Raw genomic sequence first — 57,671 nt, 5'->3', positions numbered from 1 at the left:
CGGGCTCGGGAGTTCCCTGGCGCCCACCGTCGGCTCCATGGGCTACGGCCTGCCGGCGGCGATCTCGTTCAAGCTCGAGCACCCCGACCGGCCCTCGGTGTGCTTCGCCGGTGACGGTTGTTTTCAGATGAATCTGCAGGAGCTCGGTGTGGCGCTGCAGTATCGCCTCGGCATCGTCGTTATCCTGTTCAACAACGGCATGTGGGGCACCATCCGCGCCCATCAGGAAAACGACTTCCCGGGCCGCGAGATCGCACTGACCTTCTTAAATCCCGCCTTTACCACCCTGGTCGAGTCCTACGGCGGTCAGGGTGAGGTGGTGGACCGCGATGACGACTTCGAGCCGGCGCTGCGTCGGGCGCTCGACTTCGCCGAACGCGAGAAGCTGCCGGCGTTGATCGAGCTGCGCTATGAAGCCGACGGCATCGCCCCGGGCAAGCGCCTGAGTGCCATTCGCGACGCGGCCCTGGCTCGCCAATCGGCCCAGCAGGGGACCTGAACGGCCGGGCCTGGGCGGCTCAAGCGGATCGATGCGGCGAAAGGACTTGTGGCGGTGTGGCGGGCCAGGCTGCGCCGCGGGGCGCTCAGTCGTCCCACGGTGGCGGTGGGGCGACCGGGCCGTTGGAGGGCGCGTGCGGTGACGGTAAAGAGTGGGCATCGGGCGACTGTAAAGCCTGCGGGTCGGGCGCCTGTGACGATGACGCGCCCGGCTCCGGTTGTGCAATCCCGGTGGTCAGGCGGTCTTCCATCGGCACCTTGGCCATGGCATTGAGGAAGAAGTCGATGAAGGTCGTTTCCGCCACGTTGTTGCGACCTTCGCGATGCCACATCACGTGCAGATCGATATCGGCGACCCCGGCGTAGGGCGGTAGCGGCCATAGCTGACCGTCTGCCACGTCGCGGGCCACCAGGTGCTCGGGCATGCAACCGATGCCCCAACCCGCCATGACCATGCGCTCGATCTCCTGCAGCCGGCTGGACTGGCCGACCACCGCGCCTTGCAGGCCGTGCTGGGCACGAAACACCGCCAGCGGCGAGAGCACGCCGTCGAGCTGCTCGCTGCCGAAGGACACGTAGGGCTCGCGGTGGAGTTCGTCCATCGGCAGGTTGTCGCGGCCGAACAGGCGATGGCTGCGCCCGCAATAGAGGCGATAGCGCTGGCGCGCCAGCACTTGGCTGTTGAGGGTCTCGGGGCAGGTCTGCGACAGGCAGATGCCGAGCGCACTCTGGCGCTGGGACAGGGCGTGCTGGACCTCCTGGCTCGACATGTCTTCGATCTCGAAGGTGATCTGCGGGTACTGGCGATGGAAAGTCGCCAGCACGCTGTCGAGAAAGGCACACTGGATACCGGTAATAAAGGCCAGCGAGACGTGGCCGGCGACCTCCGGATCCGATTCGCCCACCGAGGCCGCCAGGCGTGCCACGTTGGCGTAGATGTCCACCGCCTCGCGATACACCAGCTGGCCTGCCTGGGTGACGCGAAAGTGATGGCTATCGCGCTCGATAAGCTTCTGTCCGAGGCGCTCTTCGAGGCGTTTCAGCGATAGGCTGACGGCGGGCTGCGACAGATAAAGGCGCACCGCCGCTCGACTGACGCTTTCTTCCTGCACGATGACGATAAAGGTGCGTAGCAGGTTCCAGTCGAGGGTGTCGTGAATCGGCCGCATGGTCGAGTCCTTCCAGGGGGCAGGGGGCCTCTGTGCTGCGCGAGGCGTTGAGCGGGGGCTAAGCCGCGGCGGTCTGCCTGAGTCCGCTACCGGCCGGTGTCGCGAGCAGTGCCTAGCGTATGCGTTGACAAGACCCGGCAACATCCATGGTTATTGCCTTGCCGAAGAATACCGCCGTGCCGGCGCAAGGTCACCCGCCAGGCATGGATTTGGTGAGGAGGAAGCTGAGGTCCGGAGGAGTGAGAATTCTGGTCCTTGGAGGGTTTGCAACGGCGTTTTCTTTTTTTTGTCGGGGACTTTTCCTTAAAGTTATGGCTTTTGTCCCAGGAAATAGATTTTTGTTGCGGTATTTTTTTGTTTTTATTATTTTTCTTTTAGATACTTAACGGTCTGTTTTTTTCATATTTTTTTCTGAATATCTTACTGTCTTTTTTGTGGTATTGGTGAGTTTTCTAGGAATGTTCTCTGCCATTTGTCATTAATTCCTCCAGTCGTATTGTGGCTTTAATTGGAGTGGTTATTGTATTGTCGGCTTGTATTAATCTGGCAAATTCAAAATATTAAAATTCGAAAAACTCCATGAGACGTTTTTCGTTGACCCAGGCCCATTCGGCTGACTAGATTGAAACGGTATCGTCGATTTCGACCGCATTACTTTCCCTGGCTGCACCATCGTGATGCAAACCTCTCCCGGGGCCTGGCCATAGTGGGCTGCGATGGCGCACGAGGGACCACAACAACCATAAATGCGAGGAAGATCATGAATCGCTCCCTGAAACGTTTCACCCGATCCGCCCTTTCCCTGTCCGCCCTGACACTCGCGACGGCACCCCTGGCCACCCAGGCCCTGGCGGTCGACCTGCGTATGCTGTCGAGCTATGACCTGACCTCGGCCTACACCCGCGAAGTCGCCCAGCGCTATATCGCCAATGTCGAAAGCGCCAGCGATGGCGACGTCACCATCGCCCTGAATGGCCCCGATGTGGTGCCGCCGTTCGAGCAGCTTCAGCCGGTTTCGGCAGGGGTGTTCGATCTGCTCTACACCCACGGCGCGTATCACACCAATACCACCGGCGTCGGTGCGGCCATGGACGCGGTGTTCGTGGATCCGGCCAAGACCCGTGAATCGGGGTTGTGGGACTTCATCGACGGTCAGTACAACGAGCTCGGCCTGAAGCTGTTGGCGATTCCGCCGCTTGGCTCCAGCGGCTTCCAGTACGTGCTCAAGGAGCCCATCGAAGGCTCTCCGGGGCTCGAGGGCATGCGCCTGCGCGGCAGCCCGACCTACACCAACGTGACCCAGGGCCTCGGTGGCACCCCGGTGTTGATGTCCAGCGGTGACGTCTACTCGTCGCTCGATCGTAACGTCATCGACGGGGCGGCCTGGGGCCTCAACGGCGTTCAGGACCTGGGCTGGCATGAGGTCGCCAGCTACTTCACCAAGCCGACCTTCGGTCAGACCTACACCTACCTGTTGATGAACTTGAACAAGTTCGAAGGCCTCAGCGAGGACGAGCAGCAGGTGCTGCTGGAGCAGGGCCAGGCGCTGGAGAACGAAATCAGCGGTGTGCTCGATGAACTGGCCGTCGAAGAGTGGGCCTCACTCAAGGAGCTCGGCATGCAGGAAACCGAGTTCGCCCCGGAAGATGCCGAGCGCCTCGACGCCCTCGTCACCGAAGGCATCTGGCAGCTCGGCCTGGACAAGTCGCCCGAGGCCGTCGGCGAGATGCGCGAGATCGCCGAAGCCAACGACATGACCCCCTGACACCGAGCGGATTTCTCCCATGCTGGCTACCTTGGCCCGATGCCACGACCGCCTGACCCGATTCGGCTTCTACCTCGGCGGTGCCACCCTGTGTGGCATCGTCGTGTGTTTCTGGGTCGAGGTCGTGGCGCGCTATTTCTTCAACGCCCCGACCCTATGGTCGAGCTCCATCGTCGCTTATTGCCTGTGCCTGTCGGCGAGCCTGGCGATGCCGGAGCTGGCTCGCACCCGGGGTCACATCGCCATCAGCGTGCTCCAGGACAGCTTGCCCAGCGCGCGGCGCCAGGGCTTCGAGCGCTTCACCTCGTTGCTGACGGCGGTGGTCTGCCTGCTGGCGGCGTGGATGTTGATCAGCGAGAGTCTGCGTCAGTTGGCCAGCGGCACCACCACCGCCATGGGGCTCGATATTCCCAAGGTCTGGGTCTCGAGCTTCATCGGTTACGGCTTTACCAATACGGCGCTGCACTTTCTGCGCCGCGCGCTATGGCCTGCCACCGTCGAGTGGCCAGACGACGGCCCCGACGATAACGACGCGGGCAACACGGGCAACAACAACAGCCAGAACAGCACTCACAACAACAACGAACAGGAGGCCTGAGCGATGGAGTGGTACATGACTCTGGGCATCGCCGTTGCCCTCCTGATGGGCCTGTTCGCCCTCGGCGTGCCGGTGTTCGTCGCCTTTCTCGCGATCAACGTGGCCGGCACCTACTGGCTGATGGGCAGCGCCGGCTTCGGGCTCTTCGCCAACAGTGTCTATGACACCGTCACCTCGGAAACCCTGACCACCATCGCGCTCTTCGTGCTGATGGGCGAACTGCTGTTTCGCTCCGGCTCGATCGACGTCATCTTCGATGCCCTCGATACCCTGATGGGGCGCATCAAGGGCCGGCTGTACTTCTTCGTGGTGGCGCTGTCGACGCTGTTTGGCGCGCTGTCCGGCTCGGCGTTGGCGGTTACCGCCATGCTCAGCCGCTCGGCGCTGCCGACCATGCAGGAGCGAGGCTACGACGATCGCCTGTCGATCGGGCTCATCCTCGGGGGCGCGGGGCTGGCGCCGATCATCCCGCCGAGCCTTTTGGTGATCATCATCGGCTCGATGGTCGATGTCTCCATCGCTCGGCTGCTGATCGCCGGCATCGTGCCCGGCATGCTGCTGGCCGGGCTGTTCGTGGCCTACGTGGTCGTGCGCATCTCGCTGGACCCCTCCCGGGCACCGGCGGTGGACGACTCGGGCGGTGGCAGCTGGCGCGAGCGGGGCCGCGCGCTTGGCAACATGGCGCCGTTCTCGATCATCATCTTCTCGGTACTGGGGCTGATGATGCTGGGCGTGGCGACGCCGTCGGAATCGGCGGCGACCGGCGTGCTGGGGGCCATACTGGTGGCCTGCTACTACCGTAAGTTCAGCCTCAAGATGGCCGGTCAGGCGTTGCTGTCATCGCTGTCGATCAGCGCCATGATCATCACCATCCTGGCCTGCTCGAAGCTGTTCAGCCAGCTGTTGTCGTTTACCGGTGCGACCTCTGGCCTGGTGGCGGCGGCGACCGCCATGAACCTGGATGCCGGCTGGATGCTGCTGCTGTTGATGCTGATTCCGCTGATCGCCTGCATGTTCATCGACCAGATCGCCTTCATGATGGTGGTCATTCCGATCTACGCCCCGCTGGTGAAGGCCTACGGCTTCGACCCGGTATGGTTCTGGACGCTGTTTCTGATCAACCTGGCCGTGGGCAGCCTGACGCCGCCCTTTGGCTACAACCTGTTCGCGGTCAAGGGCGGCGCACCCTCGGTGTCGATGCCGACCATCTATGCCGCGGCCTGGCCCATCGTGCTGTGCTTTCTGTTCGGCATGATGGTGCTCTACTGGGTGCCGGCGCTGATCACCTATCTGCCCAGCCTGATCTAGACGGCGTGATTCGTGCCGCCTGATTCAGGTGACGTGAATCAAGCCTCCTGCTTCGAGCCGACGGCCAAACGTAAGAGCCAAACGTAAAGAGCCCAACGTGGAGAGTCCCATGTACACCATCGCTGAAATGCCCGAGCCGCTCGACGCCGAGCGCCGCCAGCGCCTGCTCGAGTGCGAGACCGCCACCATTGGCCACTTTCGCAGCAGCGGCTTCGTCGACCCTGAGATTCGCTGTCAGCTCGATGAGGTGCGCATCGCCGGCGTTGCCGTCACGCTGTCTCTCCCGCCGGGAGATGGCACCCTGCTGAACCACGCCATGCGGTTACTGCGAGCCGGCGATGTGCTGGTCATCGATCGCCAGGGCGATCGGCGCCATGCCTGTTGGGGGGGCGTGCTCACTGACGTCGGCAAACGCATCGGCCTGGGGGGCGTCATCATCGATGGCACCGCCACCGATCGTGCCACCCTGCGCGAGTACGCCTTTCCGGTATGGAGCCGAGGGGTCTCGGCGATGACCACCAAGCTCGCCAATCAGGGTGGCACGATGAATGTGCCGGTCAGCGTCGGCGGTGTGGTGGTGCGTCCTGGTGACGTGGTCGTGGCCGACGAGAACGGCGTCGTGGTGCTGCCCCCCGACGACGTCGATGCCGTCATCGATCACACCCTGGCGCTTCAAGAGCAGGAAGAACGCATTCTCGAGCGCCTGGCGGCGGGAGAGTGCCTGCCCGATATCAGCGGCGCGACGACACTGGTCGAAGTGGCGATGAAGCCAAGCAACTGAGTTTTGCCGATGCAAGCTCACGCGACACGCGGAAGATCTTTCGCCTGTCATGTTTTTCGGTCGTCGTCGCTTGACTGCGTAGCGGTGGCGATCTGGGCCTAGGCCCCAGCCCCAGCCCCAGCCCCAGCCCCAGCCCCAGCCCCAGCCCCAGCCCCAGGCCCAGGATCAGAGGGTACTCGTCGCGAGCAGCACCGCTTGGCGTTTCTTTCAGAGCCTCACCTGCAGTGAGGCTTTATTCTTGCGTGCGCCACCAAAGGATAAGGACGAGACATTGTGTTTCTAGGTTACGAACGCTATGACTACGTATGCAAACAGGCTTGAACCTGCCGAGGTATCCCACAGATCGGTGACAGGAGGGATGGCCAGCCGCAGCCTGCAACCTGTCTCCTGGCGTTTTACAACAATGAGAGAGCCCTGATGAAGTTGCCAACCTTGCTTGTGTTGATTCCAGTTCTATCCGTCCCGTCATTAGTTTTCGCCGATACCGTCGTGAGGATTGGCCATGCGACGCCTGAGTCATCGCCGATTCATCAGGCGCTCGTGCAGTTCAAGGAAGTGGTCGAGGAACGCTCCCAGGGCGAGGTCGAGGTCGAGCTCTACCCCGGAGGGCAGATCGGCAGTGTCAATGAAATGACCGAACTCGTGGGATCCGGCAACCTCCAGATGACAATGGGGGCATCGGTGCTACTGACCTCCATTGTGCCGGAGCTTAGTGTGCTCGATCAGTTCTATCTGTTCGATGATGAGGCCCAGGCTCGCCGCACTCTCGATGGCGAAGGAGGCGCTCTGTTATTCGACGCCATGCAACGTAAAGGGCTGCACGGAGTGGGCTTTCTTGAAAACGGCATGCGTCATTTCTCGACCAGTACTAAGCCATTGGAAACCTTTGCGGATTTTGATGGACTGCGTATGCGCTCTGCGGCGAATCCTACCCAGATCACTGCCTGGGAGTCGATTGGTGCGGCGCCCATGCCGCTGGATTGGGGGGAGATCTATACCTCGCTGCAGCAGGGGCTGATCGATGGGCAAGAGAGTGCGCTGTCGTCGATTCATATCGAGCGCTTCTTCGAGGCCCAGGACTATGTCTCGCTGACAGGTCACATTTACACCGCAGAAGTCTGGTTTGCCAACCAGGACTTCTGGGAAGGGCTGGATGATCCGACTCGCACTTTGCTACGCGAGGCCGCGAAAGAAACCGTCGATCTACAGCGCTCTCTGGCGGATGCGAGCAATCGAGAGACGGTGGCATTGCTGGAAGCCGAAGGGCTGACCTTCAATGAGGTTGATCAAGCGGTCAAGGATCAACTGGGCGATACACTCAACGAGGCGACGAAGGATGACATCGTTACCCGGGCGGGAGAGGACTTCTACGCCAGCTTTATGTCGACGCTGTAAAGAGTCCTATTCTGGAGGTTTCCATGTCTCTGTTTCGACGGTTTGAGTGTCTGTTCGAGCCGGTATGCATCGTCGCCGCGCTGTCTACCATCGTGATTCTGGTGTTCACCAATGTGGTCTTGCGCCTGTTCGATACCACCCTGGCTTGGGCAGGCGAGTTGGCGCGCTACCTGTTCGTATGGATGATCTATCTCGGCATCAGCTATTGCATACGGGAACGACGGCATCTCCGCGTTACTTTCCTCGTGGATCGCCTGCCAGGGCGCGCCAAAGCCGTAGTTAACTTGTTAGCCGACGTCGTTTTCATGGTGTATTCCGCCATGGTTGCCTACTACGGCTATCTGATCATGTCGGATGCCGTAGAGCGCGGCCAGATAGCCCCGGCGCTGGAAATATCGGTGAGCGTTCTGTACGCCGCAATAGTAGTGGGAGGAGCGCTCAGCGTGGGGAGGCTGGCCGTGCATGTAGGCCATTCCTGGCAAGCTATCGTCGCATCAGGAGACGGGTCATGACCGTTGCAATCCTCTTTGGCGGCTTCGCGATTCTGGTGCTGATTGGCGTGCCTATCGGCATCGCGTTGGGTTGTGCCAGCGTGTTGGCGATTCTGGCACTGCCCTTTCTCGATTTGAAGTTCTTTGCCCTGGGGCTAGTCGGAGGCCTCAATTCCTATACGCTGCTTGCTGTGGTGCTGTTCACCCTGGCCGGTAACCTGATGAGCCAGGGCGGTATTTCCGATCGCCTGCTCAGGGTGGCGCGGGCGTTCTTCGGCACCATGCCTGGTGGTATGGGGACCGTCACGATCATGGCCTGCCTATTCTTCGCGGCGATTTCCGGTACGGGGTCGGCCACGGTGGCAGCCATTGGCTTGGCAATGATTCCGGCCATGGCTACACAAGGCTATGACCGAGCCTACGCCGGCGCTATGGTGGCGTCCGCTGGCGGTCTCGGGGTCATGATTCCGCCGAGTGTCGTCATGATCGTTTATGCGGTGACGGCAGGGGTTTCGGTTACCGACATGTTCAAGGCCGGCGTGCTGCCAGGGATCTTCGTGGCCGGCGTACTGATGGCGTTCAACGTGCTCTGTTCGCGTCGGCAGACCGATCTCGCGGTGGTCGAAAAGGCATCCTGGAGCGAGCGTTGGAAGGCGCTGAACGAAGCAAAACTAGCGTTGTTGCTGCCGGTCATTGTGCTTGGTGGCATCTACTCAGGCCTGATCACACCCACCGAGTCGGCCGCCGTTGCGGTGGTCTATGGAGCCATGGTGAGTCTGTTCATCTACCGCGAACTCGATGTTTCTCGACTCTTCCCGATCATTCTCGAGTCAGCTCTTCTGGTGTCTGCGGTGCTCGTCATCGTCGGTGCTTCGGTGGCGTTCGGGCGCATCATGGCACTGGAAAAAGTCCCCAACGACATTGCCGCCTTCGTGCTGTCGCTTACCGATAGCAAGTTGATGATTTTACTACTGATCAATACCCTCTTGCTGATCGTGGGAACCTTTCTCGAGACACTGGCGGCGATTGTTATTCTGACGCCGATTCTGTTGCCGGTGGTCGTGGTCCTGGGAGTTGATCCGGTGCATTTCGGCATCATCATGATCGTCAATCTGGCGATTGGCTTTGTCACGCCACCGCTGGGGGCCAACCTGTTTATGGCCGCGCAGGTCGGACACATCGAATTCGAGGCGCTGTCTCGTGCCATTCTGCCTTGGGTGGCGGTGCTGATAGTTGCCGTTCTGGTGATCACCTTCGTGCCGGCGCTGTCGCTGTCGCTCTAGCCTGGAGATTTCATGAGCGTCGCGAGTCGGCGCTCTCGGGTTCGTGAGCAGTGGGGGGCGGTACCGTCTTGCGCAAGATTGATCACTTTGTGTTCGATTCCTGAGTGCCAAGACGCACTGCCCCCTACCTATACGGTTGTGTCGTGCCGGGAACAGCATGGCGTCGGTTGTCCCGATACCAATGTCTTGGCCAGCCTGAGGAAGAGGTCCGGGTGGGGATAGTGGCTGCTCTGCATCGGCTGGACGCGCCGGATATGACGAATCGCCACACCACCAGTCGTCAGCACCTCCAGGCCCATGCTGGTGACTCGGACCGTGGCGTACGTGGTGCGTTTCAAAGAAATCCGATGCACCCTGCGCCGGTCAGTGGCGAATCAGGAAGTCGAAGGCACCGAGGGCCGCGGTGGCGCCTTCGCCGACGGCGATGACGATCTGCTTGTACGGCACCGTGGTCACGTCGCCGGCGGCGAAGATGCCGGGCACCGAGGTCATGGCGTGGGCATCGGTGACGATCTCGCCGCGTTCGGACAGCTCGATCGGTGAGTCCTTGAGCCATTCGGTGTTGGGGACCAGGCCGATCTGCACGAACACACCCTCGAGGTCGACGGTCTTGATCTCGCCACTCGCGCGCGCCTCATAGGTCAGGCCGTTGACCCTCGTGCCATCGCCGTTGATCTCGGTAGTGCGAGCGCCGGTGATGATGTCCACGTTGGGCAGACTCTGGAGCTTTCTCTGCAGCACGGCATCGGCGCGCAGTTCGTCCATGAACTCGACCAGGGTCACATGGGCGACCAGGCCGGCCAGGTCGATGGCCGCTTCGACGCCGGAATTCCCGCCGCCGACGACCGCCACGCGCTTGCCCTTGTACAGCGGGCCATCGCAGTGCGGGCAGTAGGCCACACCGCGATTGCGGTACTCCTCTTCGCCGGGCACGTTCATCGAGCGCCAGCGGGCGCCGGTGGCCAGCACCAGGGTCTTGGCCTTGAGGCGGGCGCCGGAGGCGAAACGTACCTCGTGTTCCCCGCCGGTGGCGGGCGCCGGGATGAGCTCCACGGCGCGCTGCAGGTTCATGATGTCGACGTCGTATTGCTTGACGTGTTCTTCCAGGGCGGTGGCGAGCCGAGGCCCTTCGGTTTGCTGGACCGAAACGAAGTTCTCGATGGCCATGGTATCGAGAACCTGGCCGCCGAAGCGCTCGGCGGCGACGCCGGTGCGAATGCCCTTGCGCGCCGCATAGATGGATGCCGCGGCGCCGGCGGGACCACCACCGATGGTCAGGACATCGAAGGATGCCTTGGCGGAGAGCCTGTCGGCGTCACGGGCCGCGGCGCCGGTGTCGACCTTGGCCAGGATCTGTTCGAGGCTCATGCGACCCTGATCGAAGGGTTCGGCGTTCACGTAGACGCTGGGCACCGACATCACTTCCCGGCGTTCGACCTCGTCCTGAAACAGTGCACCGTCGATGGCGGTGTGGGTGATCTTCGGGTTGAGGATGGCCATCAGGTTCAGCGCCTGGACCACGTCCGGGCAGTTCTGGCACGACAGCGAATAGTAGGTCTCGAAGTGCATCTCGGCGTCCAGCGCCTGGATCTGTTCGATGACCTCGCGGTCGGCCTTGGGCGGATGGCCTCCGACCTGGAGCAGGGCCAGCACCAGCGAAGTGAACTCATGGCCCATGGGAATGCCGGCGAAGGCAACGCCGGTGGGGGTTCCGCCCTTGTGCAGCGCGAAGGAGGGCACACGCGAATCTGCGCTGGCCTGCTCGGCGCTAGACAGACGGATCATGTCGCTCAGTGCGGCAATATCGCTGAGTAGTCCGTGGAGTTCCCTGGACTTGTCGCCGTCATCCAGGGTGGCGACCAACTCGAAGGGTTGCGTGACCTTTTCCAGATAGGTTTTCAGCTGATTTTTCAGAGCGTCGTCCAGCATGACAGCGGCACTTCCTCGTGTTGGGTGGCAAAGATGGCGTGGCGATAGCGCTGCGCGTTGGGTCAATTTGACCGCGCATTGACCGAATCAGACGCCGGATAGGTGAGGCGGCGGTGACCGAGATATCGAACGAAGGGGCGCCGTCGAGGCCAGGGCCGGGTCTCGGGCGTCTCACGTCATCGGGGAGAAAGACCACCGAGTCGAAGGCGTCGCGATGGCGACTCATGCGACGGGCAGTGGGTCGCCTTGCGCCGCTCGATTCGATGGTCAATGCAGGGCGCCGCCAGGCGGCACCCTTGGCCTTCAAAGGGCGTATTAAAGTGCTTCTTGGCATGGCCTGAGATGGCAGGCCAAGAGCCGGTGGCCTTAGATCTTGCCGACCAGGTCGAGGGAGGGCGCGAGGGTCTCTTCGCCTTCCTTCCATTTCGCCGGGCACACCTCGTTGGGGTGGGCGGCGACATACTGAGCGGCCTTGACCTTGCGCAGCAGCTCTTCGGCGTTGCGGCCGATGTTGCCGGCGTTGATCTCGACGATCTGGACCTTGCCTTCGGGGTCGATGACGAAGGTGCCGCGCTCGGCGAGACCGTCTTGCTCGATCAGTACCTCGAAGTTGCGCGAAATGGTCAGCGTCGGATCGGCCAGCATCGGGAACTGGAGCTTGCCGATGGTTTCGGAGCTATCGTGCCAGGCCTTGTGGGTGAAGTGGGTGTCGGTGGAGACGCTGTAGATCTCGACGCCGAGTCGCTTGAATTCTTCGTAGTTGTCGGCCAGGTCACCCAGTTCGGTCGGGCAGACGAAGGTGAAGTCCGCCGGATAAAAGAAGAAGATGCTCCACTTGCCTTTCAGGCTTTCTTCGGTCACGTCGACGAATTCGCCGTTGTGGAAGGCGGTAGCGCTGAACGGCTTGACGACGGTATTGATCAGGGACATCGGTGTTCTCCTGTTGCCTGTGTAAGGAATGTGTCGAAGACGGCACACAGAGTAACGAGACGCACGCGATAGGATAAATTGAATGCCGCGATGGTGCTGATACCAAGGGGCTATCGCCAGGCCCATGGCTCCGTCAATGACATAGGCCATGTGACAACGCCTTGTGAGGTTCGCCCTGAGGGAGAACGGTGAGATAGCAGTGAGATAGCGCGGGTAGATAGCGCGGGTAGATAGTGCCCTTCATCGCCACCGCCTTCTCATGGCAGCGCTCTTCCATCAGCCACACCGGCCGCGGTGATTCCTGTCGCTGCATCAAACTTCCACCCCAGACCTCTGGCGAGCCGATGCCGAGCAGCGCCGACACCGAAGCGGCAGCATGGGAGTAGGTCGGTTGGCTCAGCGCGCGATGTCGATAGATCGCAGTCCACGTCGGTTCCCGTGAGGCAGAACCCGCGTCGGGACTGGCGTAAAAGAGGAGGGATCCATGAGCGATCCCCATCGCCCCATGGCGGCGGGCATGGCCGCCTGGCAACAAGCGCCCTGTCATTTTGTTGATCTGGTCAGACGCGTGATGCAGGCCGACCGCGTCATCCTCGGTGATGACGCCGGCTGCTGGGCGAGCCCTCGCCCGGTAACCCTGGACGATCGCCGGCGGCTGCGTCTGGCCGCGGTTCAGGGGGCCGATCCCCCTGGCGTTGCCGCTTTCCCGAAGCCCTGCATCTTGCGCCTGGGGCAGAACGGCATGCCGCGCTGGCAGCTGATGATGTTCCCGGCGCGCGACAATGCCCCATTGAGCCTGACCGGGCTCGAGACCCTGGGCGGTTGGATCCACGATCACTACCTGCCGGCTACCGCCGAGCCCGATATCACGCCCCTACGCATCCTCTTTATCGGTGATGATTCCAAGGTCCGCCGCAACGTCCAGAAGGCCCTGCAGGGCCAGCGTCGGCTGCGTTTGGATATCGTCGCCGATGCTTGCCTTGCCGACTGGCTGTTGCGGCTGATGCCGCCGGATCTGGTGCTGGTGGACCCGCGTCTGCCACTGCTCTCCGCCCTCGAGCAGCGTCTGTGTGGCGGCTGGCGAAGTAGCGTCCCGGTGGTGGCCGTCGCGGCTCACGGGCGACGGGTGTCGCGCATGGCTCCGGCATTCGATGCCTGGCTTGAAGCGCCCATCGCCCTCGAGAACATCGTCGATCTGCTCGATGAGGTGCTGCCGTATCACACGGCGGGGCCGGCGCCTGAAGGGGAGGCGGCCGACGACGCCTAGCGAGCGCGTGCCTAGCCAGCTCGCGCCTAGCGCCGACGGTGTTCAAGGCAGGCCTGGATGGCGCCTGGTCGCCCCGTTCTCGGAGCCGAGTGTGGCGCCCGACTCGCGGTCATCAGACCTCGATCAGCGCGCCCCGCAGCCGGCTCACCGCTTGGCTATGCAGCTGGCACACCCGGGATTCGCTGACGCCGAGCACCGCGCCGATTTCCTTGAGGTTGAGCTCTTCCTGGTAATAGAGCGCCATCAGCAGCTTTTCGCGCTCGGGCAGCTCGGCAATGGCGGCGACCAGCGCTTCGCGCTTTTCGCCCTCGATCAGCTCCGCCAGCGGCGTCGCGCTGACCTTGCCGACGAAACGATGCTCGCTGCCTTCGGCGAGCAGCTCCTCGAAGGGCATCAGCTGGCCATTGTTGATGTCGCCGAGTAACAGGCGGTAGGTCGCCAGGTCGATGTCCAGCTCCGCGGCGATCTCGTGCTCTTCAGGGGCGCGGCCGAGGCGCTGCTGAAGGTTTCGGGTCGCCTCGTCCAGCGCTCGGGCCTGGCGCCGCACGCTGCGCGGCAGCCAGTCACGGCTTCTCAGCTCATCGAGCATGGCGCCGCGAACGCGCTGGCTGGCGAAGGTGGAGAACTGTGCCCCCTGGCTCGCGTCATACCGCCCGAGGGCCTCGAGCAGGCCGACGATACCGGCCTGGATCAGGTCATCAAGATCGACGCCCGCGGGCAGCCTGACCTGCAGGGCCAGGGCCTGACGGCGGACCATGGGCAGGTAGGCGTCGAGCTGGGCCTGCTGATGGATCTTGCCTTGTGCTGTGTACATGGGCCTTGCCTCAATGGCACCGGTGCGAGCGCATTATCGGTGATTGACGATCACTTGCATGTCTTCCACCACGGTCGGGCGTTGGCCCTCTGCCAGGCGGAAGGAAAACGTCAGGGGGCCGCTCGCGGATACCCCCGCGAGGGCCTCGGTCACGCCACGCGGCCCGGTCAGCCCCACGCAGCGCTGGGCGTGACACAGGCTCGCCACCAGGCGAGTGCCGGGCGGGGTGCGGTAGCGCCATACCACGCGGCTGACCGTGCCGTGTACCGGACTCGCCGAGGTCAACGGCTGCGAGACGCGGTCCATCTCGCTGGAGGCCACCGTGAGTCGCGGTGCCGCGCCGACCCAGGCTCCGCCATCGGCCGCGAGCGGCGCGGCGCCAAGGCCCAGGCCGGCGATCACCACCAGCGTCAAGGCCAGGCTCCGGGTCAGGCGCACCGCCTGGAGCCGCCGGCCAGGCCATGCCGGGCATGGGATCATCCCTGACCTCCTACCTGGGTCGTGACGCGCAGGGTCCGATCGTCGGGGATCTCGGCCTGGGACATCACCACGAGGTGGCGCAGGCGGCGACGCAAGAAACGCGACAGCACCGTGCGCAGGCCATGGCTGACCACCAGCACCGAGGGCTCTCCGGTGGCCTCGTGGCGGGCCAGCGCGGTCTCGGTCTGGGTCATCAGGGTCTGGGCCAGTCCTGGCTCCAGCGCGCCGCTGCCGTTCATCGCCTGGCCCAGCACCTGTTCGAGCTGGGGCGCCAGGCCGATCACGTTGAGCGTCTCGTGGCCGGCGAACCATTGCTGGGTGATGGCCCGGCCCAGGGCCACCCGCACGAGGGCGGTCAGCTCCACCGGGTCCTGCTGGGTCGGCGCATACTCGGCCAGGGTATCGAGGATGGTGCGCAGGTCTCGAATCGACACATCTTCATCGAGCAACTGCTGCAGCACCCGGGTGAAGGCGGTCAGCGACAGGGCCTTGGGCACCACTTCCTCGACCAGCGACTTCTGGTCGTCGCCGAGCTTGTCGAGCAGCTTCTGAACCTCCTGGCGGCCCAGCATTTCCGCTGAGTGTTGATGCAGCAGGTGATTCAAGTGGGTCGCGACCACGGTACCGGCATCGACCACGGTGTAGCCGTAGACCTGGGCGCGCTCGCGCTGGGAGGCGTCGATCCACACCGCCGGCAGGCCGAAGGCCGGGTCCTGGGTCGGAGTACCGTCCAGCTCGCCGGAGACCTGGCCTGGGTCGATGGCGAGCCAGTGCCCCGGGAAGGCCTCGGCGCGGCCAATCTCGGCGCCCTTGAGGGTAATCCGATAGACGCTGGCGGGCAGCTCCAGGTTGTCGCGGATATGCACCACCGGCGGCAGAAAGCCGACCTCCTGGGCGAATTTCTTGCGCACGCTCTTGATGCGTCCGAGCAGCTCGCCCTGCTGGCGGGCATCGACCAGGGAAATCAGCCGGTGGCCGACCTCCAGGCCCAGGGTATCGACCAGCTGAACATCGTCCCAGCTGGCTTCCGGGGCCTCCGGCGCCGGCGGCGTCTCGATGGTCTGCTCCTCGGCGATCTGGCGCCGCGTTTCCTGGCGCGTCAGCCACCAGGCGAGGCCGCCGAGCAGGCCGGTGAAGAGCAGGAACACCAGGTTCGGCATGCCCGGGACCAGGCCCAGCAGGCCCATCACGCCGGCGGCCAAGATCAGTACCCGAGGATTGACGAACAACTGGCTGATCATCTGCTGGCCGACGTCCTGGTCGGTGTTGACCCGGGACACGGTCACGCCGGCGGCGGTGGAAATCACCAGCGCCGGAATCTGCGCCACCAGGCCATCGCCGATGGTCAGCAGGATGTAGGTGCGCGCGGCGTCGCTGAAGGCCATGTCGTACTGCAGCAGGCCGATCATCAGGCCACCGAGCACGTTGACCACCATGATCACGAGGCCCGCCATGGCGTCGCCGCGCACGAATTTGCTGGCACCGTCCATGGAGCCGTAGAAGTCGGCTTCCTGGGCCACTTCGGCACGCCGCTGGCGGGCATCCTGCTCGCCGATCAGGCCGGCGTTCAGGTCGGCGTCGATGGCCATCTGCTTGCCCGGCATGGCATCCAGCATGAAGCGCGCGCCGACTTCGGCGATGCGCCCGGCGCCCTTGGTGATGACCATGAAGTTGATGATCACCAGGATCAGGAATACCACCAGGCCGACGGCGAAGTTGCCCCCGACCAGGAACTGGCCGAAGGCCTCGATGACCTTGCCGGCGGCATCGCCGCCTTCGTGGCCGTTCATCAGCACCACCCGGGTCGAGGCGACGTTGAGCGATAGCCTCAGCAGGGTGGTGAACAGCAGGACCGCTGGGAAGGCGGCGAAGTCCAGCGGCTTCTGGGTGAACATGCTGACCAGCAGCACCATCACCGACAGGGCAATGTTGAAGGTGAAGAATAAATCCAGCGCGAAGGGTGGCAACGGCAGGATCATCATCGACAGGATCATGATGATCAGAAGCGGCCCGGCGAGCAGCTTCATCGGCACGTCGGCCATCCAGTCGCGCTTGGTCAAATAGTGGCTGATGCCCTTCATCGAGCGGCCTCGCAGCGGGGCCTGGCGGTGGCTCTGGTCATCTCAGGTCCTTAGTGGAATCGGGGGCTTCAGCGTTGCCGGGGCGATCGGCGGCATCCGCGGCAACGGCCAGGGACGCCGGTACCTCGATGTGGCCCGGGGTCGGCGGCCGTTCACCGCCGTGTTCGGTGGCGCGCTTGAGGCCGAAGGCCCAGGCCAGTACCTCGGCCACGGCGCTGTACAGGTCCGCGGGGATCTCGTGCTCCAGGTCGACGTGGTGATAGAGGGTCCGGGCCAGGGGCGGGGCCTCGAGGAGGGGCACGCCGGCGTCGCTGGCGACCTCGCGAATGCGCGCGGCCACGGCGTCGGCGCCCTTGGCCACGACCCTGGGGGCGCCTTGGCCATCTTCGCGATAAGACAGCGCCACCGCGTAGTGGGTGGGGTTGGTGATGACCACGTCGGCTTCGGGCACCTGGCTCATCATGCGCCCCCGTGCCATGGCCTGCTGTTGCTGGCGGATCCGGCCCTTGACCTGGGGATCGCCCTCGGACTCCTTGTGCTCCTGCTTGATTTCTTCCTTGCTCATGCGCAGTTTCTTGGCGTGGCTCCACACCTGGTAGGGCACGTCGATCAGGATCACCACGATCAGGGTCATCACCATCAGGCCACTGGCCTCGGCGGTCATGCGCATGGCCGAGGCCAGCGCCGCGGCCAGCGGCAGCTCCATCAGGCCCATGGCTTCCCCGCGGTGCAGGTACAAGTAGCCAAGGCCGACGCCGCCGACCAGGACCGACTTGGCGATGGCCTTGGCCAGCTCCGCCAGGGCCTGGGACGAGAACATGCGCTTCAGGCCCTTGGCCGGATTGAGCTTGGACAGCTGTGGCTTGAGTGACTTGGCCGAGATCAGCCAACCGCCGAGCAGGGCCGGCGACACCAGGGCGATCAGCGTCAGCAGCACGAACAGAGGGATCATGCTGACCAGGGTGCGGCTGCCCAGTGACAGCGCCTGGGCCAGCATCGGCATGGTCTCCATGGCCTCGCGGCGCTCGAACAAGAAGGCCTGCTCCATGACCCCGCCGAGCTGGTCGTAGAGCATGGCGCCCATCGACCACAGTCCGACCACGCCACCGAGCAGCAGTGTGAAGGTGGCAAGCTCACGCGAACGCGCCACCTGGCCCTCCTCACGCGCCTTCTCCAGGCGCCGTGGCGTGGCCTCTTCGGTTTTTTCCTGATCGCTGGTGGTATCGGCCATGGTGATGCATCGGGCACAAGTGGGGATGACGCCCATTGTGCACCGGGGCCGCCAGGGCAAAGGCCCGAATAGATCGAGATGTTGGGGGTTAACCGCGGGCTAGACGCCAGATGCCCTCGATCCTGGGCCGATCGCCCGGTGGGCTTGTGCCCACGAACGAACCCCCCACCGCCACGGGGCGATGGGGGGTGGTCGCTTCGAACGTCGAGCTCCCGTGCCGGCTAGAACCCTAGTTCATCCAACAGGTCGTCGACCTGGTCTTGGCTTGCCACCACGTCGTCGCCGTCGGGCTTGATCTGGGGGCCGTTGAGCAGGGTGTCTTCGCGATCGTGGGTGCGTTTTCTCAGGTTCTCGCGGGCTTCGCCCGGCGGGACGCTGTCGATCAGGACCTGGACGAGCTGGTGTTCGATCTCGTGGATCACGTCCATCATCTTCTTGATCACCTGGCCGGTCAGGTCCTGGAAGTCCTGAGCCATCATGATCTCGAGCAGTTCCTTCTGGGTCGCCTGGGTGCTCTCGGGCACCATCGCCAGGTAGGCCCGGGTGTCCACCACCAGGGCCTTGGCGTCGTCCAGTTGCTCCGGCTCGGCGAACCAGTCGTCCCAGCGTCTGTCGAGGGATTCGGCGTGTTCGCACAGGTTGTCCTGCAGGGGCTGGGCGCGGTCGATGGCGTTGAGCGAGCGTTCGGCCGCCTGTTCGGTCATGGCGGCCACGTAGCTTAGCCGGTCGCGGGCATCGGGAATGGCCTCGGCGGCGCGCTCGATTTCCTTGTCCAGGCCGAGCTCGCGCATGCTCTCGCGCAGCATGCGGGTCAGGTGGCCGATGCGTTGCACCAGGTCTTCGCCGTGGGGAGTGGTGTCAGGGGTTGCCGCGTATTGTTCGTTCATGGGTGTCTCCTCGTGGCGCTGGCGGCGTCACATACCGAGCTTTTCGAAGATCTTGTTGAGCTTTTCTTCGAGGGTCGCCGCGGTGAACGGCTTGACGACATAGCCGTTGGCGCCCGCCTGGGCCGCCGCGATGATGTTTTCCTTCTTGGCCTCGGCGGTGACCATCAACACCGGCAACGCCTTCAGGCCGTCATCGGCGCGGATGGCCTTGAGCATGTCCAGACCGTCGAGGTTGGGCATGTTCCAGTCCGAGACCACGAAGTCGAAGCCACCCTCGCGTAGGCGAGCGAGGCCCTCCTGGCCGTCTTCAGCCTCTTCCACATTGGTGAAGCCCAGTTCCTTGAGCAGGCTGCGGACGATGCGGCGCATGGTGGGAAAGTCGTCCACGACCAGGATGCGCATGTTCTTGTCGGCCATCGGGGGAGATCCTCTGAGGTCGGTTTGGGGAGGTAAAGCGGGAGGCCCTAGAAGGCCTCCCAATCATCATCGGCCTCGGCCAGAGCCGGCTGCTGACGCACCGTTGGGCGGCCCGGCGAGGACGTGTGGGAGACATGGGGGACGCGACTGTCGTCGCCATCGGCGGAACTGGCGCGCGGGGTGGCCGCCTCGGCCGGCGTCGCCGGGGTGGCGCCGATCTCGACCGGCGCCGCCGGGAGGCGGAATACCGCCACCGCGGCATCGAGGCTGATCGCCTGCTCGGTCAGGGCCTGGGCGGACAGGGTGACGCGCTGCACCAGGGCGGCGTTCTGCTGCGTTGCCTGGTCCATCTGGGTGACGGCCTGGCCGATCTGGACGATGCCGTCACTCTGCTCGCGGGACGCCACCGCGATCTCGTCGACGATATCGCTGACCCGACGCGCGGCGGTGACGACCTCATTGAGCGTCGTTCCGGCGTCGCGCACCAGGCGGCCGCCGTCGTCGACCTGGCCGACCGATGTCTCGATCAGGGCCTTGATCTGGCCGGCGGCATGGGCCGAGCGGCTGGCGAGGTTTCTGACCTCGCCGGCGACCACGGCGAAGCCTCGTCCTTGTTCCCCGGCCCGGGCCGCCTCGACGGAGGCGTTCAGGGCCAGGATGTTGGTCTGGAAGGCGATGGCGTCGATCATGCCCGTGATCTCGGCGATCTGGCGCGAGCTCGCGCTGATGCGGCCCATGGTCTCGGCGACTTCGGTGACCACCTCGCCGCCGCGTTCGGCGGTGCGCGAGGCTTCCATTGCCAGGTGGCGTGCCTGGCCCGCATTGTCGGCATTCTGGGCCACGGTGGTGGTGATCTGTTCCATGCTTGCGGCGGTCTGCTCGAGGGACGCGGCCTGTTGCTCGGTGCGCCCGGCGAGCTCCGTGTTGCCGTCGGCGATGTCGTGGCTCGCCGCGACGATCCGGTTGCCGCCCTGGCGGACCTGGGTGACGGTGCCGGAGAGGCCCGCCTGCATGTCGCGCATGGCGCTGAACAATTGGCTGATCTCGTTGCGCCCCTGGACCTCGATGGGGTCGGACAGGTCGCATCGGGCGATGTTTTCCAGGGTGGTCACGGCCCGGGACAGCGGCGCGATGACCAGCCGGCGCAGGCCGACGTAGATAAAGCCGAGGATGGCCAGGATCGCCAGTACCGCCCCGAGCTCAAGCTTGGCAAACAGCGACAGGCGTGACCGGAAGTTGGCGACCACGGCATCGCCGCGGGCCTCGGCATAGCTGCCGAAGTCAGTCAGCAGACCATCCAGGCGAGCGTTGTCTGCGCGGCTGTCGATGAGGCTCTTGCGATAGGCGGCCCGGTCGCCCTGCTCGAGGGCGACGAGCTGGGCGTTGGCCCCTGCCAGCACCTGCGGGAAGGTGTCCTCGATATCCTGACCAAGGCCATCACCCTGAGGGGTCCTGGGCACCGCGACGAAGCGCGCAAAGTGCGTCTGTGCCTGATCCAGCAAGGTCCGGGCCTGCTCCAGGCGGGCGTCTCGGTCCGGGGATCGGCGATCGGTGCTGGCGCCGGTCTCGAGCTCCAGTTGGGCGCCGTTGAGCAGGGAGTCGGCGCGATTGATCTCGTTGAGCTGTTCGACGTTGATGCGATTCAGCAGCCCAAGGGCTTGTTCGGCGGAGCGTGATGCGACGACGCTCATGCCAACCACGGCGGTCGTGCACAACACGAAACACACCAGCACGCCCACCAGCACGCTATGAAGACGGATTTGTCGTAGTCGTAGCATCACGCAAGAGTCCTTTTCGTGGGGCGCTTCCTTCGTCCCGAAGGGAGCGTTAGACCCGCTGGGCGCGGCCGGATGCCGCGACCAGCGAGAGCAGCCTGGGTGCCACCTCGTCCAAGGCCACCACCTCGCCGGCACCGCCGAGTGCGATGGCCTCACGGGGCATGCCGAAGACCACGCAGCTGGCCTCGTCCTGGGCCAGGGTCGCGGCGCCGGCCTGGCGCATCTCGACCAGCCCCGCCGCGCCGTCCTTGCCCATGCCGGTCAGCAGCACGCCGACGGCATTGCGTCCGGCATGGCGAGCCGCCGAGGCGAACAGCACATCCACCGAGGGGCGATGGCGATTCACCGGCGCCCCATCGTTGAGCCGAGCCACGTAGTTGGCCCCGCAGCGGGCGAGCTCCAGGTGCTGGTCCCCCGGCGCGATGTAGGCGTGGCCGGGAAGGATGCGCTCACCGTCCTCGGCCTCCTTGACCGAGATCTGACACAGCCGGTCGAGGCGCTCGGCGAAGGAGCGCGTGAAGCCGCCCGGCATGTGCTGGGTGATCAGGATCGCGGGGCTATTGGCCGGCAGCGGCTCGAGCACCTGGCGAATGGCCTCGGTACCGCCGGTGGAGGCGCCGATGATGACGAGCTTCTCGCTGGACATCAGCGGCGCGCTCAGGCGCGTCGGTGCGGTGTCGCGCGGACGCGCCTGGCGCGGCCGCGAGCGCGCCGCGGCGCGCAGCTTGTTGGCGATATCGTCGGCGTATTCGAGCATGCCGCCGCGGATGCCGAGGGCCGGCTTGGCGACGAAGTCCACCGCACCGAGCTCCAGCGCCCTGAGGGTGACCTCGGAGCCGGCCTGGGTCAGCGATGACACCATCAGCACCGGCATCGGACGCAGGCGCATCAGGCGCTCGAGAAAGTCGAGGCCATCCATGCGCGGCATCTCGACGTCCAGGGTCAGCACGTCGGGGTTGTGCTGCTTGATCAGGTCCCGAGCCACCAGCGGATCCGGCGCGACAGCGACCACTTCCATGTCCGGCTGAGACTGGATGATTTCCTTCAATAGGTTGCGAATCAGTGCCGAATCATCGACACACAGCACCTTGATCTTGGGCTCGCTCAAGCGGCTCTCCTTGGCGGCGGGGACGGCCTGGCGGACCAGGCGCTCGTAATACCGCTATCGGCCGACGCGCCGAGTTCTTTAGCCACGAGCGGGATGGCACCGGCTCAAGCGCCCGGGTGTGCATAACGGTGCGAGGCGAGTCGATAGACGGTCTGGCCGCGTAGCTGGAAGGCCTCGCACAGCGAGGAGAAGTTCTCCGAATGGCCGGCGAACAGCAGGCCATCGGGCTTGAGCAGTGGCGCGAAGCGCTCGAGGATGCGCTTCTGGGTGGGGCGGTCGAAATAGATCATCACGTTGCGGCAGAAGATCGCATCGAAGGGGCCCTGCACCGCCCACGAGGGCGCCAGCAGGTTGAGCGCGGAGAAGGTTACGTTGGCGGCGAGTTCCGGACGAATCCGGGCCAGCCCCTCCTGACGGCCCTTGCCGCGCAGGAAGTGGCGTCGCGCCTTGGCCTCATCGAGCTTGGCGATCTGATCGATGGCATAGACCCCGGCGCGGGCCTTGGCCAGGGCCTCGGTGTCGATATCGGTGGCCACGACCTCGTAGCGGTTCGGGCCCAGGGCCTCTTCGAGGGTCATGGCGATGGAGTACGGCTCTTCGCCGGTGGAGGCCGCCGAGCTCCACACCCGGATGCGGGAACCGTTCAGGGGGCCGCCGTTGGCGCCGGGCAGGGCGCCGGAAAGAGCGCCGCCTGGGCGCCCCTCGGCGTGTTGTCGAACGTGCTCGGCCAATAGCGGGAAGTGATGGGCCTCGCGGAAGAAGGCGGTCAGGTTGGTGGTCAGGGCGTTGGTGAACGCTTGCCACTCCTTGGCCTCGGGGGAGCGCTCGAGGCGCTCCAGGTACTCGCTGAAACGCGACAGGCCGTGATGACGCAGGCGTTTCGCCAGGCGGCTATAGACCATCTCGCGCTTGTGTTCTGCCAGCACGATGCCGGCGCGCTGATAGATCAGCTCGCGAATGCGAGAAAAGTCGCGTTCGGTGAGAATCAGGTCGCGCTCCAGCGGCGCCGCAAAAGCGGCGCCGGCTCCCGACGCGACAAAGGACTCGTTCAAAAGGCTTCCCACTCCTCAATATTACGGTGGTCATTGGTGCGGCTGCGCTGTTGCCTCGCGCCGCCTTCGGTACGGCGGGTGGCCGCGTCGCTTGTATCGGCGCCTTGGTCGGTCGTGGCGCCATGTCGTTCGCCGGCCTCATCCGGTGCACCAACGCGCTCTCGGCCGGCGCCCTTGAGCCGGAAGGCGCGGATGGCGAAGGCCAGGCGCTCGGCCTCGCTTTCCAGTCGGCTCGCGGCCTGGGCCGACGACTGCACTCGGCTGGCGTTCTGCTGGGTGACCTGATCCATCTCGGCGATGGCCAGATTGATCTCGCCGATGCCGTTGCTCTGCTCGTCGGAGGCCGAGGTGATCTCGCCCATGATGTCGTTGACTCGGGTCGAGGCCGCCATGACTTCTCCGATGGACGCTTCGGCCTGGCGCACCAGGTCGGCGCCACCGCCGACGCGCCGGTTGGCGCTGTCGATCAGCTCGCGAATCTGCCCGGCGGCCTCGGCCGAGCGCCCGGCCAGGTTGCGCACTTCGCCCGCCACCACCGCGAAGCCGCGGCCCTGCTCGCCGGCCCGGGCCGCCTCCACCGAGGCGTTGAGCGCGAGAATATTGGTCTGGAAGGCGATGGAGTCGATCACATCGATGATCTCGGCCATCTTGCGCGAGCCGTCGGTGATCTCGCCCATGGTCGTCACCAGGCGCTGCATCAATTCGCCGGTGGCCTGGGTGCGCTCGGCGTTGTCCGCCGCCAGCCCACTGGCCTGACGCGCGTTGTCGCTGTTGTGGGCGACGGTGGTGGTCATCTCTTCCATGCTCGAGGCGGTCTGCTGCAGCGAGGCGGCCTGCTGCTCGGTGCGCGACGACAGGTCCTCGTTGCCCTTGGCGATGTCTCGCGCCGCCGGTGTCACCACTCGGATGCCGTCATCCACGTCATGGATGATGCTGCCGAGGCTCTTGCGCATCACGTTGAGTGCCTCGATGACACGCCCGAGCTCGTCGCGACGGGCCTTGGGCTCCGGGGCGGCCAGGTTGCCCGAGGCGATCTGCAGGCTGAAGCCTTCGACTTCCCGCAGCGGCTTGAGCATGGCGCGCAGGGTCAGGGCACCGATCACCATCAGCAGGGCCAGACCCAGGCCCAGCACGATGGCCAGGGCAATCAGCATCTGCTGCTGAGCCCCGACGGCTTCGACGGCCAGGGCCTCGGCCCCCTGCTGCTTGGCTTCGATCAACTGGTTGATCTGGCCGGCCAGCGCTCCCCCCTGAGCCTCCATGGCGTCGATATGGTTGGGCAGCGAGACGAAGACCTCGTAGCTGTCTTCGCCGCTCAAGATGTCCACCGCCCCGCGCAGGCCCTCGCCGATGAAGGTGCCGAGGGCGGCATCGAATTCATCGGCCAGCGGCGTATGGTTGACCTCACGCTGACGGTACTCTGCCCACAGGGCGGTGAGCTGATCCGCGGAGGTTCCCAGCGTCGCGGCCAGGCCCTCGCGGTCGTTCATCAACGCCATGCGCTCCTTGCCCACCAGGGTCTGATAGCTCTGGGTCACGCCTTGGTCGAGTCGCTGCAGGCGCGCCACATCCTGCAGGCCGTCGTGATACAGCATCTGCAGACGTTGGCCCGCCTGCTGCTCGCCGTAGAGGCCAAGCCCGCCACTGGCCAGCAGCAAGACCCCGGCCAGGGCGACGATGCTCACCAGGCGCGCGCGCAGGCTGGTGACATTGAGGCGTCTGAGGCCGGCGATCAGGCCACGGCGGCGCAGTCGTCCCTGGTGCAGGCGAAAGCGCGGGCGCCGCTTGCCCCCGTTGAGCTCGGCGTAGGCGATCGCTGCACGCTCGACGTCGGCCCGGGCAGGCTTGACCCGTACCGAGGCGTAGCCGACTACCTCACCGGCGTCCACCAGCGGCGAGACGCTGGCCTCGACCCAGTAGAAGTCGCCGTTCTTGCGCCGGTTCTTGACCAGTCCCTTCCAGGTCCTGCCGTCCTGAAGCGTGCTCCAGAAGTTGGCGAAGGCGGCGGGCGGCATGTCCGGGTGGCGGACCAGGTTGTGGTGGGCGCCGATCAACTCATCCCGGGAATAGCCGCTGACCTCGATGAAGGCAGGGTTAGCGTAGGTGATCCGGCCCTTCAAGTCCGTGCGTGAGATCAGGAAGTGGTCGTCGGTGACGGGATATTCCTGCTGGGTAACGGGTTGATTGTTGCGCATGGCGCTTCCCCTGCGTAGCTGTCGTCATGGGTGTCGTTGTTATGGCTCGATGGCTTTTTTGGTGCTGCTTGTCGTCTGTTCCGTGGCGCCGGTTGTCGTCTGTTCCGTGGTGCCGGTTGTCGTCTGTTCTGTGGTGTCGGTTGTTGTCTGTTCCGTGGCGCCGGTTGTCGTCTGTTCTGTGGTGTCGGTTGTTGTCTGTACCGTGGCGCCGGTTGTCGTCTGGATGGCGCCGCGGGCTGTGCGAGTCAATGGCTTCGGTTGGAACGGCGAAGACCGCGACGACGCGGGTGATGCGGGGGCCCGTGGCTTGCGCGGTTGCCCCCGGTCCGTGTCAGAAGGATTCCCACTCCTGGTCGGCGTCATCGCGTTGCTCGGCGGTCGAGCGTGGGGCCGGCTGGCGCGCCTGTCGGCTGGCGTCGGCGTCGCGGCTCGAGGACACCAGTGCCGGCATCCACCGGGACAGGTCGACGCCGTCGGTCTCAGCGGGTGCCTCGGCCTCTCGGGCCAGGCGGAAACGGGTCATGGCGGCGGACAGGCGACTCGCCTCGGCCTCGAGCTGATTCGACGCCGAGGCGGCTTGCTGCACCAGCTGGGCGTTCTGCTGGGTGACCTGTTCCATCTGGGTCACGGCATCATTGACCTGGGAGATGCCGTGGCTCTGCTCGCTGGAGGCGGAGGCGATCTCGTCCATGATGTCGCTGACGCGGGCTACCGCATCGACCAGTTCGCTCATTACGCTGCCGGCTTCGTCCACGCGCCGGGTGCCGGTCTCGACCCGGGACAGTGACGCGTCGATCAACTGGCGAATTTCCCGCGCCGCGGTGGCGGAGCGGCCCGCCAGGTTGCGAACCTCTTCGGCGACCACGGCGAAGCCGCGGCCATGTTCACCGGCTCGGGCCGCCTCCACCGAGGCGTTGAGCGCCAGGATGTTGGTCTGGAAGGCGATGGCATCGATGGTGCCGATGATATCGGCGACCCGGCGTGAGCCTTCGCGGATGTCGTGCATGGTGGTGACTACGTCACCGACCACCTCGCCGCCGCGGCCGGCGGCCTGGCTAGCCTCCGTCGCCAGCTGGCTGGCCTGGCGCGCGTTGTCGGCGTTCAGGCTGACGGTGGACGACAGCTCTTCCATGCTGGAGGCGGTTTCTTGCAGGGAAGCGGCCTGCTGTTCGGTGCGCGCGGACAGGTCGTTGTTGCCACCGGCAATATGGGCGGCGCCGCGATAGATCATCTCGCCGCTGTCGCGGACCGTGCCCACGGTCTCGGCCAGGCCCTCGCGCATCTGGTCCAGGGACGCGTAGAGACGCCCGATCTCGTTGCGGCCACGGCTCGGAATCGACTGCGACAGATCGCCTTTTTCCACCGCCTCGAAGTAGCCCACCAGGCGCCCGAGGGGGCGAATCACATTGACCGTCACGCCCCACAGCACCGCGGCGATGGTGATCACCGCCACCAGCAGGATGGCGATGATCGCCCAGGTCAGCTGGCGGGTGCGCTCGAGGTACGTGGTATAGAGATCCGCCCCCTGTCCCTCGGCGGTGACGAAGAAGTCCACCGCGGTGGCGTAGAACGTATCGGTCAGGGCGCTGAGGCGTTCGCTGTCCTGTGCGAAGGCGTCGCTGTCGCCGTCCGCCAGGGCCGCCTGCATGGGACGCAGCCCCTCACTCAACAGGGTCTGGAAGTTCGCCTCGACCCGGGCGATCTGATCCCGCTGATCGGGTTGGCTTGGCAGGTTGAGGAATGCGTTGAAGGTGGCTTCGAGGGTTGCGAGGCTACCTTCGAGGCCTGCGGCCTGAGCGGTCAGTTCGGCACGCTCCTCGGGCCACACGCTGGCCTGCAGGCCGGCCTGGATATCGCGCATTTCGACCTGCAGAAACAGCATCTGACTATTGGCGCGGTTGAGGGTCGACTGCTGGTCGACGTTGACCTCGTTGAGGGTGCGGATCGATGATTCGCTGAGATTCGCGGTGTAGAGGCCCAGTCCGCTCAACAGCAGCATCAGCAGGGCAAAAACACCCAGTACCAGGCTCCAGCTGAGCTTGACGGTCATGTTGTCGAGTCGTGTCACATCGTCGTCCTTTCGTGAATCCATGCCGCGAAGGGCGCCGCTGGGGCGCCCTTCGCGGCTAGTCGGCCATGGTTGTTGTATCGGCAGATGCGCACAATTCTGTAGCCCTCTGGTTTCGCAATTGACGCTGGTCATGGTCCCTGATGGCGGCGCTGGTGCTGGCGCCGCGCTCGAAGCGAGCGACATGGCGCCGCAGGGCTTCACTCTGGGCCGTCAGACGGCTGGCCAGTGCACTGTGTCCCTCGACCAGACCGGCATTGCGCTGGGTCACCTGGTCCATCTGGGCCACCGCCTCGCCGACCTGCTCGATCCCGAGCCGCTGCTCGCCGGAGGCCGAGGAAATCTCCTGGATCAGATGGCTCAAGCGCTGCACATCGTTGCTGATGGCACGAATCTTGGCGTCGGTTTCCTGGATCCGGGCGTTGCCTTCGCCGACGCGTTCATCGCAGCGTTGGATCAGCGTCTTGATCTCCCGGGCGGCGTCCGCCGAGCGGCTGGCCAGATGGCGCACCTCTTCGGCGACCACGGCGAAGCCGCGACCGTGTTCGCCGGCTCGCGCCGCCTCCACCGAGGCATTCAGTGCCAGGATGTTGGTCTGGAAGGCGATGGCGTCGATGGTGTCGACGATGGCGGTCATCTGGGCCGCGCTCTCGCTGACCTCGCCGATCGCCACGACGACGGCCTGCATCGCGTCGTTGCCCTCGGCGGCCTCGCGGGCGGTGCCACTGGACAGCTCGCGGGCCTGATTGGCGTTGTCGGCGTTGTGGCGCACGGTGACGGTCAGCTCCTCCATGCTCGATGCCGTCTCGGCCAGGGACGCGGCCTGCTGTTCGGTGCGTGAGGCCAGTTCGGCGTTGTCGGTGGTGATGCGACCGACCACGTCGCCCAGTTCATCGGCGCTGGCATGGATATCGCCGATGGTGGCGGATAGCGAAGCGCGCATGCGTTCGATGTCGTGCAGCAGGCTGTCCGTATCGCCGCTGTCCACCCGGGCCGGTTCGTCGAGTCGTCCATCGGCGATACGCCGCACGACACTGGCGGCGTAGGCCGGATCGCCGCCCAGGCGCCGGCGAATGCCACGGATCACCAGGCCCATGATCAGGGTCACCGGCCCGCCGATGGCGGCCAGGATCAGCCCCGAGTGCAGCAGCGTGGTGATAAAGGCGGCGTCGATGTCATCGACGTAGACGCCGGTGCCCACGATCCAGCCCCAGTCGGCGACGCGCTCGTGGTAGGACGACTTGGGTGTCAGGGCATCGCCTTCCTGGTGGGCCCACAGGTAATCGACGAAGCCGTCGTCGTTTGCGACGTCCTCGGCGAATTCGCGGAACAGGTAGCGGCCCTCATCGTTCTGGAAGTTGGATAGATCGGTGCCCACGGCCAGGCGTGGGTGGCTGAACAGCAGGAAGTCATCGTCGAAGACGTAGAAGTAGCCGCGCTTTTCGTCGTAGCTCATGCGCGACAGGGTCTCGGCGGCCAGGCGTTGGGCCTCGGCGAGCTCGACCTCTCCGCGCTCGACGCGTTGCGCCTGTTCGTCGATGACGCTCACGGCCAGGTCGATGTGCTGGGTGAGTCCCAGGCGGCGCTCGTCGAGCAGGGTCTGGCGGTTTTCCCAGGCACCCCAGCCGACCAGTAACAGCATGGCCAGCCAGAACACGCCGAGGCATGCCCACAGTTTCTGTGTTGTTGTGAGTTGGCGCATGGAGCCTCGCATTATTTTGATTATGGGTGGGTCAGGGACGGCGCTTGGGTCAGGGGGTAGCTCAGGGCGTAGCGCCGGCGGTGTCGACCAGGGCCATCTCGTCGCTGGTCAGCAGCTTGTCGATGTCCACCAGGACCAGCATCCGATCGTCGAGGCTGCCAAGGCCGCTCAAGTAGTCCGACGACAGGGTCACGCCGAACTCGGGGGCCGGCTTGATCTGTTCGGGTGTCAGTGACATCACGTCGGAGACGCCGTCGACCACGATGCCGACCACCCGAGTGCCGACGTTGACCACGATGACCACCGTCTGGCCGCCGTACTCGACGCTATCGAGGGCGAACTTGATACGCAGATCGACGATCGGCACGATCACGCCGCGCAGGTTGGTCACCCCCTTGATGAAGGCCGGCGCATTGGCGATGCGGGTGACGTTGTCGTAACCGCGGATCTCCTGGACCTTGAGGATGTCGATGGCGTATTCCTCGTCGCCGAGGGAGAACACCAGAAATTCGCGGTTGTTGAGTTCGCTGGCGGCAAGGGCGCCGCTATGGAGATTCGTCATGGGGTCGGGCCCTCCTGGAGCTCGGGTTGCAAGAGCGGGGATGTCGGCAGGCCGGCGTTGCTGGCGCGGCGTTGCTGGCGTGCCTCTTTCTTGTGGCGGTTCAAGCGGTGCATGTCGGCAATATCGAGGATCAGCGCCACGCTGCCGTCACCGAGAATGGTGGCGGCGGAAACGCCGGGCACGCGGCGATAGTTGGTCTCCAGGTTCTTCACCACCACCTGTTGCTGGCCGATCAGGTCGTCGACCAGCAGGGCATAGCGGCGGCCTTCGCCCTGGACGATGACGGCGATGCTTTCGGTGATCTCGGTGCGGGCCCCGGCCACGTCGAGGGCCTCATGGACGGCGACCACCGGCAGGTACTCGTCGCGCACCTTGAGCACCACGTCGTCGCCAGCCATGGCATAGATATCCGCCTTGGCGGGCTGCAGCGATTCGAGCACCGTCGACAGCGGCAATATGAACATCTCGCCGCCGACCTTGATCGACATGCCGTCGAGGATCGCCAGGGTCAGCGGCAGCACGATGCGAGTGATGGTGCCCTGGCCCCGCCGCGAGTCGATCTCGACGTGACCGCCCATGGCTTGGATGTTGCGCTTGACCACGTCCATGCCGACGCCGCGCCCGGAGACGTCGCTGACCTCCTTGGCGGTGGAAAACCCCGGGGCGAAGATCAGCTGCCAGACATCGTCGTCACTCATCGCCTCCGACACCGGCAGGCCATTCTCACGGGCCTTGGCCAGCAGCCGGTCGCGGTCGAGGCCGGCACCGTCGTCGATGACCTCGATCAGGATGTTGCCGCCCTGGTGCTGGGCCGAGAGTGTCAGGCGACCGACGGCCGGCTTGCCGGCGGCCAGGCGCGCCTCCGGCGACTCGATGCCGTGGTCGAGGCTGTTGCGCACCAGGTGCGTCAACGGATCGATGATGCGTTCGGTCAGGCTCTTGTCGAGCTCGGTGGATTCGCCCTCGGTGATCAGCTCGACCTTCTTGTGAAGCTTGCCGGCCAGGTCCCGCACCAGGCGCGGATAGCGGCTGAAGACGTAGTCCATGGGCACCATGCGCACCGACATCACCGCTTCCTGCAGATCCCTGGCATTGCGCTGCAGCAGGCTCATGCCGTTCTGCAGGCCCGGGTGGCTGGTGCCCTCGAGCTCACCGACGGTCTGGTCGAGCATGGATTGGGTGATGATCAATTCGCCGACCAGGTTGATGATCTGGTCGACCTTGTCCACCGAGACTCGGATCGAGCTGGTCTCCTGGGCGGCCTTGCGCGGCTTGGTCTCGCCGGGAGCCTTGGGCGCCGCCGGGGGTGGCGATGACGCCGCTGTCTTGGGCGCCGGCGCGGCTGCCGCGGAGGACTCGACGGGGGACGATTGCGGCGGTTGGGCTGGCGGTTCGTTTGCCAGGTCGGGTGGCGCGATGCTCGGCGCCGCAGCGGCGAGCGTGGTGTCGGTGCCCGGGGTGACGCAGGGCCTGACCTCGATCTGCTCCGGCTCGGCGATGAAGCACATCACCGCCTCGATGTCGGCGGCGCCGACCTGGGTCGCCAGCACCACCTCGTGACGCTCGGCGCTGCCGCGACGCTCGAGCACCTCGCCCAGTTGGCCGAGCTCTTCCACCAGCAGCTCACGGTCCTTGTCGGCAATCCCGATCAGGGTCACCAGCAAGGCGTCGCCGGGGGATGGCGTGTCGTTGTCGGTGACGCTATCCGCGGCATTCTCTGTGCCCTTCTCCTCGACACCCTGCGCCGCATTCTCCGCACGATCATCCGCCGCGTCGTCGGCCGCGGCCAGGGACACCTGGGTGGACTCGGCCACCGCGGCTGATGGGGCCGGGGTGTTCGCGCCATCCAGGGAGCGGCCGATCTCTTCCTCGGCGATCTCCTGGAGAATGCGACAGATGCGCTCGAACGCCGCCTGGTCTGGCTGTTCGCTGTTGCGGTAGGCCTCGAGCTGGTCGTGGAGCATGTCCTTGGTTTCCAGAAAGGTGTCGACGATGTCGGGGCGCAGGGTCAGTTCCCCGCGTCGGGTATGGTCGAGAAGGTTCTCGAACAGGTGAGTGGTGCGCTGCAGCACTTCGAAGCCGAAGGTGCCGGCGCCGCCCTTGATCGAGTGCGCGGCGCGAAAGATGGCGGCGAGCTGCTCGGGGTCGGGGGCCGCGAGGTCAAGCTCGAGCAGATGGCGCTCCATGTCCGCCAGCAGCTCGGCGGCTTCCTCGAAGAAGGTGTCGTAGAAGTCGGTAATGTCCATGCCGTGGTTGCACCCTCATGTCTGGAGATCGACCCGGACGCGGCGCTGGCGCCGGGGCCGGTTGTTGTTTTGTACTTCCGGTTCTTGGCTTGCGGCTCTTGGCTTACGAGCATGTGTGGCAAGCGCTTGGCGAAAAGCTCGCGGCTTACGGTGGCCTGCCGAGCGTCTCGTCGGCGTTACGCTAGTCGTTGGGCGGCACGGCGACGCGCTGGCGGAAATCGTCTTCGAAACGCTGGGCGATGCGCTGCTCGATGTTGGGGGCGCTACGCTGAGCCGTCAGCAGTTCACCCGCGTGATTCGTACCGCCCTGATGGTCCGCCGCGGGCCGAGAACCCGGGGGCAGGTCGGACCCATGGTCGGACTGCGCCATCAGGGCCTCGCCGCCGGCCAGGCGCAGGGTCGGGCCGCCCGGGGTCGGCGAACCGGGATTGAGCGTTCCGGGGTGGCGGATCAGTTCGGCGACACTCGGGAACAGCACCACCAGTTCGATGCGTCGGTTGATCGGGTCATCGGCCGCGGTGTTTGGCATCACCACCTGGTCGGCCAGGCCCGCGACCCGCAACAGCTTGTCGGCGTCGAGCCCGCCGCCGACAAGCTCGCGTCGTGACGCGTTGGCTCGGGCGGCAGAGAGCTCCCAGTTGCCGTAGCCGCGGGTGCCGTTGAGATACGCCAGGCTGTCGGTGTGGCCACTGATGCTCAGGTCATTGGGCAGCTCGTTGAGCAGCGGCGCCATGGTCTCCAGCAGCGCGTGCAGGTAGGGAGCGACCCGGTCGCTGCCGAGGGCGAACATCGGTCGCTTCTCGTCATCGAGCAGCTGGATGCGCAGGCCTTCCTGGGTCATGTCGAAGCGCAACTGGTCGCGCAGGCCGCGCAGGTCGGGGTCCTGCTCGATGGCGAGCTCGATGCGCTCCTGCAGATCGCGAAAGACCCGCCGCTGGCGCTCGCTGGGGCGCGTCTGGATGCGCACATCGATGCGCGTCTGCTCGCCCTCGATGCTGGTGTGATCGGGCCCGCCACCGGGAATCACCTGGGGGCTCATCGCCTGGCTATCACCATTGGTCAGGGCGGTCAGCAGCGGCGTGCTGAAGTAGTCGGCGACCCCTTCGCGGGTCTCGCGACTCGACGAGGACAGGATCCACATCACCAGAAACAGCGCCATCAGGGCCGTCATGAAGTCGGCCAGGGCGATCTTCCAGCTGCCGCCATGGTGCTTGTGCACCACCTTCTTGCGGCGAATGATGATCGGGCGACGGTTGGCAGCCTGGCTCATGCGCCACCCGCACTCGACTTGGCGTCACGCACGTATTCTTCCAGCTCGCTGAACGAGGGGCGCTCCGAGGTGTGCAAGGCCTTGCGGCCGAACTCGACGGCAAGTTGCGGCGGATACCCATGCAGGCTGGCCAGCAGGGTGACGCGCAGGCACTGGAGCATCTTCACCGACTCGCCGAGTTGACGCTCGATGCGGCTCGCCAGAGGGCTGATGAAGCCGTAGCCGAGCAGGATGCCAAGGAAGGTGCCGACCAGCGCATGGGCGATCATCACGCCCATCTCTGCGGGGTCCGCCGCGGTCACGCTCAGCGCCTTTACCACCCCCATGACCGCCGCCACGATGCCGAAGGCCGGCATCGCATCGGCGACCTTGGAAATGGCGTCCGCGGGGATCTGGGCTTCCTCTTCGAAGACCTCGATTTCATGCAGCATCAGTTCGTCGATTTCCATCGGATCCATGCTGCCGGCGACCATCAGGCGCAGGTAGTCGGTGAGGAAGTTCATGATCATGGGGTCGGCAAGCACCTTGGGGTACTCACTGAACAGGGCGCTGTCCTGGGGGTTGTCGATGTCGCGTTCGATGCCGAGCATGCCGTCGCGACGGATCTTCGACAACAGGCGGTATTGCAGCGCCATCAGCTCCATGTACAGGGCCTTGTCGTAGCGCTTGGAGCGACGCAGACGCGGGAAGATGCGGAAGGTGGCCTTCAGCGCCTTGCCATTGTTCGAGGCGATGAAGGCGCCGAGGCCGGCGCCGCCGATCATCAGCAGCTCGGTGGGCTGGAACAGGGGGCCGAGGCTGCCGCCGGAAAGCACGAAGCCCCCGAAAACCGACAGCAGCACGACCAGAAATCCAATGGGTATCAGCACAACCGAGATCCTTTTCAGGCAGTAAAAGCGTTCTGAAAAGGTTATCGGCGAGTCGGCGGAGGACTTGAGGGTAGAAGAGCCTGGGCAAAGCCGGAAACCCGAAGAGGGGGCAGTGCCGGGCGCCCAAGGCGGTGGGGTGGCTCGTATCACGCCTCTTGGCGGTGTTTACCACACCCGGCGAGCGCCCGAGGGCTCGCGTTCCGATCGGGTCTGGCGCGCCGGGACACGCACTCTTCCGCGCCGTGGCGACGGGTTGGCGTGTGACGACGCGCCTTGTCGTCTCGCGGTCAGCCGCGCTGACAGCGGATGATCGGCGTTTCGCGAGGCGCGGCGATTTGTGCCGCTCGGCGCCGGGTCTTGCCCGCGCGGGAGGGCGGCTGGCAGATGCCGCAGACGTAGTGCTGGTCCGGGGTGTGGGCGTGGGCGACGAAGTGGCCTTCGCAGCGGGTGCAGGTCGATTGCTGCAGCAAGTCGCTTTCGAAGAAGCGAATCAGCGTCCAGGCGCGGGTCAAGCCGAGCACCGGCTCGGCGGCGTCGACGTCGACCTGTTCGGTGTACAGTCGGTAGGCCTTGACGAAGGCTTCCATGCGCTCGCAGTTCTGCTGTTCTTTCAGGCGCTGATAGAAGGCGTAGAACAGCGACGAATGGATATTCGGCAGCCAGGTGATGAACCAGTCGGTGGAGAACGGCAGCATGCCCTTGGGCGGTGACATGCCGCGCACCTCCTTGAACAGTCGTATCAGGCGCGCCCGGCTCAGGTCGGTTTCCGTTTCCAGTACCTGCAGTCGAGCACCGAGCTCGATCAGGTCGATGGCGAGCTGCACTTGCAGCATCTCGCCGACGAGGCTCTTCGACGCGGTCATCGCTTAGCCTCCCCTGGCATCGGTGGTCGCCCTGGACGTCGCCATCAGCAGCGACGAGTGGAGGTGGGCCAGGCCCTGCTCACGCGGATTGTCGGTGACCTGGCGCAGCTGCTGGGCGTTGCCGATGCCGAGATGGCAGATCAACTGATTGGTGCGCGACAGGCGCGTCAACTGGCGGGCATTGAGGCTTGCCAGGACGTCGGCCTGCTCGTCGTCGATCTTGAGGCGGAGCATGGCGCTGGCACGGTCTTCGGCCAGCAGCCGCTGAGAGAGGAGAAGATAAGCGAGATTCAGTTCCTGAATCTCGTCGACCAATGTGGTTGAACTCATGGGATCCCTGCCTTGATGTCGTTATCCGCCGATCGCCGCCGGCGTGTTGGCGCAGACACTGGAGGTGTTCGATGACAATGGAGTGTCGGCGCCGGGCAAATTGTGAACAGCCGTATTGTCGATCGAATACAGTGTCTCGCAATGCCCGATAAGCATAACTACCTCAACGCTGGCTGTTTGATGTGCATCAATAATCAACGAAATGCTTATAAAACACACCATTATGCCTGTTTTTAATCCCAATTAAACTTAGGTATATTCGTTTCTTAACATCTGTTCACCTAGTGTTACTCTAGTTTGGCATGCCGTCGCGGGATTTCAGCTCCGCGACCCAGATCAGTAATTCGGCGATGACCTGGTACAGGCGCGGCGGAATTTCCTCATCCAGGCGTAACTGCATCAGCAGGCCGACCAGCGCCGGCTCGTCATGGACGAAGATGCCCTGGCGTCTGGCCTCGTCGATAATGCGTTCGGCGATATCCCCATAGCCTTTTGCGACGACGCGAGGGGCGTCATCGCTGTCGCCGTAGGCCAGGGCGATGGCCTGGCGTCGTTGCGGGGTGGGGTCGCTCATGAGGGCTCCTCGTCGTGACGTTCGACCACGCTCAGCACCACGCTGTGAAAACCGTGCCCTTCGAGGCGCTTGCGCAGGCTGTCCAGTTGGCCATCGAGGCGTTCTCTGACCACGGTATCCCGGGCCGCCAGGGTCAGTGACAGCCGGGTATCCCCCATCATCGCCACCACATCGAGCCGACCGAGACCGGCGACGTCGAGACTCAGCTCGGAGCGCCAGCCGGGTTCGTCGTCCGGGGCAGCATTGCCGTCGTCGTGACCGTGGGGGTGGCCCCCGCCGCGCTCGTCCCGCTGCAGGGGCTGAATCAACAGCGCCATGAACAGGCCCGACCAGACGTCGCCCTCCCAGCGTAGCAGCGGTGCCGCCAGCAGCTCCAATTGATGGCGCACCAGAGGCGCCAGGGATTCCGACAGCGCCTCCGCGGTGGCCATGCTCGCGGCAGGGTGGGCGAGGCTGGCTTGGGAGACGCTGTTTTGGGACAGGGCATGGGGACCAGACGCTGTGCCAGGCGGGCGCGGGTCGCTGCCCGTGCCGGGTGCGCCGTCGGCCGCGGCGTTCGCCCCGAGTATCGCTGTCGTCGTTGCCCCGAGGGGCCCCGCGGTCAACGGTGACCCCTGGGGCACGAAGCCGGCGGGCAGCGTGGCGCGCCATGGTGCCCCGCCGCTCGTCGTCGCCATGCCCGACGCAGTGCCAACGGCCCCAGAGCCATGCAGGGCGCCCGGTGGGCCGCCGGGGGCTCGGGCCAGCGGCGTGAAGCGCAGCGTCAGCCACATCTGCGGCTCTCGGGCCAACTGTTCGCGGCCGATCTCGCCCTTCATCCAGCGTCCCAGGTGGGCTTCGTAGAACAGGCCGCTGTCGCGGATCGTGCCCTCGAGGTGCTGAGCGAGCCGTGCCGCCGCCGCAGACGATGCCGATGATCGGAGCGTCGCGGCGGTGGCGAGGGGGACGCCGGTGGCCGAAGCGCTAGCAGCCGAGGTGGTGGTACCCGCATCGGCCCCAGCACCGGCTGCCGTCGAGGCGGCGGCTGTGCCCGCTGCCAACGGCGTGAACGGCGTGCTCAATAGTGGGCGTGAGGAACGTAGCGTTTGTTCAGGGGCGGGGTAGCGCAACAGCAGGTCGGCGATGCGCTCGGCAGAAGCGCTGAGCCGAGTCTGCGATGACGGCGCCGCCGATTCGCCCCCGGGGGAGGCAAGCGGCTGGCCCGGGAGACCGCTGTGGCGGGTCAGCGGTGCGGTTTGCCCGGCCGTGCTGCGGGCATCCAGGCGTGAGTCGCTGTGCAGGGCATTAGGCCCCCGGCCAGGATCGATCGGCTTGACCGGGGCATTGACGTCCTTGGCCGCGGGCGTATCGACACGCTTGCCCAACACCTGATGCAGCAGGGAGTCGATCAGCGGCGTGATGCCGCTCACGCAGAGTCCTGACCGAAGCGGCTGGCGGCATTGACCACTTGGCCGCCGGCGTAGACGCGATTGAGGTCGCGCTGGCGCCGGGAGGCCTGGATCAGGCCGCCGAGGGCATCACGGCGCTCGACCAGACGCTGACGAATGGCCAGATCGTTGTCCAGGATCTGCTCCAGCAGCTCACCCAGGCGACGTTGACTTGGGGCATCCAGGTCGTCCATCGGCAGCGTCTGTTCGAGCTGGCCGACGGCGATCACGTAGTCCGACTCCTGGCCGATCAAGGCCTCCCACTCGGCGGCATCGGCCAGGTCCAGCATCTGCCGGGTGCGGCCAAGCAGGGACTCGTAGCTCTGGATAAGGCTGATCTGTTGCGATGCAACAAGCTGCTCGTCATGGCGGGACATGGCAACCTCGTTAGGTGGGAGTGGAGCCGATGTCACGCCAGGCCGAGGCAATATCCTCGAGCAGGCGTTCGGCTTCATCGAGGCTAGCCTCGTCGTTATGCAGGTTGGCATGGATCAGGCGCCGCGCGATGTAGTCGTAGAGACCATCCAGGCCGCTTGCCACCTCACCGCCGCGTTCGCCGTCCAGGGCCGCGCGCAGGCCGCGGTTGACGATGTCCAGCGCCTTGGAGATGGCCTCGCCCTTGGCCGCGACACGGCCGTCCTGCAAGTGCAGGCGAGCGGCACGAATCGAGGCCTGGGCGCCATCGAACAGCATCACGATGAGCTGGTGCGGGCTGGCTGCCATCACCCCGCTCTCGACGCCGACGCGGGCATAGGCGCTGGCGCCTCGGCCGGCGCCAGGTCCATAGCCGCCTGCGGCCTTGCTATAGGCACCCGCAGGGCTGCCGTAGATGCCGCTGCCTCCTGGCATGGTGGACATGGTGTGTCTCCTTGTGGGTCGGGCGACGAGCCGGCGACGTGTGCCGGGCCTTGGCCTGCGGCGTTGAGTATTGGGGCAGCCACTGCAGGCTTGCCAGTGACTGCCGGTTGCCTGGTCAATACGCTGAGTGTGATCGAGGCTTGCTCAGCGCCAGTGCGAGTTGCCGTGGGTGACCGGTCGCTCCCGGGCGCTAGTGAAACTACCGGGAGCGACAGGCGTCTCTGGGGGCTTCTCGGCACGTAATGGGATCTATCGGTCGCTATTGAGAGTTCAGCGCATTCAGGGCATCGAACTGTTGTGTCAGGTAGCTGCTGGTCTGGTTCATGTTGGCGATCAGACTGTCGAGCTTGCCGAACTGGGCGCGGTAGCGCTCGACCGTGGCGTCGATGCTTCTCTCGGTGCTGGCGTATCGATCGACCAGGCCCTCCATGCGGGTCTCTAGCCCGCTGGTGGCGTTCTCGATCAGGCCACCGTCGTCGAGCATCGCCGCCAGGCTATCGCCAAGCGCATCGGCCAGGCCCGGGCGTTCGGTGGTCGAGTCGCCGCCGCTGCCGGCGAAGAAGCGCTGAAGATCATCGCGCTGCGTGCTGATGATGTCGTCGAGGCGGTCGTTGTCGAGCTCCAGGGTGCCATCGAGCTGCAGGCTGATGCCGATATCGCTCAGGGTGGAAAAGGCCCCTTCCGCGACGCCGCTGGTGAGGGCGCTGCGCAGCCGGGACTCGACGCTACGCAGGGTCGAATCCCCGAGTAGCTCACCGGCGGTGCCGGCCTCGGCATTGAAGCTGCTCAGGTCGCCCATGCTGCCCTTGAGATCGTTGTAGCTCTTGACGAATCCTTGCACCGCTTCGCGCAGGGCCAGGTTGTTGTGCTCGACCTTGACCGTGGCGAACTCGTCCTCAGCGTGGGTCTCGGTGAGCGACAGCGTCACGCCCTCGATGGCCCCCTTCACCTCGTTGGACTGACTGGTGATGGCGATGCCGTTGACCGTCAGGCTGGCGTCCTGGGCGGCGACGGTTTGGCTCATGGCGGTAAAGTCGAGCTGCGTCTCCAGTGTCTTGTCGTCGCCGGTGGCGCTGAATGTCATGCCCGTGAGGGTGGACTGGGTGCCGGTTTCCTTGCTGGTGAGAACCAGTTGATAGGGCGTGTCGCCAGACCCTGTATTGACGATGGAGGCGCTGACGCCGGCATCGGAGGCGTTGATCGCATCGCGAATGCCTTCGAGCGAGCTGTCTTCCTGGGTGATGTCGATGGCGACGGTATCGTCGCCTACGGTGAATGACAGCGTACCGCTACCGAGTTCGTCCTCGCGGCTGGCGAAGCCGCCGGTGGTCATCGACTGGGCCCGGGCGAGGCTGTCGACGTGGACGCTGAAGTTGCCCGGCTGGGCGCCCGAGGTGATGGTGGTGCCGACGCCATCGCCCTGGCTCGATGCCGAGAGGCTCGCGTAAAGCTCGGGGTCGTTGAGCTTGGCGACGGCATCCTGAAACTTGGTCATGGCCCCTTGCAGGGTGCCATAGGCGGAAATCTTGGCTTCATAGCTCTTCTGCTGGGCCATGATCGGTTCCAGCTGCTTGCGTTCGGCGGATTCGAGCTGGTCGAGCAGCCCGTTGAGGTCGAGGCCGGAGCCGATGCCAAGCGAGGAGATTGAAGCCATGTCAGAGTTCCTTGTGGGTGGTCATAGTCTGCCAGCGTTTGCCGGTGCCAGTGCCTTGAACAGACACCACTCAGGCCGATATATCGCCTTATCGGCCGAGGCTGGGCTTCCTTGAATGTCGTGGCGTCGTGGCTCAGGCGCCGACGGCAATTTCGCCGCTCGGGCGGCCGAGATCGGCGAGCTGCGAGCCGGTGAGGATCGCGCCGGTGAGCGGGGAACGGGGCATTTCCGTGGGTGGCGTCTGGCTCGTGTGCAAGCAGATTCGGCTCGGCCTTCCCTGGTCGTTGAGCCCTAGCACCCAGCCGAGATCGCCCTCTTCGAAGCGTACCAGTGAGCCCACCGGGTGCAGCCCAAAGCGCTGGATGTAGCGCTTGACCCAGGCGCTGTCGAACTTCTCGGGGTGGTCGACCAGATAGCGGTAGATGGCCTCGATGCGCCACGCGGCACGATCGATGCGTTGGTGACGCATGGCATCGACGGCATCGACCACGGCGCTGGCACGCGCCAGTTCACGAAGCGCGTCGGCGTCGAGGGCATTGGGATAGCCGCTGCCGTCCAGGCGCTCGTTGAGTTGGCAGGCGACGGCCTCGAACACGCTATCGGCGAGCCAGCGACAACCACGCATGCGCTGGCGCAGCAGGTCGACATGGCTTGCCAGTTGCCGGCGTTCTGCCTCGCCGAAGGTCGGCACCAGGGCGAGGGACTCGGGTAACAGCACCTTGCCGAGGTCATGGATCATGGCGCTGGCGGCCATGGCTTTGAGCAGATCGCGTGGCAGCTTGACGCCGGCCAGGTCGACCAGCCTCACCGCGACGGCGAGGCCATGGCGCACCGGCCAGGACTCACGGGTCAGGCAGCGCAAGGCGAAGAGTACCGCCTCACGATCCTCTTCGAGTAGCGCCAGCAGGCGGTCGGCCTGTTGTGACAGTTGCGCGCCATCGATATGGCCGCCGTGGACGAGTTCGAGCGCTTGGGCGTCCAGGTAACCCGCGACCAGGGCGAGCCGAGCGGTCATCGGCGTCGGGTAGGGATCCGATTGGCGACGACCGAGGCTCGCCTGGCTGGCTTCCGAGGCGAACTGGAACAGCGTCGACGGAGGGCGGCGTGACTCGAGTCCCTCGCCGATGCGGGCCGACTCGCGCTCGATTTCGGTCACCAGCCGCCACAACTCACGCTGCTGGTCCACGGACGGATGGCTGAAGTGGAAACCGGATCTCACCACCCGGCGTTCCTGCTCGATGCGATAATGCTGGGGGCTGCCCTTCACGGCCAGGCGGGTGCCATCGGGAAAACACAGGGTCAGGTTCAGTGGCAGTTGGGTGGAGCGCAGCAGGCGTGCCGCCGGTTGCGGCAGGATGAGCTGACAGCCGTCCACCGAAAGATCCAGCAAGTCGCCCTGAAGGAGTTCGCTGTCGCCTTCGCTGTCGCCTTCGCTGTCGCCTTCGCTGTCGCCTTCGCTGTCGCCGACGCTGACCTCCGCCGCTGCCACCATGCCCAGGCGCAGCCGGGCACGAAAACTGGCGCGTCGCTGGAGTCGTTCCAGATGCAGTGGGTAGTCGCAGCGCCAGCAGCGCTTGTCGTCATTGGCCGCGATGAGGCCACCGAGGGGCGGCGTGCGGGTCAGCTTGCCCTCGCTGTGGCCGGTCAGGCGAAACGACTCACCACGGGCGAGCAGCGGTACCACCTCGCGCACAGCATCGAGATTCAATGTCAGCGAATCGCCATGCTCAAGTGCCTGAATCAGCACCGGAAAAGGCTTGCCGGTCTCCTCCATGACCAGCGTGGCCCCCTGGGCCCCACCGAGGGCATCGAGCAGGCGTGCGATTTCTACCGGGTTGTTCACCCGCTCATATTCTTCCTTGTCCACCACCCCTGTCTCCTGTGCGCGTGGCCCACGGCTATATCGACGCTATCGGCGGAAACGGCGGCAGCTTGAGCGCGACGGCAGGAAAACCCGCGGTGGCTCTGCGCGTCGACGCTGTCTTGGTGGCGGGACCGCATCGATGCGCAGCGGACGTCGGCGACCCGATGCGGGTGGCGTGATGTCCTCGGCGCGTGGGCATCACGCGGTCCCGGTTCCTGCGTGCTGAAGAACCGCTCCAAAGCTCTGCCCTGACGAACTGCCTTGAAGAAAGGCCCTGAAACGGGGCGCCAGCGCCATCGGTCAGGCCGCTACGCCTTCAGCATCCGCAAGTACTGCCTGACCACCACCGCGTTGTTGTGGCGCTCATCCTTGGAGGCGAAAACCAGCGTCAGTGGACCGCGGCCGGCGCTGGTGAGCACGTCTCTGAGTTCCTCGCGACAGGCCTTCAGATCGGCCAGGTAGCGGCGCCGGAAATCGGCCCAGTCGAGTTCGCCGGCATGGAAGCGCTGGCGCAGCTCATCACTGGGTGCGATCGCCTTGGGCCAGGCATCGATGGCGGCGTCCTGCTTGGCGACCCCGCGGGGCCATAGGCGGTCGACCAGGACGCGATAGCCGTCGGCGACAGCGGCATCATCGAACGCGCGTTTCAGGTAGATCTCCATGGTCTCCTCCGTGCTAGCTGGCGCCGTCGCGTGACGCCTGTTGCGGCGGTGGGTTGCCGACGGGCGCAGCCGTTGGTGTTGTCGTGGCGGGAGCTCAGCCGTCTGAGCCGTTGGCCTGTGTCAACGACAAGGCCTTGCTGGCCTCGTGCTCCTCCAGGTAGCACTTAAGCTGGGGCAGGCTCATCGGTCGCGCCAGATGAAAGCCCTGGAAGGCATCACAGCGGTTGTGGCGCAGAAAGTCCAACTGGGCCTGATTCTCGATGCCCTCGGCCACCACCCACAGGTGCAAGTGGTGAGCCATGGCCAGAATACCGCGCAGGATAGCGGCGTCCTCGCTGCTGTCCGGCAGGCTCATGATGAAGGTGCGGTCGATCTTCACCGTCGTGATCGGTAGACGCTTGAGGTAGCCAAGGCTCGAGTAGCCGGTACCAAAGTCGTCAATGGCGACGCCCACCCCCAGCGCCCGGAGGTCATGAAGGGTGTTGATGGCCGCCGTGGTGTCATGCATCAGGATGCCTTCGGTCAATTCGAGCATCAGTTGGCTGGCGGGAAGGCCGGTGTCGTCGAGGGTCTCCTTGACCGTATCCAGGAAGTTGGCCCGCCGAAACTGCAGCGGCGAGAGGTTGACCGATACGGTGATAGTGCTGCCTCCCGGGCCGTACAGGTGCCGCATGTCGGCGCAGGCCCGTTGCAGCACCCAGCGATTGATCGGAATGATCTGGCCGGTCTCTTCGGCCAGGGGGATGAACGCACTGGGCGCCAGCGTGCCGCGCTGCGGGTGGTGCCATCGCAGCAGTGCCTCGACGCTGATGATCCGACCATCGCGGCCGAAGAGCGGCTGGTAGTACAGCTCCAGGTGGCCGGCATCGATGGCCTCCTGCAGGTCATGGCGCAGGGCCACCCGTTCCGAGACGCCCCGGGTGATCTCCTCGGTGAAGTACTGCAGCGCATTGCGCCCCTGATGCTTGGCGCGATACATCGCCATGTCGGCCCTTTGCACCAGCTGCATGGGTTCCTCGATGGTCTCGTCGCTGACTGCCACGCCGATGCTGGCGGTAATGTGCAGCTCATGGCCGTCCACCCGGTAGGGCTTGGCCACCATGGGCAACAGGCGTTCACCGAGCACCAGGGCCTGGTCGGGGTGGGGCAGGTCGGGCAGCAGCACCACGAACTCGTCGCCACCGAAACGAGCGATGGTATCGCCGGGGCGCAGGGCATCGGCCAGGCGTCCGGCAATCTGAACCAGCAGTTGGTCGCCCACCGCATGGCCGAGGCTATCGTTGATCGGCTTGAACTCGTCCAGATCGATGAACAGCACGCCAATGCAGTGCTTGCGGCGTTGGGCGAGGGCGAAGTCGTGGCGCAGGCGATCCTCGAACAACGCGCGATTGGTCAGCCCGGTGAGGGCGTCGTGGCCCGCATGGTAGGCCAGGCTCGCCTCGTAGGCCTTGTGCTCGGAAATATCATGCTGAACGCCGACGAAGTGCGAGATCTTGCCGTTGGCGTCCTTCACCGGGGAAATGTACAGGTCGTTCCAGAACACCTCGCCGTTCTTGCGATAGTTGCGCAGGGTGGCGCGAACCTCGTCGTTGTTGGCCAGCTGGCGGCGGATGCGCTCGACCACGTGGGGCTCGGTTTCCTCGCCCTGCAGGAAGCGACAGTTGCGTCCTAGCACCTCGTCCTCGGTGTACCCGGTCATGCGCATAAAGGCCGGGTTGGCGTAGACGATGGGCAGGCCGGAGGCCGTGGCATCGGCGATCACGATGCCATTGATGCTGGCCTCGACACTGCGCTGCAGGATGCGCAGGCGCATCTCGTGGCGATGGCGCTCGGTGACATCCTTGGCGATGCCATAGGTACCGCGTATTTCGCCGTCGATGATGATGGGCAGATTGGTGATGTCGAGAATCCTGCGCCCCAGGCGGGCGTTGATCGGCAGGGTGTAGCTGGTCGTTTCGCCGCGCAGGGTCTGGTTGACCTGGGCGCGCACCCAGCCACGGTCGGCCTCGTCGACAAACATCTCGTAGTGCTGGCCGACGATGTCATCGACGGGGACGCCGGTGAGTTCGGTGCAGGTGGCGTTGGCGGCGATGAAGGTGCCCTCGCGGTCGATGGAGTACACCGCGTCAGGGTTGTAGGTGAACAGCGAGCGGTAGCGCTGTTCGCTTTGCCACAGGGCGCGGCGGTCTTGATCGCGCTCGATGGCCAGCGCCGCCAACCCTACCAACCCCTCCAGCTGTTCGATATCGGCATTGGTCGGCGCCATGGCCTGACGAGAATAGGCCGACAGGGTGCCGAGCAGGCGACCATCGCTGGCCAGCACCGGAAAGCACCAGCCGGCCTTGAGGCCGGCCAGCTGGATCTTGTCCGTGTAGTCGGCACAGCGGGGGTCCAGGGCCATGTCCTCGCTGGTCAGCAGACTTTTGGCATGGGCGGCACTGCCACAGATGCCATTGCCGTGGCCTATCGGCACAGTATAGATGCCCTGGCGCAGCTCCTCGGGCAACGATCGGCCGGCCGCCAGGGTCAGGCTGTTGGTGCGATGATCGGCCACCATCACTACCCCCATCGCGCCGGGAACCTGGGTTTCCAGCAGCCGACACACCGCCTCCAGGGTGACGGCGAGGGGGGCTTCACGCGCCACCATGGACTGGATAGCCTGGTGGCTTTCCAGGCGCGACTGGGCCTCGACCAGGCTCTTGGTCTGGCCCATTAGCAGGCGCATCAGCGCCAGGCTCAGGGCGAGCAGGTAGCTCATGGCCAGGCCGATGAGAGCGATCAAGGCCGGTAGTGTGCCGGCCATCCACCATTCGCTGTCGGGGCCAGGTATGGCCGTCAGGGAGAGAGTGTCGCCACCGCCGAGGGTCAGGGTCTTCGTCGCCAAGCGCGGCATCAGCGGGTCATCCAGGGTTTCACCGCGCTGATGCAGTGACCACCAGGGTCCCTCGCGACGCTTCACGACGACATCGATGTCGTGGTTGGCCAATGTCTGGCCGCTGCCGAGCAGGCTCGGCAGCGAGAGCGAGGCCACCAGGGCACGGTCGCCATCGATGGCCGAGACCATCAACGCCGGGGTATCGAAGGGCCGAGGGGGGAGCCACAGCATCACGCCATGCTCGCTGGCCGCTCGCCTGGCCTTCTCGATGCGGTTCAGCACCGCACCGGCGGGCCCTGCTTCGAGGGGCGGGTGCCACCAGCGGAGCCGGTCACCGCCGACCACCGCCAGCGCCTCGAGGCCATCGACGTCGCGAAGGTAGAAATCGACCAGGCGCTGCTCACGGCCATCGAGAATGCCGTTATCCACGCCTTCGTCAATGTCCTCATTGACGCCTTCGGGGAAGCGTTCGTTGACGCCCAGGACTGGGAGGCGCGGAACATCCTGTTCGGTCTCGAAGGCCGGCCCGCCGGAGAGTCCCTGGCGCATCAGACTGCCGGCGATGCGGTCCAGCCAGGTGCGATGGCTGGTCAGGTTCTGGGCCAGGTGCTCTTCCATCGAATCCAGCGCGTGCCCCGCATCGACCCTGACGTGGCGCTGGTGGGTGTCGTTTAGCGTTAGCCACGCCAGGCTGCTGATCAGTACGCCGGCGCAGGAAGCGATGATGGCGGTTCGCTCCAGGTGCAGCGGGCCCCGGCCCTTGCGCGCTGCGGCCACGCACGACGCCGAGCCGGCGAGAAAATACAGCAGGCAGACCGCCATGGGCGACGTGCTGCGGGTCACCTGCCAGACCCACGGGGCCTGGTGTGGCACCAGCAGCCAGACGCTGAAGACGACGCTGGTGCCCGCCAGGGCGGCCCCCGAAATGCGCCACCAGCGGCGTCCCAAGGCCGTACGGGTACCAAGCACCAGCGCCACACAGGCCGGCAACAGCGACAGCGCCGCCCAGGAGGTCAGGCGTGGGCCCCGCGTCAGCAGCGAATAGACATCGCTCGGCGCAGCCGCCAAGGCGTTGTGGGTCAGCGAGTATAGCGCCAAGGCCAGCAGCGCCAGGGCCGTGGCCACACGGCCACGCCGACAGCGCTTGGTTTCCAGCAGAATGCCCAGGCCGCCGATAAACGCCGCCAAGGCGGCATCGGGCACCAGCAGCGGCTGGGACACCGGCATCACGATCCAGTGGATAAGCCCCGCCGCGCCAACCAGCAGGAGACCCGCCGTGGCCATCAGCAGCCAGGTATCCTGGGCGATGTCACGAAGATTGATCGGCATGGCCAGCCGTTACCCCCTTGTCTTGCCCTTCCCTGGGCACCAGACGGTCTGCCGGTGTGCGCGAATCAGCATTGATTGCACCTGGCAGAATGGCACGCGTCAGCGTTGACAGGCGCGGATACTGATCCACTTTCCCTTTTCATCAACCTCGATGCGATAGGTCCCGCGTACTCCCTCCGCGGTCATCACTCGCCGGAGTGCTTCCGCCGGGAAAGCCACCCGGCGGCCGTCCAGGCTCCTGGCCACCACCTGGGAGTAGCGGCCTTCGTAGTACTCCAGGCACTCCCGAGCGGAGAGGTTCAGGCGAATATCGATGTCCGGCAACGTCCATCCTCAGGGCAAGATCGGCTCCGCGGTGGTGCAAAGTCGGTTCGAGAGTGTTTGATGTAGCAAAATTAACCAGCCTATAGAGTACGCCAAGGGTACTAGCTGTTGGATGAGGATGCTGGTGCCGGCATACACAACCCCTGGGCGCGGACTGGCTGGCTTGGGTGGCCAGGGCACGGCCCGCGAGAGACGGGGCTAGCGAGAGACGGGGCCGGCCAGGCTGGCCCGTCTCGGCCCGCGCGGAAAGATTTTGTTGCGCCAGGCTAAAGCTTTTTTCGAATCCACCGATAACAGGGGTAACGGCCAAAGGCGCCGTTGCGGCAGGCCCAGACGGGGCAGGCCAATGGAGCCCTCAACTCTTTCGGGAAGGATTTCACCATGTCCGTGATCAATACCAACATCACTTCGATGATCGGTCAGCAGAACCTCAACGCTTCCAAGAGCGAACTGACCACCTCCATGGAGCGCCTGTCCTCCGGCCTGCGCATCAACAGCGCCAAGGACGATGCCGCAGGCCAGGCCATCGCCAACCGCATGAGCGCTCAGATTACCGGTCTGTCCACCGCGCAGCGTAATGCCAACGACGGTATCTCCATCGCTCAGACAACTGAAGGTGCTCTGAACCAGGTCAACGACAACCTGCAGCGTGTTCGTGAGCTCACCGTGCAGGCGCAGAACGGTACCAATTCATCGTCTGATCTTTCATCCATCCAGGATGAAATCACCGCACGCCTTGATGAGATTGACCGTATCTCCGAGCAGACCGACTTCAACGGTACCAAGGTACTGGATGGTTCCAAGACCACCATCGATATCCAGGTAGGGTCGGAAGATGGCCAGACCATCACCATCGATTTGCAGAAGATGGATGCCGAATCATTGGGACTCGATACCTTTAACGTTTCGTCTGGAATCAATGTCACAGATGTGGCTGCTGCTTCGACAACAACTAAAGCGGCCACTTCGATTGATGCCACAGGGCTCGACGAATCAACTCTGGGTGATGGTGACGGTTCTTTCGGTGCTGTTCAAACGGACGGTAATGGCAATTACTACGTAGAGCTGACTGGCGATACTGATACGGCGGGTGCTGGTGTTAATGCATACTATGATGTTGCAGTTGCATCAGATGGCACTGCCACGCTTGGTTCCAAGTCTGCTGCTCAGCCTACCCCCGGAGACTTAAGCGCCGCAACTGACCTTGGTGATAGCCAAGTTTTCACCGGCGATGATGTAGATGCAGGTAATCTTTATGCCTATTCGGGTGCTGAGGCTGACGCACCAGCATATGTGGTTAAAGATTCATCTAGTGGCGAGGATGTTTATTACGAAGCGAAAATTGCTGACAATGGATCAGTGACACGTGGTGATGAGCTTTCTACTTCACCGGCTACTGAAGACCCTCTGGCTGCATTGGACAGTGCCCTGAGCGATGTGGACAACCTGCGCTCCGACCTCGGTGCCATCCAGAACCGCTTCGAGTCTGCCATCACCAACCTGAGCACCAACGAGACCAACCTCTCCGCCGCCCGTTCGCGCATCGAAGACGCCGACTACGCGGTGGAAGTGGCCAATATGACCCGCGCCCAGATCCTGCAGCAGGCCGGTACCTCCGTGCTGGCTCAGGCCAACCAGGTGCCGCAGTCTGTGCTGTCCCTGCTGGGCTAAGGTCGGGATTCGACGATCTTCAGGGTGCGATTGGCGGCCGGGTGATGGACTTATTCTGGGCTTGTTCTGGAGTTATTCACCCGGTCGCCTTGATGCCCTTGCTCCTTCCTGAGACGTGCCATTGCCTGGCCGGCTCGACCCCGACGGGCGCCTTATGGCGCCCGTCGGCATGTTCGCCTGACACGTTCGTCTGGCATGTTCGTCTGGCAGGAAATCAACGATATGACATTGCAAACCGTTGCTATGGCTCGTGAGATGAGTGAAACAGACCTTAAGCAGGTCTTCGATGAACTGCAGCAAGTGATCGAGCAGGCCCGTGGGCTACTCGATCGCTTCGAGGCCGCGGACATGGCCGAGGTGCTGGATAAGGACTATCAGGCCACTCTCGATATCCACGCCGAGGCCCTACGCCAGCAGGTGGCTATTGGTCGGTGCTGGAGCGACGACGTTGACGCTTGAGTGTTTGATGGCTTCAGAGCTTTGCTTGGCCGTAGATCTATCGAGAGGTCGTTGGTTTTTTTAGCCCTGTTCTGGAACGTCTCTAGGCGCGCAACACCGCCATCTCCTGAGCCTCACTTCCCCCCATAGCGCCGTAGTCGCCGCATCAGCCAGGATTGGGTCACGCCCAGGCTGTCGGCCGCCTTGCGGGTGCTGCCTTCACTGTCCAGTGCCTGAAAGATGGCGGCTCGCTCGATGGCTTCCAGGCGTTCGGGTAGCGGTTGGTTGTCGTCTGGTTCGACTCGGTCACCTGGCACAGAGGCTGAAGCGGGGGCCATGCCCGGGTCCAGGCTCAGGTCGTCGGCGTTGATCGATTCGGTGACGCAGAACACGCTGGTGCGCTCGAGCAGGTTTTCCAGTTCGCGCACGTTGCCTGGCCAGTCGTGGCGGGCGATGACCTTTAGTGCGTCGCGCTCCAGGCGCAGGGGCCGTTTGTGTCGGACACTGATGTTGCCTAACAGGTGGCGGGCGAGTGGCAGGATGTCTTCGCGTCTTTCGCGCAGGGCCGGCACGCGGATCGGCACGATGTTGAGGCGGTAGAACAGGTCGGCGCGGAACTCGCCGCCGGCGACTCTTCGTTCCAGGTCGGCGTTGGTGGCGGCGACGATGCGCACATCGGCTCGGGTCGGCTTGCCGCCCAAGGGGTGGTAGAGCCTTTCCTGCAGCAGCTGCAGAAGCTTGGGCTGCAGGGCCAACGGCAGTTCGCCGATTTCATCCAGAAACAGGGTGCCGCCCTCGGCCAGGGCCACGTGGCCTATGCGGCCGTCGCGGTTGGCGCCGGTGAAGGCGCCGCGCACGTGGCCGAACAGCTCGGCTTCGAGCAGGGCCTCGGGAATGGCGGCGCAGTTGACGTGAATCAACGGCTTGTCGTGGCGGGCGCTGTGCTGATGCAACCGATTGACCAGCCAGCTCTTGCCGACGCCGGTCTCGCCGGTGAACAGCACCGTGGCCTCGCTGCCCGCGGCGCGCTCGACCAGTTCCAGGCAGCGCCGGTAGGCCGGACTGCTGCTTAGCGGCGTGTCACGATCCTCGTGTACCACCTGCTCCTGACGGATGCGTTTTAGCTGATGCATCACGTAGTCCAGCAGGGCCTGGGTGGTATCGGGGGAGCGCGAGGCGAGCACGTCCTCGTTAAGATTGCGGGTCTGGACCACCACGGCGTCGGGCTCGCCATCGTCCTGCCAGGCCGGTGCGGTGCCCTCGGCGGCGTTGTTCGCTGTGGCATTTCCCTCGGCGGCAGGGCTCTCTGTGGCATGGCTCTCTGCGGCATTGCTCGCCGAGACCCCGCTCGCCGACGAGCCCTTGGCCGCGGCGCCATTGAGCGAGAATAGCCGGCCGTTGACCAGATAGTCCTTGCCGCGATAGCGGTGCACGACGCTGACCGGGCGACGCTCATCGATCACGAAACGGGTCACCGAGGGCGAGAACACGCCTTCGGCTTCCAGCTGGTAGACATCGCTGGAATAGAGGTGCTCTTCGCTGCAGTCGAGCTGAGCCAGGCTCGCGCGGTTGACCCACAAGGGGCGGCCCTGCAGGTCGGAAATGAAGATGCCGTCCTCGAGGGCATTGAGGATGGCCAGCAGTTGATCGTGCATGGGGAGGCCTGGGTGGGGCATCGCGATTCCGGGCGGCAGGGGCGTGGGGCCCATCTTCCGCCCGGCTCGCGGTGCTGTAAAGCGAAGGGAGCGCCGGTGATCAGAGCCCCAGCTTGCTGAACAAAAAGCCCCACAGGGCCAATGCAATGGCGACGAACAGGACCATGACCAGCCACACCTGGCGGTATTCGCGGATCAGCTTGGCCGCGCCATTGTCGCGAGCGAGGAAGTCGCGGATGGTGCTGTCGGACATGCGCTTCTGCTTGAGGTCATCGAAGGTCTCGAGCTCGTAGGCGCTGGGGCGGCTCGCCAGGCCGACGCCGATCAGGGCGATGGTGCCGAGCACGATGGCGACCATCAGGTTGTCGACGTTGGCCGGCAGCGTGATCAGGTCGTGGCGCTTGAGTTCACCGACCACGATGAAGCTGATCGAGCCGACCAGCATGCAGGCCAGGGCCGCGTTGGCGCTCATGCGGCGCCACTGCAGGGCGGCGACGATGGTCGGCAGCCACGCCACGGCGAAGATGGCGCCGGCGTAGATCGAGATCCAGTAGATGCCGGCGGGGCGCGAGATCGCCACGGCGCAGACGACGATCGCCACCAGGGCCTGGGAGATACGCCCCAGCATGACGCCCTTGCGCTCGCTCACTTCGCGATCAAAAAGCTTCTCGTAGAGATCCCGGGCCAGGGCGAAGCCGGTCAGCACGAACAGCGTCGAGGCGGTGGACATGATCGACGCCATGAGGCCCGCGAGGCCGATGCCGGCAAGGGTAGGGTTGGTGTGTTCCATGAAGCCGACGATCATGGCGCGGTCGGTGGGCTCGATGCCCGGCTGCAGCACCTGCATGGCACCGGCGGCGAGGAACACCAAGAGCTGCATGGCCGGGGCGAAGAACACCCCGATCACCGCCACCTTGAGGATCACGAAGTCGTTCTTGGCCGGGAACACCCGAGACACCAGCGCCGGGGTGCAGGCGAAGAACAGGATCCACACCAAAAACTGCGAGATCGACCAGCCCAGCGGACGGTCATCGGCGCCGCCGAGGGTCCAGAAGCCCGGCAGGGTCTCGCTGAGCCCCTTCATGGCCTCGAAGCCGGCGTCACCGATCAGCATCGGCGCGATGATGAAGGAGATCGCCAGCATGGTGAAGAACATCATGGTGTCGGTGTAGACCACGCCGTACATGCCCGACAGGCTGCAGAACACCATCAGCGCCAGGGTGAAGGCGACGATGATCACCGGGAAGGGCACGTCGATGATCTCGGCCAGCACGATGCCGGCACCGATCAGCTGGATGATGCCGTAGCCGAGCAGGCCGACGACCATCAGGATCAGGGCGACCACGCTAACCCACTTGTTGTTGAAGCGGTAGTCGAAGAAATCCATCATCGTGCGGCAGCCCATGGCCTTGAGCTTGCGGCCGACGTAGACCACCGCGATCAGGGTGCCGATCCAGGCACCGAAGGAGCCAAGGGCGCCGATCACCAACGGTCCTTCGCTGTAGGAGATGCCGGCGATGCCCATCAGGGTCACCGCGCTCAGGAAGGTGGCGGCCAGAGTACCAACGATCAATAGCGTCGAGCCCTGCTCGCCCATCACATAGAAGTCGTCCTTGTTCTTGATCAGGCGCGCAAGCGAGGCGGCGACGATCACGTAGGCGGCCAGCACGCCGAAAAATATCCACAGGGTCATTGTCATTACTCTCGTGAAGTGGGTTGGCGGGCGTCAGTGGCCGTCGTCCTGGCGGTCGGACGTGCTCGAGGTCGATTTGCCCTCGGCCTGTTCGCGCTTCAGGCGGCGAATCGTCGGGCGATACTCGCGAATCAGGATGGCGCCGACGATGACCACCGACAGGGCCGTGGTCAGGAAGGCGTTGGTGAACAGCAGCAGAACGTGAGGATTGACATCCATCGGAGTGCCTCTTGTCGGTGTGGGGAGTGCGGCTCGGGACGCAGTCAGTCCGCCTGGCCGCACCAGTCGATCAGCGTCAGGGCCATGATCTCGGCCACGTCGAAGACGTCGTCGAGGCGAATGTGCTCGTTGGGAAAGTGGGCAAGCTTGGTGATGCCTGGACCGAACACCAGCGCCGGAATGCCGTATTGGGTCATCAGCCCGCCGTCGGTGCCCCAGGGCGACGCCTGGATCTTGGGCGCGGTTCTCTGTACCTGAGTAAAGGCGCTGGTCAGGCTCGTGACCAGCGCATTGTCCAGATCGATGCCGCCGGGCTGCCAGCAGGCGCCGTAGAACTCGATGGCGACCGGGTGCTCGGCGAACCAGGCATCCTGCCCTGCCAGGGCGGCCATGGCATACGTCAACGCCTGTTCGGCCTGGTCGACGGTCTCGCCGGGGCCGACGCCGATGCGGCCCTCCAGGGTGATCTCGTCGGGCACGCTGGAGGGCCAGTCGCCGCCTTCGATGCGTCCCAGATTGATCGGCAGCGGAATCGGCACGTCCTTGTACAGCGGGTCATCGAGGGCGGCGTTGCGCTCGCTTTCAAGGGCCTGGATGGCCTGGATCACCGCCACGCTTTTTTCCAGCGCGCTGACGCCTTCGTAGCGGGTGCCGCCGTGGGCCTTGATGCCCTCGACGCGCAGCCGGAACCAGCGCGAGCCTTGCTGACGCGGGAAGATCTTCTGCTCGGTGGGCTCGGGGATCAGCGCGGCGTCGGCGCGATAGCCGCGTACCAGCGCGGCCAGGGTGCCGGCACCGCCGGCTTCTTCCTCGATGACGCTCTGCAGGATGACGTCACCCTTGAGACGAACGCCGAGCTCCTTGAGGGTGGCCACGGCAATAAACGATGACAGGTTGCCACCCTTCATGTCGGTGACGCCGCGACCGTACAGGCAACCGTCGATGACCTCGCCGGAATAGGGGTGCTGGTGCCACTGGGCGTGATCACCCTCCGGCACCACGTCCACATGGCCGTTCATGATCAGCGAGCGACCGCCACCGCTGCCCTTCCAGGTGCCGACGACGTTGGGGCTGCCGGTAAAGTCCTGTCGCGGGCTGTGAAACAGCGGATTGTCGCGCAACTCGTCGATGTCGATGTCCCACATCTCGGTGTCGAGGCCGAGGGCCAGGTACAGGTCGCGGATCTTGCCCTGGTGACCGGCTTCCTGGCCCGACAGGGTGGCGTCGCGCACCCAGTCCTGCAGCAGTGCGGTGTACTCGTCGCGGCGCGCCTGAATCGCCTGGTGAATGGCGCCGTGAAGCGCGTGCTGGTGATCGGTCGAGGCGGTCATGGGCGTCCTTGTCGTTTTGTCGTTGAGTGGAGGCGAGAAACGTTGCCGCGTCGTTGCTCTGGTGCTCTGCCGATGATTGACGGTATCGAGCCGGCCTTGCGTCGGCCACTGAGTCGAAATCGGTTCATCTGAGTCGATATCGGCGCAGACTCGCCGCGACGCAGGTGACCTTGCCTCGCGGCGGGCTGCTTCTTGCGGGCGGCTGTTAGCGATTGGCCCAGGCCACGACGGCGTCGCACAGCACCTGGGTGCCGAGGGCGCAGTGCTCGGGGGAGGCGTACTCCGCTTCGTTGTGGCTGATGCCATCGAGGCAGGGCACGAACAGCATCGCGGTGGGGGCGACGTGGGAGACATTGACCGCGTCGTGGCCCGCGCCGCTCATCATCTGCGGGGCCTCGTTGCCGCGAGCCTTGGCGGCATCGCCCAGGGTGCGGATCAGATCGTCGTGAAAGGGCGTTACCGGCGAGTGCCAGATGGGCTCGATATCCACGCGGGTACCTTCCCGTTCGGCCGCGCTTTGCGCCAGGCGAGTGACCGCAGCGTCGAGCTCGCTCAGGCGCGTCTCGTCGACGTGGCGCAGGTCGAGCTGCACCTTGACGGCGCCGGGCACCACATTGCGTGAAGGCTCGATGACGCTGAAGTCGCCGACGGTCAGTCGGGCATCGCGGTCGTCACCGAGCTCGTCGCGCATGGCCTGGATAAAGGCCGTCGCCGCCAGCAGGGGGTCATGACGGTAGGACATCGGCGTGGGGCCGGCGTGCACGGACTGGCCCTCGAAGCGCAGGTCGTACCAGCGAATGCCCTGAACGCCGGTGACGATGCCGAGGGGCTCGTCGGTTTCCTCCAGCACCGGGCCCTGTTCGATATGCAGCTCGAAATAGGCATCAAGCTCGGGGCTGCCGAGGGCGGCGTCGCCGCGCTGGTTGGTGGCCTCGAGCGCTTCACTGACGCTGACGCCCTGGCTGTCCTTGGCATCGAAGAAGGCGTCCTGTGCCAGGCGCCCGGACCAGACGCCGCTGCCGGCCATGGCCGGCGAGAAGCGGCTGCCTTCCTCGTTGGTCCACACCACCAGGGTCAGGGGGCGCAGGGTCGTCACCTGGTGGTCATGCAGGGTGCGTAGGGTCTCTAGCCCGCCGAGTACGCCTAGCACCCCATCGAAACGACCGCCGAGGGGCTGGGTATCGAGATGGCTGCCGATAGCGACCGGCGCCAGGCTGTTGTCCTGGCCCGGGCGCAGGATAAACAGGTTGCCGGCCTCATCCCGGTGCCAGGTGCAACCGAGAGCCTCGACCCAGTCCAGCAGCAGCCGGCGCCCGGCGGCATCTTCATCCGATATGGCCAGGCGACGGCTGCCGCCATTGGGCGAAGGGCCGACCTTGGCCATGTCCATCAGGGAGGACCACAGGCGTTCTGCGTCGATATCGAGGGGTGTGTGGGCGGAAGAGAGCGAAGGCATGGAAGGCTCCTGGACTTGTTGTTGGTGATAATCCAGTTAAGCAGGTAGCGTTCCATGATAAGTTTTATTAAAGAAAAACAGAATCTTGAAGTTTTTTTATGAAGTAAAGAAATGCCTGTCGCCAGATATGAGTCGATATCGACTCATATCTGCCGCCTGCTGGAGCGGGCGGTTCGTTGTCGACAGGGATATCGTCACTGCCACGCATCATTGGTGTTCTGCTGATGGGCTTCGACAATGACGTTGTGGCCCAAGGCGGCTAGCGCGCTGACGACGCCATCGACTCGAGAGGCGTGGCCTGGATTCACGAGCCGTCGGACGGCCCCTTCGGATAAGCCCAGTCGTTCGGCTAGGACGACGTTCGAGATACGCTCGGCCTTCATGGCGGTTCGCAACGCGAGCTTCGTAGCCACAAGAGGGGGGACGGGCACTAGATGGTCATTTGGTTCTGCTTCTGACGGAAAGGGTAGGGGACGACCTTCGAGAGAATACCTGGCTAGGCAAGCACCGAGCGTTTCGCTCATTTTTTGCAAGGCTTCCGCCAGGTCTGCGCTGTTCGTGAGTGCTTCGGGCACGTCTCGAGCGATAGCACGGTAACGGCCATCATCGCCATGTATGACATGGATTGGGTACACGTAACGCATGGTAAGCCTCTTGCCGGCAACCGGGTTTACATCAAGAGTCGTTGGACCCTTCGCTTCAGTAACCCAGCACCAAGTCCTTTTTATGATATTTCAGCTTGGCGAGTCGCTACTCGCAGTAGGAGTCGTCAAGGTTGGGTTCCCTGCTCGTGACAATCACCCAAATTTTATTTCTAAATTTTTGGTCTGTCATTTTGTTTTTTGGTTGTGCTTCTTGTTTTCGTACATATATGTTCGATCGTCGAGATGAGTGTCTTGGTTTGAGCTTTAATCGTGATTACAATTTGAAACATTGGCGCATTTTGTTTGAATGGTCAATGTAATGACTGGGATTTTGTTTCTTTTATATCATGATCTTAGCCGTATTTTTTTGTGGAGAGCTCTGGTTTTTTTGTAATGAAGCGTATCGAGTGGTGCTTTGTCAGAATATGTGAGTATTCTGATTTGTAGGGGTGATCAGGGGGCGCCTGCTTATCGTTAGATGAGCGTTTAGTAAAACAAATATTCTTATGCGGCGATGAGAAATGGATGTCAAAACCACTCAATTGAACGCCAGTTTCGGTGACGCCACTCCATGGAGCCTGGAGGGGGATTTGATCATCGAGACACCGGCCAAGGTGCTTCTTGATCTATCTCCTGACGATATCCGCCACCTGTCCAAGGACGGGGATGATCTCGTTATAGAGACTGCGGATGGTCACACTATAACGATAGTCGGCTTTTACATCGACTCAGGGAATGGTCCTAGCCAGCTGTATTTGGCGGGTGACGACGGTGAGGTTGTTTGGGCTCAGCTCGGTCCCGCCAGCGATGGCAGCGTGGCTGTCGCCGAGTACGTTCCACAAGGTGAACTGGCTGATTTCAGCCTGGTGACGACAGAGTCAGCGGAAGCGTCAAACTCCGATGGCATCGCAGGATGGGCAATCTTGGGCGGGCTGGGGGCTGCTGGCGTAGCCGCTGCAGCGTCGTCAGGAGGAGGCAGCAGCGACGGCAATGATAACGACAATGGTGTCGTCGACAGCACCCCTCCCGATACCGTGGCACCCGATGCCCCAACGAATGTCGTCGTGAGTGATGACGGAACCACCGTCAGCGGTAGCGGCGAACCCGGGGCCAGCGTCACGGTGACCGGCCCGGACGACACCGTGCTCGGACAGGGCACGGTGGGCGACGATGGCACGTTCAGCGTGGTGCTGGACGAGCCCCAGCTCGACGGCGAAGCCCTGGAAGTGACCCAATCGGATGGCTCAGGCAATGAGTCTGCCCCCACCGGTGCCACGGCACCCGACACTACTGCACCCGATGCCCCAACGAATGTCGTCGTGAGTGATGACGGAACCACCGTCAGCGGTAGCGGCGAACCCGGGGCCAGCGTCACGGTGACCGGCCCGGACGACACCGTGCTCGGACAGGGCACGGTGGGCGACGATGGCACGTTCAGCGTGGTGCTGGACGAGCCCCAGCTCGACGGCGAAGCCCTGGAAGTGACCCAATCGGATGGCTCAGGCAATGAGTCTGCCCCCACCGGTGCCACGGCACCCGACACTACTGCACCCGATGCCCCAACGAATGTCGTCGTGAGTGATGACGGAACCACCGTCAGCGGTAGCGGCGAACCCGGGGCCAGCGTCAC

The 57,671-nt window shown here is 64.5% G+C and carries 49 protein-coding genes and 1 pseudogene (1 of these 50 running past the window's edge); 13 read left to right on the top strand and 37 right to left on the bottom strand.

The annotated features are described in order from the left end of the window. Positions 1-499 carry the final stretch of a thiamine pyrophosphate-binding protein gene (locus ACUN9Y_RS17925; RefSeq protein WP_445462087.1) on the top strand. 1,259 nt of this gene lie to the left of the window's left edge, so only the last 499 of its 1,758 coding nucleotides appear in the window; the start codon falls outside the window, past its left edge; the stop codon is at positions 497-499. Positions 500-584: 85 nt separating this feature from the next. On the opposite strand, the gene ACUN9Y_RS17920 is transcribed toward ACUN9Y_RS17925, so the two are convergent. Further along, entirely contained in the window at positions 585-1,667 is a 1,083-nt protein-coding gene (locus tag ACUN9Y_RS17920) for a LysR substrate-binding domain-containing protein (protein ID WP_445462086.1), read from the bottom strand. A 760-nt stretch (positions 1,668-2,427) separates the two neighbouring features. Between ACUN9Y_RS17920 and dctP the strand changes: the two genes are divergently transcribed. The 7 genes from dctP (at position 2,428) to ACUN9Y_RS17885 (ending at position 9,288) form a co-directional block, all read left to right on the top strand. Then, positions 2,428-3,432, top strand: a complete 1,005-nt coding sequence (gene dctP / locus ACUN9Y_RS17915; protein ID WP_445462085.1) for a TRAP transporter substrate-binding protein DctP — start codon at positions 2,428-2,430, stop codon at positions 3,430-3,432. Between the two features lie 19 nt (positions 3,433-3,451). Then, positions 3,452-4,030: a TRAP transporter small permease gene (locus ACUN9Y_RS17910; RefSeq protein ID WP_445462084.1), complete on the top strand. Its 579-nt coding sequence runs from the start codon at positions 3,452-3,454 to the stop codon at positions 4,028-4,030. A gap of 15 nt (positions 4,031-4,045) precedes the next feature. After that, positions 4,046-5,338, top strand: a complete 1,293-nt coding sequence (locus ACUN9Y_RS17905; RefSeq protein ID WP_445462083.1) for a TRAP transporter large permease — start codon at positions 4,046-4,048, stop codon at positions 5,336-5,338. A 109-nt stretch (positions 5,339-5,447) separates the two neighbouring features. Further along, positions 5,448-6,119 carry an RraA family protein gene (locus tag ACUN9Y_RS17900; RefSeq protein ID WP_445462082.1) on the top strand — a complete coding sequence of 224 codons (672 nt, stop codon included), beginning with the start codon at positions 5,448-5,450 and terminating at the stop codon, positions 6,117-6,119. A 417-nt stretch (positions 6,120-6,536) separates the two neighbouring features. Further along, complete coding sequence (locus ACUN9Y_RS17895; RefSeq protein ID WP_445462081.1) at positions 6,537-7,514, top strand: TRAP transporter substrate-binding protein; 978 nt, start codon at positions 6,537-6,539, stop codon at positions 7,512-7,514. Positions 7,515-7,537: 23 nt separating this feature from the next. After that, positions 7,538-8,026 carry a TRAP transporter small permease gene (locus ACUN9Y_RS17890; protein WP_445462080.1) on the top strand — a complete coding sequence of 163 codons (489 nt, stop codon included), beginning with the start codon at positions 7,538-7,540 and terminating at the stop codon, positions 8,024-8,026. Beyond that, the gene (locus ACUN9Y_RS17885; RefSeq protein ID WP_445462079.1) at positions 8,023-9,288 is read left to right on the top strand and encodes a TRAP transporter large permease; all 1,266 of its coding nucleotides are present in this window, start codon (positions 8,023-8,025) and stop codon (positions 9,286-9,288) included. Before ACUN9Y_RS17890 ends, ACUN9Y_RS17885 begins: the two co-directional genes overlap by 4 nt. A 363-nt stretch (positions 9,289-9,651) precedes the next feature. Here ACUN9Y_RS17885 and ahpF read toward each other — a convergent pair whose 3' ends face one another. The 3 genes from ahpF to ACUN9Y_RS17870 form a co-directional block, all read right to left on the bottom strand. Next, a complete protein-coding gene (ahpF, locus tag ACUN9Y_RS17880; RefSeq protein ID WP_445462078.1) occupies positions 9,652-11,217 on the bottom strand; it encodes an alkyl hydroperoxide reductase subunit F in 1,566 nt (521 codons plus the stop codon). A 366-nt stretch (positions 11,218-11,583) separates the two neighbouring features. After that, complete coding sequence (ahpC, locus tag ACUN9Y_RS17875) at positions 11,584-12,147, bottom strand: alkyl hydroperoxide reductase subunit C (RefSeq protein WP_445462077.1); 564 nt, start codon at positions 12,145-12,147, stop codon at positions 11,584-11,586. Between the two features lie 133 nt (positions 12,148-12,280). Further along, positions 12,281-12,460, bottom strand: a complete 180-nt coding sequence (locus ACUN9Y_RS17870) for a hypothetical protein (RefSeq protein WP_445462076.1) — start codon at positions 12,458-12,460, stop codon at positions 12,281-12,283. A gap of 171 nt (positions 12,461-12,631) precedes the next feature. Between ACUN9Y_RS17870 and ACUN9Y_RS17865 the strand changes: the two genes are divergently transcribed. Further along, positions 12,632-13,414 (top strand): hypothetical protein, encoded by a 783-nt coding sequence (locus ACUN9Y_RS17865; RefSeq protein ID WP_445462075.1) that lies wholly within the window; start codon positions 12,632-12,634, stop codon positions 13,412-13,414. A 112-nt stretch (positions 13,415-13,526) separates the two neighbouring features. Here the strand turns inward: ACUN9Y_RS17865 and ACUN9Y_RS17860 are convergent, their stop codons facing one another. The 27 genes from ACUN9Y_RS17860 to ACUN9Y_RS17730 form a co-directional block, all read right to left on the bottom strand. Next, the gene (locus tag ACUN9Y_RS17860; RefSeq protein ID WP_445462074.1) at positions 13,527-14,228 is read right to left on the bottom strand and encodes an RNA polymerase sigma factor FliA; all 702 of its coding nucleotides are present in this window, start codon (positions 14,226-14,228) and stop codon (positions 13,527-13,529) included. 33 nt (positions 14,229-14,261) lie between these two features. Beyond that, the gene (locus tag ACUN9Y_RS17855) at positions 14,262-14,708 is read right to left on the bottom strand and encodes a flagellar protein FlhE (protein WP_445462073.1); all 447 of its coding nucleotides are present in this window, start codon (positions 14,706-14,708) and stop codon (positions 14,262-14,264) included. After that, positions 14,705-16,789, bottom strand: a complete 2,085-nt coding sequence (gene flhA / locus ACUN9Y_RS17850; protein WP_445462072.1) for a flagellar biosynthesis protein FlhA — start codon at positions 16,787-16,789, stop codon at positions 14,705-14,707. Before flhA ends, ACUN9Y_RS17855 begins: the two co-directional genes overlap by 4 nt. 37 nt (positions 16,790-16,826) lie before the next feature. Continuing rightward, positions 16,827-18,020 (bottom strand): flagellar biosynthesis protein FlhB, encoded by a 1,194-nt coding sequence (gene flhB, locus ACUN9Y_RS17845; protein WP_445462071.1) that lies wholly within the window; start codon positions 18,018-18,020, stop codon positions 16,827-16,829. Positions 18,021-18,241: 221 nt separating this feature from the next. Further along, positions 18,242-18,907, bottom strand: a complete 666-nt coding sequence (gene cheZ, locus ACUN9Y_RS17840; protein ID WP_445462070.1) for a protein phosphatase CheZ — start codon at positions 18,905-18,907, stop codon at positions 18,242-18,244. A gap of 27 nt (positions 18,908-18,934) precedes the next feature. Next, positions 18,935-19,324: a chemotaxis response regulator CheY gene (gene cheY / locus ACUN9Y_RS17835; RefSeq protein WP_445462069.1), complete on the bottom strand. Its 390-nt coding sequence runs from the start codon at positions 19,322-19,324 to the stop codon at positions 18,935-18,937. Between the two features lie 47 nt (positions 19,325-19,371). After that, positions 19,372-21,102, bottom strand: coding sequence for a methyl-accepting chemotaxis protein (locus ACUN9Y_RS17830; RefSeq protein ID WP_445462068.1), 1,731 nt, complete (start codon positions 21,100-21,102; stop codon positions 19,372-19,374). A gap of 49 nt (positions 21,103-21,151) precedes the next feature. Beyond that, on the bottom strand, positions 21,152-22,210 hold the full coding sequence (locus ACUN9Y_RS17825; protein WP_445462067.1) for a protein-glutamate methylesterase/protein-glutamine glutaminase: 1,059 nt from the start codon (positions 22,208-22,210) through the stop codon (positions 21,152-21,154). A gap of 104 nt (positions 22,211-22,314) precedes the next feature. Beyond that, entirely contained in the window at positions 22,315-23,262 is a 948-nt protein-coding gene (locus tag ACUN9Y_RS17820) for a CheR family methyltransferase (protein ID WP_445462066.1), read from the bottom strand. Then, positions 23,259-25,457 carry a methyl-accepting chemotaxis protein gene (locus ACUN9Y_RS17815; protein ID WP_445462065.1) on the bottom strand — a complete coding sequence of 733 codons (2,199 nt, stop codon included), beginning with the start codon at positions 25,455-25,457 and terminating at the stop codon, positions 23,259-23,261. The genes ACUN9Y_RS17820 and ACUN9Y_RS17815 overlap by 4 nt, the downstream gene beginning before the upstream one ends. A gap of 331 nt (positions 25,458-25,788) precedes the next feature. Continuing rightward, entirely contained in the window at positions 25,789-27,525 is a 1,737-nt protein-coding gene (locus tag ACUN9Y_RS17810; RefSeq protein WP_445462064.1) for a methyl-accepting chemotaxis protein, read from the bottom strand. 58 nt (positions 27,526-27,583) lie between these two features. Continuing rightward, on the bottom strand, positions 27,584-29,227 hold the full coding sequence (locus ACUN9Y_RS17805; RefSeq protein WP_445462063.1) for a methyl-accepting chemotaxis protein: 1,644 nt from the start codon (positions 29,225-29,227) through the stop codon (positions 27,584-27,586). A gap of 61 nt (positions 29,228-29,288) precedes the next feature. Further along, on the bottom strand, positions 29,289-29,789 hold the full coding sequence (gene cheW, locus ACUN9Y_RS17800) for a chemotaxis protein CheW (RefSeq protein ID WP_445462062.1): 501 nt from the start codon (positions 29,787-29,789) through the stop codon (positions 29,289-29,291). Continuing rightward, positions 29,786-32,035, bottom strand: coding sequence for a chemotaxis protein CheA (cheA, locus tag ACUN9Y_RS17795; protein ID WP_445462061.1), 2,250 nt, complete (start codon positions 32,033-32,035; stop codon positions 29,786-29,788). Before cheA ends, cheW begins: the two co-directional genes overlap by 4 nt. Before the next feature lie 181 nt (positions 32,036-32,216). After that, positions 32,217-33,305: a flagellar motor protein MotB gene (motB, locus tag ACUN9Y_RS17790; RefSeq protein ID WP_445462060.1), complete on the bottom strand. Its 1,089-nt coding sequence runs from the start codon at positions 33,303-33,305 to the stop codon at positions 32,217-32,219. Further along, positions 33,302-34,174 (bottom strand): flagellar motor stator protein MotA, encoded by an 873-nt coding sequence (motA, locus tag ACUN9Y_RS17785; RefSeq protein WP_445462059.1) that lies wholly within the window; start codon positions 34,172-34,174, stop codon positions 33,302-33,304. The genes motB and motA overlap by 4 nt, the downstream gene beginning before the upstream one ends. A 287-nt stretch (positions 34,175-34,461) precedes the next feature. Beyond that, complete coding sequence (gene flhC, locus ACUN9Y_RS17780; RefSeq protein WP_445462058.1) at positions 34,462-35,037, bottom strand: flagellar transcriptional regulator FlhC; 576 nt, start codon at positions 35,035-35,037, stop codon at positions 34,462-34,464. Positions 35,038-35,040: 3 nt separating this feature from the next. Continuing rightward, positions 35,041-35,367: a flagellar transcriptional regulator FlhD gene (gene flhD, locus ACUN9Y_RS17775; RefSeq protein ID WP_445462057.1), complete on the bottom strand. Its 327-nt coding sequence runs from the start codon at positions 35,365-35,367 to the stop codon at positions 35,041-35,043. 292 nt (positions 35,368-35,659) lie between these two features. Further along, positions 35,660-35,941, bottom strand: a complete 282-nt coding sequence (locus ACUN9Y_RS17770) for an EscU/YscU/HrcU family type III secretion system export apparatus switch protein (protein ID WP_445462056.1) — start codon at positions 35,939-35,941, stop codon at positions 35,660-35,662. Continuing rightward, positions 35,938-37,350: a flagellar hook-length control protein FliK gene (fliK, locus tag ACUN9Y_RS17765; RefSeq protein ID WP_445462055.1), complete on the bottom strand. Its 1,413-nt coding sequence runs from the start codon at positions 37,348-37,350 to the stop codon at positions 35,938-35,940. The genes ACUN9Y_RS17770 and fliK overlap by 4 nt, the downstream gene beginning before the upstream one ends. Then, positions 37,347-37,745, bottom strand: a complete 399-nt coding sequence (gene fliT / locus ACUN9Y_RS17760) for a flagellar protein FliT (RefSeq protein ID WP_445462054.1) — start codon at positions 37,743-37,745, stop codon at positions 37,347-37,349. Before fliT ends, fliK begins: the two co-directional genes overlap by 4 nt. Before the next feature lie 10 nt (positions 37,746-37,755). Further along, the gene (fliS, locus tag ACUN9Y_RS17755) at positions 37,756-38,217 is read right to left on the bottom strand and encodes a flagellar export chaperone FliS (protein WP_445462160.1); all 462 of its coding nucleotides are present in this window, start codon (positions 38,215-38,217) and stop codon (positions 37,756-37,758) included. Positions 38,218-38,485: 268 nt separating this feature from the next. Then, positions 38,486-39,880 carry a flagellar filament capping protein FliD gene (fliD, locus tag ACUN9Y_RS17750; protein WP_445462053.1) on the bottom strand — a complete coding sequence of 465 codons (1,395 nt, stop codon included), beginning with the start codon at positions 39,878-39,880 and terminating at the stop codon, positions 38,486-38,488. A 133-nt stretch (positions 39,881-40,013) separates the two neighbouring features. Beyond that, positions 40,014-41,747, bottom strand: a complete 1,734-nt coding sequence (locus ACUN9Y_RS17745) for an HD domain-containing phosphohydrolase (RefSeq protein WP_445462052.1) — start codon at positions 41,745-41,747, stop codon at positions 40,014-40,016. 305 nt (positions 41,748-42,052) lie between these two features. Then, positions 42,053-42,406, bottom strand: a complete 354-nt coding sequence (locus tag ACUN9Y_RS17740) for a DUF488 domain-containing protein (protein WP_445462051.1) — start codon at positions 42,404-42,406, stop codon at positions 42,053-42,055. 94 nt (positions 42,407-42,500) lie between these two features. After that, entirely contained in the window at positions 42,501-46,610 is a 4,110-nt protein-coding gene (locus tag ACUN9Y_RS17735) for an EAL domain-containing protein (protein WP_445462050.1), read from the bottom strand. A gap of 99 nt (positions 46,611-46,709) precedes the next feature. Further along, positions 46,710-46,934, bottom strand: coding sequence for a DUF2835 domain-containing protein (locus ACUN9Y_RS17730; protein ID WP_445462049.1), 225 nt, complete (start codon positions 46,932-46,934; stop codon positions 46,710-46,712). A 381-nt stretch (positions 46,935-47,315) separates the two neighbouring features. Here ACUN9Y_RS17730 and ACUN9Y_RS17725 point away from each other — a divergent pair, with 381 nt between their 5' ends. Together ACUN9Y_RS17725 and ACUN9Y_RS17720 are read left to right on the top strand one after the other, a co-directional pair. After that, positions 47,316-48,605 carry a FliC/FljB family flagellin gene (locus tag ACUN9Y_RS17725; RefSeq protein ID WP_445462048.1) on the top strand — a complete coding sequence of 430 codons (1,290 nt, stop codon included), beginning with the start codon at positions 47,316-47,318 and terminating at the stop codon, positions 48,603-48,605. A gap of 222 nt (positions 48,606-48,827) precedes the next feature. Continuing rightward, complete coding sequence (locus ACUN9Y_RS17720) at positions 48,828-49,064, top strand: hypothetical protein (RefSeq protein WP_445462047.1); 237 nt, start codon at positions 48,828-48,830, stop codon at positions 49,062-49,064. Positions 49,065-49,177: 113 nt separating this feature from the next. Here the strand turns inward: ACUN9Y_RS17720 and ACUN9Y_RS17715 are convergent, their stop codons facing one another. The 6 genes from ACUN9Y_RS17715 to ACUN9Y_RS17690 form a co-directional block, all read right to left on the bottom strand. Then, positions 49,178-50,698, bottom strand: a complete 1,521-nt coding sequence (locus ACUN9Y_RS17715; RefSeq protein ID WP_445462046.1) for a sigma-54 interaction domain-containing protein — start codon at positions 50,696-50,698, stop codon at positions 49,178-49,180. Positions 50,699-50,798: 100 nt separating this feature from the next. Next, positions 50,799-52,397: a sodium:solute symporter family protein gene (locus ACUN9Y_RS17710; protein ID WP_445462045.1), complete on the bottom strand. Its 1,599-nt coding sequence runs from the start codon at positions 52,395-52,397 to the stop codon at positions 50,799-50,801. Between the two features lie 27 nt (positions 52,398-52,424). Then, positions 52,425-52,610 carry a hypothetical protein gene (locus ACUN9Y_RS17705; protein WP_445462044.1) on the bottom strand — a complete coding sequence of 62 codons (186 nt, stop codon included), beginning with the start codon at positions 52,608-52,610 and terminating at the stop codon, positions 52,425-52,427. 44 nt (positions 52,611-52,654) lie between these two features. Beyond that, positions 52,655-53,941 (bottom strand): peptidase, encoded by a 1,287-nt coding sequence (locus ACUN9Y_RS17700; RefSeq protein ID WP_445462043.1) that lies wholly within the window; start codon positions 53,939-53,941, stop codon positions 52,655-52,657. 205 nt (positions 53,942-54,146) lie between these two features. Further along, positions 54,147-55,397: a M20 family metallo-hydrolase gene (locus tag ACUN9Y_RS17695; protein ID WP_445462042.1), complete on the bottom strand. Its 1,251-nt coding sequence runs from the start codon at positions 55,395-55,397 to the stop codon at positions 54,147-54,149. Between the two features lie 194 nt (positions 55,398-55,591). Further along, positions 55,592-55,780 (bottom strand): AsnC family protein, encoded by a 189-nt coding sequence (locus tag ACUN9Y_RS17690; protein ID WP_445462159.1) that lies wholly within the window; start codon positions 55,778-55,780, stop codon positions 55,592-55,594. Between the two features lie 782 nt (positions 55,781-56,562). Here ACUN9Y_RS17690 and ACUN9Y_RS17685 point away from each other — a divergent pair. Both ACUN9Y_RS17685 and ACUN9Y_RS17680 read left to right on the top strand, forming a co-directional pair. Beyond that, a pseudogene (locus ACUN9Y_RS17685) lies at positions 56,563-56,826 on the top strand (BapA/Bap/LapF family prefix-like domain-containing protein); the annotation flags it as partial. A gap of 279 nt (positions 56,827-57,105) precedes the next feature. Next, the coding region (locus ACUN9Y_RS17680) for an Ig-like domain-containing protein (protein ID WP_445462158.1) at positions 57,106-57,671 on the top strand (566 nt) is incomplete at its 3' end.

Source organism: Halomonas sp. V046, assembly GCF_052645355.1.
The sequence above is the reverse complement of the archived record's forward strand: the minus strand, read 5'-3'. Positions and strand labels throughout refer to the sequence as shown.

Bases quoted from the DNA above. Each gene is read 5' to 3' on its own strand.
- ACUN9Y_RS17920 (WP_445462086.1), bottom strand. From the start codon at position 1,667: ATGCGGCCGATTCACGACACCCTCGACTGGAACCTGCTACGCACCTTT.
- dctP (WP_445462085.1), top strand. From the start codon at position 2,428: ATGAATCGCTCCCTGAAACGTTTCACCCGATCCGCCCTTTCCCTGTCC.
- ACUN9Y_RS17910 (WP_445462084.1), top strand. From the start codon at position 3,452: ATGCTGGCTACCTTGGCCCGATGCCACGACCGCCTGACCCGATTCGGC.
- ACUN9Y_RS17905 (WP_445462083.1), top strand. From the start codon at position 4,046: ATGACTCTGGGCATCGCCGTTGCCCTCCTGATGGGCCTGTTCGCCCTC.
- ACUN9Y_RS17900 (WP_445462082.1), top strand. From the start codon at position 5,448: ATGTACACCATCGCTGAAATGCCCGAGCCGCTCGACGCCGAGCGCCGC.
- ACUN9Y_RS17895 (WP_445462081.1), top strand. From the start codon at position 6,537: ATGAAGTTGCCAACCTTGCTTGTGTTGATTCCAGTTCTATCCGTCCCG.
- ACUN9Y_RS17890 (WP_445462080.1), top strand. From the start codon at position 7,538: ATGTCTCTGTTTCGACGGTTTGAGTGTCTGTTCGAGCCGGTATGCATC.
- ACUN9Y_RS17885 (WP_445462079.1), top strand. From the start codon at position 8,023: ATGACCGTTGCAATCCTCTTTGGCGGCTTCGCGATTCTGGTGCTGATT.
- ahpF (WP_445462078.1), bottom strand. From the start codon at position 11,217: ATGCTGGACGACGCTCTGAAAAATCAGCTGAAAACCTATCTGGAAAAG.
- ahpC (WP_445462077.1), bottom strand. From the start codon at position 12,147: ATGTCCCTGATCAATACCGTCGTCAAGCCGTTCAGCGCTACCGCCTTC.
- ACUN9Y_RS17870 (WP_445462076.1), bottom strand. From the start codon at position 12,460: ATGCAGCGACAGGAATCACCGCGGCCGGTGTGGCTGATGGAAGAGCGC.
- ACUN9Y_RS17865 (WP_445462075.1), top strand. From the start codon at position 12,632: ATGAGCGATCCCCATCGCCCCATGGCGGCGGGCATGGCCGCCTGGCAA.
- ACUN9Y_RS17860 (WP_445462074.1), bottom strand. From the start codon at position 14,228: ATGTACACAGCACAAGGCAAGATCCATCAGCAGGCCCAGCTCGACGCC.
- ACUN9Y_RS17855 (WP_445462073.1), bottom strand. From the start codon at position 14,708: ATGATCCCATGCCCGGCATGGCCTGGCCGGCGGCTCCAGGCGGTGCGC.
- flhA (WP_445462072.1), bottom strand. From the start codon at position 16,789: ATGAAGGGCATCAGCCACTATTTGACCAAGCGCGACTGGATGGCCGAC.
- flhB (WP_445462071.1), bottom strand. From the start codon at position 18,020: ATGGCCGATACCACCAGCGATCAGGAAAAAACCGAAGAGGCCACGCCA.
- cheZ (WP_445462070.1), bottom strand. From the start codon at position 18,907: ATGAACGAACAATACGCGGCAACCCCTGACACCACTCCCCACGGCGAA.
- cheY (WP_445462069.1), bottom strand. From the start codon at position 19,324: ATGGCCGACAAGAACATGCGCATCCTGGTCGTGGACGACTTTCCCACC.
- ACUN9Y_RS17830 (WP_445462068.1), bottom strand. From the start codon at position 21,102: ATGCTACGACTACGACAAATCCGTCTTCATAGCGTGCTGGTGGGCGTG.
- ACUN9Y_RS17815 (WP_445462065.1), bottom strand. From the start codon at position 25,457: ATGCGCAACAATCAACCCGTTACCCAGCAGGAATATCCCGTCACCGAC.
- ACUN9Y_RS17805 (WP_445462063.1), bottom strand. From the start codon at position 29,227: ATGCGCCAACTCACAACAACACAGAAACTGTGGGCATGCCTCGGCGTG.
- cheW (WP_445462062.1), bottom strand. From the start codon at position 29,789: ATGACGAATCTCCATAGCGGCGCCCTTGCCGCCAGCGAACTCAACAAC.
- cheA (WP_445462061.1), bottom strand. From the start codon at position 32,035: ATGGACATTACCGACTTCTACGACACCTTCTTCGAGGAAGCCGCCGAG.
- motB (WP_445462060.1), bottom strand. From the start codon at position 33,305: ATGAGCCAGGCTGCCAACCGTCGCCCGATCATCATTCGCCGCAAGAAG.
- flhC (WP_445462058.1), bottom strand. From the start codon at position 35,037: ATGACCGCGTCGAAGAGCCTCGTCGGCGAGATGCTGCAAGTGCAGCTC.
- flhD (WP_445462057.1), bottom strand. From the start codon at position 35,367: ATGAGTTCAACCACATTGGTCGACGAGATTCAGGAACTGAATCTCGCT.
- ACUN9Y_RS17770 (WP_445462056.1), bottom strand. From the start codon at position 35,941: ATGAGCGACCCCACCCCGCAACGACGCCAGGCCATCGCCCTGGCCTAC.
- fliT (WP_445462054.1), bottom strand. From the start codon at position 37,745: ATGTCCCGCCATGACGAGCAGCTTGTTGCATCGCAACAGATCAGCCTT.
- fliS (WP_445462160.1), bottom strand. From the start codon at position 38,217: ATGCCAGGAGGCAGCGGCATCTACGGCAGCCCTGCGGGTGCCTATAGC.
- fliD (WP_445462053.1), bottom strand. From the start codon at position 39,880: ATGGCTTCAATCTCCTCGCTTGGCATCGGCTCCGGCCTCGACCTCAAC.
- ACUN9Y_RS17740 (WP_445462051.1), bottom strand. From the start codon at position 42,406: ATGGAGATCTACCTGAAACGCGCGTTCGATGATGCCGCTGTCGCCGAC.
- ACUN9Y_RS17735 (WP_445462050.1), bottom strand. From the start codon at position 46,610: ATGCCGATCAATCTTCGTGACATCGCCCAGGATACCTGGCTGCTGATG.
- ACUN9Y_RS17725 (WP_445462048.1), top strand. From the start codon at position 47,316: ATGTCCGTGATCAATACCAACATCACTTCGATGATCGGTCAGCAGAAC.
- ACUN9Y_RS17720 (WP_445462047.1), top strand. From the start codon at position 48,828: ATGACATTGCAAACCGTTGCTATGGCTCGTGAGATGAGTGAAACAGAC.
- ACUN9Y_RS17715 (WP_445462046.1), bottom strand. From the start codon at position 50,698: ATGCACGATCAACTGCTGGCCATCCTCAATGCCCTCGAGGACGGCATC.
- ACUN9Y_RS17710 (WP_445462045.1), bottom strand. From the start codon at position 52,397: ATGACAATGACCCTGTGGATATTTTTCGGCGTGCTGGCCGCCTACGTG.
- ACUN9Y_RS17705 (WP_445462044.1), bottom strand. From the start codon at position 52,610: ATGGATGTCAATCCTCACGTTCTGCTGCTGTTCACCAACGCCTTCCTG.
- ACUN9Y_RS17700 (WP_445462043.1), bottom strand. From the start codon at position 53,941: ATGACCGCCTCGACCGATCACCAGCACGCGCTTCACGGCGCCATTCAC.
- ACUN9Y_RS17695 (WP_445462042.1), bottom strand. From the start codon at position 55,397: ATGCCTTCGCTCTCTTCCGCCCACACACCCCTCGATATCGACGCAGAA.
- ACUN9Y_RS17690 (WP_445462159.1), bottom strand. From the start codon at position 55,780: ATGAAGGCCGAGCGTATCTCGAACGTCGTCCTAGCCGAACGACTGGGC.